The sequence below is a fragment of the Pseudomonas sp. Irchel 3E19 genome (assembly GCF_900187585.1).
Lineage (GTDB): Bacteria > Pseudomonadota > Gammaproteobacteria > Pseudomonadales > Pseudomonadaceae > Aquipseudomonas > Aquipseudomonas baetica.
Genome location: NZ_FYDT01000004.1, coordinates 1 through 55,756, shown reverse-complemented (window position 1 = coordinate 55,756; position 55,756 = coordinate 1). Strand labels below are relative to the sequence as shown.

Genomic DNA, 55,756 nt, shown 5'->3' with positions numbered 1-55,756 from the left:
TACCTGACCATTGCAGTGCAAGGCAAACAGCTCTACGACAATATTCTGAAAAAAACTCGTGATGGTAGCCTGATCGCCAAGCTTGCCAATGTAATTCCCCTGCAAGTCTTGCTTGATGCAGATGATCTGGCTATCTACCAAGCCGATGAAAAGACAGGAAGCATTGCAAAGCTGCCAATGGCTGAAGGTATTCCTTCTGATAGCAATTATCTCAACGAGTCGCTTCGCGAAGGCAATGACATGTTTGATCGTCTCCTGGATATCGAGGAGGAACTGGAGGCGTGAATTTTCTCGATAGCGAGTGCCAGACAGGCCCCTTCGACGATCTAGAGTTTGGCCTTTGCGACGATCAACCCTCAGAAGTCGCTTACGTTGCTCTCAATCATCGAGAACAGTGGATCGCCACTGTAAAAAACCCGAGTCGAAAGCGTGTCACTTTTACAGCAATCGACAAGTGCGTCCTCAAAGACCACGAGGAGGCTGGTCGAGGACGCTGCGACTGCATGCTCACCACCGATGCTGCGATGTACCTCATAGAGCTAAAGGATTGGGGGCGAAGTAATTGGCAAAGCCACGCACTCGATCAACTAGAGTCGACTATCGAGTTTTTGCTTGCTACGCACGGTGAAGAGTTTCTGATCAACCACAGCCCCAAAAAAGCTCATGTATGTAACAGAAAAAAAGCGCCCTTCGTAGAAATTAATAATGTGCTGAAAAGGCGTTTTTCCAGGCACTACAACTTCCGCCTGGACATACAGACAACGGTCCAAATCGATTAAATCGATAAAGTGGCGGCGGTGAAAAAAATCAGCTAGTTTGCTTACGAATAATCTTCACAACCGAAACCGATCCACCGACTGCGCCAACTGCCCCGCCAGGCTCGACAGCTCATCCGTGGTATTCGCCGTCTGCCCGATCACCCGGCTATTGCCTTCGGACATCCCCGCAATCATCTCCACCTGATGGGCAATCTCGTTACTGGCCTGACTCTGTTCGCCAATGGTGCGGGTGATGTCGTTGACCAGTTGCGTGGTGCTCAATGTGGCCTCAAGGATCTCGCGAATCGCCCGTTCAACATCAGCTGTCACCGCCATGCCCTTGTCGACCTGCGCAACCCCGGCCTCCATGCTGCTGACCGCCTCGCGCGTGCTGTGCTGAATGCGCGCAACCATCGCGGCGATTTCCTGGGTTGAAGCGCTGGTACGGGCGGCAAGACTGCGCACTTCATCCGCCACCACCGCAAAACCCCTGCCCTGCTCGCCCGCCCGGGCAGCCTCGATGGCGGCGTTGAGTGCCAGCAGGTTGGTCTGGTCGGCGATGCTCTTGATCACCTGGATGATGTTGAAAATGGCTTCTGATTCCTGATCCAGCGTGCGGATCACCTGCGCCGACTGTTGCGCCGAACGGGCGATATCGTCCATGTCGCTGACCACTTGATGGATCACCTGCCCACCATTTTTGGCCAATGATTCGGCCTGATTGGCCATGCCCAGTGCGCGTTCGGCATGGCGGGTGATTTCCTCGATGCTCGCGGTCATCTCGCTCGCGGCGGCGGCCATGGTGCCGGCGGCGACGCTTTGCTGCTGGCTGCTGTCGGCGACCTGGTGGCAGCCATGGCTCAGTTGTTCGCTCATGCCGCTGACGCCGTGGGCGTTGCGCCGCACCACATCAATCATGTCGCGCAGATCGCGCTGCATGGTCGCCAGTGTGCGAATCAATACGCTGGCTTCGTCCTTGCCGGAGGGCTCGGCAATCGGTTCGCTGAGGTTGCCGTGGGCGATGCTCTCGGCAATACGACTGGCGGATCTGAGCGGCCCGAGGATGCTCGACATCACCCAGCGCCCTTGCGCCAGCAGCAACAGCAGGCTGACGATCAGCACCGCGCCAAGGGCGAGATTGGCATTGCGGATCGCCGTTTCCGTGCCCTGGCTGGTCTGCCGCGTATTGGTTTCAATCAATTCGCTTAACGCCGCCATCTGTTCTTCGAGCTGGCTGAACGCTGTGTTGAAGGTGCCCAGTTGTTGCTGCGCCGTTTCCGGGCTGTCCAGCGCCAGTCCGACAATCCGCTCGCCCGTGTCGATGTAAGTGTCGAGGCTCGGTTTGATCTGTTCCAGCGCCGAGCGCAACGTCGGGTTGACCGGCAATTTGAGATTGTCATCGAGCACTTCGCGAAAGTGTCCCGCGTGTTCATTGATCGAATCACGCACCTCGGTCGCCGAACTGGTGCTTTTGCCCAACCCCACCAGTAGCGCCGAATAGACATCGGCGCGCAGGGCGTCGTGCATCATGTCGGCTTCCATGTGATTGCGCAGCGCGCTCACGCTCACTGCGTTGTCGCTGACCGCCGACGCCATCCGCAGATTACCCACGTAGCTGACCAGACTCACTATCAAGGCTGTCAGCAGACTGGTAACAATCAGCAACACTAAACGCAGTTTGATCGACACCGTGAAATTCTCCCTGGGCACGCTGCAAAGCGCTTGTCAGACCTTGAGTTAAGCCTATTTGCGCCAATCTGCCGCGACGCAACGTGTCAGCGAATGTCCGGGCTGGCAGGCAACACCGGCAAAACTTTCGGATTGTGCACCGAGTCTCACATTACAATGCCGTCGGCAGCCTTCATCGCCCGTTAATGCGTACAGGCTATTGAGTCGGCCTTCTGAACACTCGTGCAGCAAAAAGGAACGCTTATGAAACGCGCACTATGGTTGGGTCTAGTCAGCACTCTGGCGATCGGCACCGCGCAAGCGGCAAGCGAAAAAGTCGCCATCAATCTGGTCAGCGCCGAGGGTGCGCCGCAGGCAATCGGGGCTGTCACCATCAGTGAGACACCGTATGGCTTGCTGTTCACGCCTGACCTCAAATCCCTGCCGGCCGGTGTGCATGGTTTTCATGTCCATGAAAACGGCAGCTGCGAGGCGGGCATGAAAGATGGCGTCAAAGGCGCCGCACTCGCGGCCGGTGGCCATTTCGACCCGCAGAAAACCGGCAAGCATCTGGGCCCTTACGCTGACGGGCATCTGGGCGACCTGCCGGCGGTCTACGTGACGGCTGACGGCGTCGCCAGTTATCCGGTGCTGGCGCCGCGCCTGAAGAAAATTGCCGAGATCAAAGGCCACGCGCTGATGATCCATGCCGGCGGTGATAACCATGCCGACATGCCCAAACCGCTGGGTGGCGGCGGCGACCGCATGGCCTGTGGCGTGATCTGAGCGCAACAAATCGGGCAACCCGCAATGGCGTTGCCCGACGCCATCCGATCATCGACACGGAACTACCACCCTCCGAGCCCCTCTCACATTATGTAGTACTTCCCTTTTGCTTCGCGCTTGTGGAGGAATACCGTCATGCGCAAGTTAGTGCTCGTTTCTTCTTTACTCTTATGCCTGCCGGTCGGTTCCGCACTGGCCCGTGTCGATGCGGGCGATGTCGCGACTTCGGCGGGTGTCTCCGCGTCGCTGTACTCGACCTTCAAGGATCACAAAATGGTGATTCCGGCCCGTGACGACCTGTCTGCATTTGTCGCCAGTGGCGGGGCCATTCGTGGGGTTTATCTTGAGTCGGTGCTGCAACAGGTTCGTCAGGACAATCCCGGCATCAATGCCAGCGATGAAGACCTGGCCAATGCGATTCTGGTGCATTACGAGGGGCTGAATCAGTAAGCCGAGAGGAACGCGGCCGCCGATGGATGGCAGCTCAAGGCTGATAGGCAAAACTGTCCGACGGCCTCTATGATGGAGGCCATGACGACTTCCGCGCCCCTGCGCTCACCCTGCCCGCCCGGCGCCTGCATTTGCGGGCGCGACCCGTTGCTGGAGATGCCCGGCGCGGATTTGCGCATCCTGCGCCTGACCCGCGAGGAAGAGAAACGCTTGCTCGCGCGCCTGGAAACGCTCAAGGACCTGGCTGACCTCAGACATCTGCAACAGCGCATGTATGAGCAACTGGGCATTCGCGTTGATGTCGCACCCGGTTTCAATGAAGTGCGCACGATGCGCGGCATTGCCATACAGATCGATGAGTTGCCCGGCCTGTGCCGCAAGACACGCCAGGCCATTCCGGCGGCGATTCGCCGAGGTCTGGAAAATCACCCGCAAATCGCCTTCGAATTGCTCAACGCGCACGACTTGCTGCGCGACACCTGATCACTTTTTCATGCCGACCCGTTTGCGCATCTCCGCGGTGATGCTCTGACGGGTTTTCTTCATGTCCGCCCACGGCTCATCGCCGACCGCCGCCAGCCGCTCATGGACGTTGTGCACGTTCCACTGATTGCCGCCCTTGATCTCGGCCACCTCTTCGCGAAACAGCGGCACGGACACCGGCAGGCCTTCGCGAGTACGCGCGGCATAAGCGCAAATGGTTGTCGCTCCAAGGCCGTTGCGCAGGTAATCGATGAAGATTCGCCCCACACGATTTTTTGGCCCGGACACCGCCGAAAACCGATCCGGCAACAGTTTGGCCATATGACTGACAATGGCGTGGCTGAAGTCTTTAACCTCGTCCCAACCGAGTTTGCGGGTCAGCGGAACCACCAGGTGGATGCCCTTGCCGCCACTGGTCTTGAGAAAGGCTTTGAGCCCCAGTTCATCCAGCACCGTTAGCGTCAGCGCAGTGGCCTCGACCATACTTTTCCATGGCAGCGCCGGGTCCGGATCGAGGTCGAGAACGAAGCGATCGGGCGTCTCCAGATCAACCGTGGTGGCATTCCAGGTGTGCAGTTCGACGGTGCTCATCTGCACCGCGCCGATCAGCGCTTCGGCGTTGTTGATCAGCATCACCGGTTGGCCGGTAACATCTTTGTCCGGCGTGGTAATGCCGGGGATCGCCAGGCGCTCGGCATTCTTCTGGAAGAACAATTCGCCAGCGATGCCATCCGGCGCCCGCACCAGCGCCACCGGGCGATCCTTGAGTTGCGGCAGGATCCATTCGGCAACGCTGGCGTAATACTCGGCCAGTTGCATTTTGGTGGTACCGCTGACGGCGTCGATCACCCGGTCCGGGTGGGTGATGCGCACTTTGCCGTTGGCCAGGCCGAGTTGCGATGGCGCGGTTTCGGCTGTCGGCGGCTTGCTGGCGGCGGCTTTTTTCGCCGGTTTCTTTGCGGCGCTCTTCTTTTGGGGAGTCTTCACGGGCTTCGCTCGCTCCTCGCTGATGTCCTTGGCCGGTTTGTCATCGCGCAAACCATGGAACACGGCGTGGCGCACCGAACCGTCCTTGGTCATTTCAGCGAACGCCACCTCTGCCAGCAACTTCGGTTTGAGCCAATGCACGCCTTTGGCTTCAAAGCCGCTTGGCGGATTGACCATCGCGGCCTGCTTCGCCTGCAACGGTTTGAGCCGGGCGAGGATGCTTTTCAGCGTGGTTTCATTGAACCCGGTGCCGACCTTGCCGGCGTAGCGCAATTCGCCACTGTCGCGATCATGCAGGCCCAGCAGCAATGCACCGAAGGCGCTGCGCGAGCCTTTGGGATCGGTATAGCCGACGATCACGAATTCCTGACGGTGTTTGCACTTGAGCTTGATCCAGTCGCCGCTGCGCCGCGATACATAAGCCGAGCCTAGACGCTTGCCGATCAGGCCCTCCATCTGCATCTGGCAGGCACTGTTGAGCAACGCCTCCGGGGTTTCATCGAAGGCTTCGGAGAAGCGCAACAACGGTTGCTCATGCGCGCCGAGCACCGTGGCCAGTGCCGCGCGGCGCTCCTCCACCGGCACTTCGCGCAGATCGACACCGTTGAGGTACGGCAAGTCGAACAGGTAGTAGAGGATGTCAGTGCCTTTACCGGAATCGAAGGCGTTTTGCAGGGCCTGAAAGTCCGGCACGCCGTGTTCATTGGCGACCACCATTTCACCGTCGAGCCAGGCCGATTCCAGGCCCAGTGCGGCCAGCGCTTCGGCCTGTTTCGGTAACTTGTGCGTCCAGTCGTGACCATTGCGGGTGAACAGTTGCACCTGACCATGATCGATCCGCGCCATGATCCGGTAGCCGTCGAACTTGATCTCGTAGCTCCACTCCCCTTGCGGTGCGCTGTCCACCAGCGTCGCCAGTTGCGGCTTGAGCTGCGCCGGGATTTTCGCCTTGTGTGCGCCCGCAAGCTTGCCCGACGCCGCCTTGCGAGACTTGGGCCGCGTCTTCTCCTGCCTGGCCACCAGCTTGGGTTTATCGACCAGAGTGCGTTCGCTCAGCACGCTGTCCGGCTCGGCGACCAACACGTCGTAATCATCCTGCGGGCGGGCGGCATTGTCTTGATGCTTGATCAGAAACCAGTTTTCCTTTTTGCCCGGCATGTGCGTGCGCACCAGGTTCCAGACCCCGGCGAGTTTTTCGCCCTGAAGCTCGAATTTGAGCTTGCCCTTAGCGTACGCCTGCTGCGGATCCTCCAGCGGAATCCACACGCCGCGATCCCACACGATCACATCACCGGCGCCGTAATGCCCCTCGGGAATACTGCCTTCGAACGTCGCGTAGTCCAGCGGATGGTCTTCGACATGCACCGCCAGACGCTTGACCTTGGGGTCGAGCGACGGCCCCTTCGGCACCGCCCAGCTTTTCAGCGCCCCATCGAGTTCCAGGCGAAAGTCGTAATGCAGGTGCGAGGCGTCATGTTTCTGGATGCAGAACTGCAGAGCGTGTTCCGCAGCAGTCTTCTTGCCCGAACGCTTGACGGCGGCCGGCTCCGACGTCGCCGAGAAATCGCGCATGCGGTTGTAGTCGTCGAGGTTCCTGCTCATAGCGCACCTGCCTGGTTTCAGCCTGTCCGAGTCACGGTCAATACCACCGCAGCGATTCGGTCGACCCGTTGATAACCGGGATTGAGCAGCTCTTCACCGAACACATCAGGATCGATTTCCCGGTACGTCCAGCCGAACCGCGCTTGATCCAGCCGCGGCAGCACCGTGTCGAGAAACGGATCGCGGCCATCTACCATCGCCACCCCGGTGTAGAGCAGCAACGAGCCGCCGGGGGTCAGCCGGTTGAGTGCCTGCTCGACGATGCGCAGCGACAGGCCTGCGCCCAGCGTGCCGCCGCCATGGCGGTAAGCACGCTCCGCCGGGTCGGCCATGTACGGTGGATTGGCGACAATCAGATCGAATTCGCCGTCGACCCCTTGCAGCAGGTCACTGGCGTGCGCCTCGACGCTGGCAACGTCTGCCAGTGCCGCGTTGATTTTGGTCAGGCGCAGCGCGGCGGGGTTGATATCCAGCGCCAGCACTTGCGCTTCGCGGCGGGCGCGACCGATCAGAATCGCGCCGACACCCGCACCGCAGCCGATGTCCACGGCGCGGTGGATCGGCGCGAAATTCTGTTGCAAGTGAGCGTGAATCACTTGCGCGAATCGATAGGTATCCGGGCCGAAAAACACCGAGTCGGCCGCGTCGGTGGGAAACGCCGAATGGACAAACAGCAGATCATCCAGGCTCGACCAGCGCACACGACTTTTCAGATGGCCTTCGTAGGTATCGATGACTTGAGCTTCCTGTAACTGCCGTTGCTCGTCAGCAGACAACAGTCCCGGTTCGAAGGGGCGCGACCAACCAAAGACATCGCGCAGGGAGTCAGCAAACTGGCCCTCGTCGCGCTGGTTGACACGCTGATGGGTCAGCGGTGTCGGCGTGATGAAACGGTAACCATCAGCCTGCAAACGCCGCCCCAAATGCAGCAGGGCGAGATCGTGGGTGGACAGTTGTTCTTCCTGATTCATTGAGGATGTCCTTATGGCAAACGAGATTTCAGTTCGATGAACCGGCGGGTGGCGAGCAGTCCGGCAGGATGCGCGTGCCGTGCCGGCGCAAGCCAAGGGATCAGGATCGCCATTTGTGCGTGGCCGTCCTGCCCATGCAGCGCCTCGTTGAGTTGCTGTACATCGGGATCCTGTTCGGGCACCTCGATGGGTGCATTGACCGGCGCGTGTCGACGCAACGCCGCGGCTTTTTTCGCAGGTTTCCAGTCGCCGGCAATCCAGTCGTGTACCAGTTGTTTTTCGAAGGCACTGAACACGCCGAACATCGCCGCGCCGTCGCCATCGATCAACTGCCAGAAACGGCTGTTCTGGGGGTCTTCGTGGCGCTTGATCCAGCCTTTATCCTGCAGTGCTTGCAGGAAACCGGGCAGATGCTGCGGCTCGGCCAGCCACTGGTTGACGGTTTTGCCTTCAAAGCGGCAATAGTCCGAGTGCATGTGCTGGGCGAACGGGCACTTGCGTTCGAGCATCGCGAGCAATTCGCTGTGCAGATCGAACCCTTCGATGATCGCGCGGCTGCCCAGCCCCAGATCATTGAGTCGATAACCCAGCGATACCCTGCGCAGAAAATCGGCGCGATCAGCCTCAAGCGGCAACAGATCCAGCACCGCTTGCACGGCTTTTTGCGCATGGCCGGTGCTGGCGTTGTCGATGGTCACATGCAGGGTGAAATAGTAAGGATCGATGCCCAGCTCACTGAGTTCGTAACTGCTGATCAGCAAGTGCAAAGGCAATTGCTCATAGCCGAGGTTGTAGCCAATCACCTCCGGCAAAAACTCATCGCCGCAGACACCAAGCGCCAATTGCAAAGCCCCTTGCAGGTAACGTTCATCGTCGAGGGGGCTGGCGTTTTCCAGATCGTGTTCAGCGAGCAGTTTGCGGTAGATCACCACATGGTTTTGCGCCGGATTGCCCTCGCCGAGTTCTTCCAGATAGGTGCAGAGCAAGCCGCTGAAACGCGGGTCGCGCCAATGCTGCAACAAGCCATATAACCAGGCGCCGTCAACCCGCTTGGTCGGCGCCACCGCTTGCAAGAAGTACAGCGCATGAGCCTTGCTGCTGAAGAATTGCCGTGGCCCGCCGGCCTTGCGTTGTTGCAGGTAATCGGCGTATTGCCGGGCAACATCGGCACAATGCGCAGCGACCCAGGCGTACCAGGTGGATGGATCTTCTGGCAGCTCCTCGGGCAACTCTGCAGCACATTTCAGCTGTTCAGTCAGGAATGCGCGCGCGAGGGCGTGTGGGTTGTCTTCGCGCAGCAGCGCTTGATAAATGCCACGGATATTTCCGGCAGGATCTATCGCTTGTGGTTGGGCAGGCGCAGCTTGCAGGCGTGTCAGGACAGTCATGGCAATGTTCTCGGTCGGTTTGGCAGGACGCTGTTTCGTACGTCTCTACAGAAGCAGAGAGGCGCTGCGTGCCAAAAATTCAATCGACGTGAAAATTGCCCGGACAGACGGCGAGCCTCCGCCCCTGGAGTTACGGACGAAGGCTGAGATCATCGGTACAGGGTTAAGCCGTGCCTTTGGCCTGCTGCTCCAGATGCACCTGCAATTGCGGATCAATCTGCAACGCCGCCGCCAGTTCATCCAGATAATTGCGTTCGGCGTCTTGTTGGTCGTCCACCAGCATCACGCTGGCCAGGTACATTTCGGCGGCCACTGCCGGGTCGTTGTTGGCGGATTTTGCGACCTCGTAGGGGTCGAGGGGTTTGGCGACTTCGGCGTCCAGCCACTGCTGCAATTGCGGATCATCGGTGTGTTTGCCGATTTCGCTGCTGATCAGGTGCTTTTCTGTCTCGTCAATGCGGCCATCTGCCTTGGCGGCCGCGATCAATGCGCGCAGCACGGCGTGGCTGTGTTCTTCGATTTCCGGGCCGGCGAGCAGATTGGCCGTTTGCGGTGTTTGCTGCGGTGCCGCGCTGGCCTGGCTGCGTTGCCAGGCCTGATACGCCTGGTACGCCATCATGCCCAGCGACGCCAGCGCCGCATAATTGGTCCCGCCAGAACGACTTTGCGTGCCACCACCGCCAAGCGCGCCACCCAAGCCGCCAGCACCGCCGCCGAGCAGCCCACCGAGCAGACCGCCCAGTCCGCCAAGCCCACCCGCAGGAGAGCCACCGCGAGTGCCAGTGGAATCGGCACCACCGAGCAAACCGCCCAGCAATCCACCGAGACCACCCAGACCGCCACCGGCCGAGGCGCCACTTTGTTGTCCTGCCGAGGCTTGGCCCCGCAGCAGTTGTTCAAGCAAATCGCTGGTGTTCATGACGTCATCCTCAGGCATTGGCATTGACTGCGTCTGGCAACGATAGACCGCTGCGGCCATTGCGCCAGCACCGTTTGGCTGAGGCCGATAAAGCCTGCCGATTTCGCCTGCGTATTTTTTCCGAGGCCAGCTAAGATTCAAGGAGGGTGAACCTTATCCCGGCCAAACCGGTCGATAGCTGCAACCCGACCCGGTTCGCCGGCATCCTTGCAACTCAAGGGTGATAACCGGCTAGCTTCACTTTCTGGAGAACGCCCCCGTGATATCAACCGTCCACATTGCCAGGCTCAAGGCCTGGGGCGCCCATGGTTTTACCGCGACCGGCGTGGTCACGGCGTTTCTGGCCACCCTCGCCCTGCTGGAAAACCAGCCCGTCCATTGCCTGATGTGGCTGGGTGTGGCGCTGATCGTCGATGGCCTCGACGGCGCACTGGCGCGCAAGGTCAATGTGCAATCGGTGCTACCGAGTTTCGACGGTTCGATCCTCGATCTGGTGATCGATTACCTGACCTACGTGTTCATTCCGGCACTGTTCATCTATCGCTACATTCCGCTACCCGACTACACGCTGTTGCTGACGGTGTCGCTGATTCTGGTGTCATCGCTGTTCTGCTTCTGCAACGTCAACATGAAGAGCAAGGACAACTACTTTGTCGGTTTTCCGGCCGCGTGGAACGTGGTTGCGTTGTGTCTTTACATCATCGGACCAGGGCCGTGGATTACCTTTCTGACGGTGATTGGTCTGGCGTTGCTGACGGTGACGCGGATGAAGTTCCTGCACCCTTTCCGCGTGCGCCGGTTCATGCCGATCAATATTGCCGTGACGGCGATCTGGTTACTGTGCAGCCTGTCGCTGGTGCTCAATCACCCGGTAATCAACCCGATGGTGATGGGTTTGTGGTTGCTGATGTCGGCGTACTTCCTGGGGATCTGCATCTGGCGTACGGCGCTGGAGTGGTTTGATCGCTCGCAGGTGAAGTAGTCCCCAGATACAACACATTCCCCCTGTGGGAGCGGGCTTGCTCGCGAATGCGCAGGTTCAGTCGACTTATTCAGTGACTGGCAGTCCGTATTCGCGAGCAAGCCCGCTCCCACAGGGAGATGTTGTTAATCTGGACTAGCGCTTGGTAATCACCACCTCCAGATACTCACTGGGCACCACCAGCGAGTCCTGCCCCGCCCGGTTCGACCGGTTCAGCAAGTCCGCCAGATCACTTTCCAGCGCCTGACCGCTTTCCGGCGGCAGCGCTGCGAAGGCCTTGTGCACCGGCCCGTACCAATGGCGGAAGATATCAATGAAATGCGCCGCCGAGCGGTAGCGGAAGTTGAAGCTGCGGCGAGTCACCTGCACGACAAAATCCTTATCCTTGAAGTGCTCATGCAACCACACTTCCGTGCCCCAGTTTGAGGGCGGTTGCGCAATGGCTGGCGGCGGCAGATGCCGGCCAAGGGTCTTGAACATCTGGCCGACGAAGCCTTCCGGCGTCCAGTTGGCCAGACCGATCCGCCCCCCGCGTCGGCAAACCCGCCCCAGTTCGGCGGCAGCGGTGGCTTGATCCGGGGCGAACATCACCCCGAACGTCGACAACACCGCAGCAAAACTGCCGTCGGCAAACGGCAACGCTTCGGCGTCGGCGACCTGAAAAGTCACGTCCAGATGCTCGGCCCGCGCGCGGTCCTGGCCACGCTCAAGCAGCGCCGCGACGTAATCGGTGGAAGTGACCAGACAACCGCGCCGTGCCGCCGCCAGCGTCGCGTTACCGTTGCCGGCCGCAACGTCCAGCACTTGCTCATCACAGCGCAGGTCGCAGGCTTCGGCGAGGTTCTCGCCGACAATCTGCAGCGTCGTGCCGATCAAGGCATAGTCGCCACTGGCCCAGGCGACTTTCTGGCGTTCTTTCAAAGCGCTCAGATCAATTGGGGGACTCATCGATGGGTGCTCCGCAACCGGTGGCCGACAATAACCCTGTTCGCTCACTATCGCGCCGAGGCTGCCCGACGTCCTTGCCGGTCGTCTGCCAGGCCGGCAAAACAGTGATCTGGCCGATGAGTGGAAGGGTTTTGTAAAGCGCGCGAAACACTGAGAAGTTGCCAACCCCTGTGCTGATCGGCTTCTATGCGGGCGAACGTCACGAATGGAATCCGCCAATGTCTATCCGCCTCGAATGGCTGAGTCAGTGCATGCAGCACAGCGACACCTATGCCGCCTGGATCCATCAGCAATTTGATTACGAATATGCCCATCAGCCCTTGAGCGAGTGGCAGCGTGAATTTGCCGAGGGCCAAAGCAATGGCGACTGGTCTTGTCTGGTTGCGCTGGACGGTGAACGGCTGGTGGGCGGCGCGGCGCTGGCCCGCGACGATCTTGCTCAGCGCCCCGATCTTGGCCCTTGGCTGGCCTGTGTATTCGTCGATCCCGCCGCTCGCGGGCAAGGTCTGGCGGAGCAGTTGATCGAAGGGATTTGTCGGGAGGCAACACAACGCGGTCTGCCACGTCTTTATCTGCATACGCAGACCAAACAGGCGTACTACGCCAAGCGCGGCTGGCAAGTCATGGAGCGTTTTCGCGCCTGGGACAACGACCAATGGCTCATGGTGCGTGACCTCTGAGCCATTGAATTCAACGATCAGGCTGCAGGCACTTTGGCCTCTTGCAGCAGTTGTTGAATCATTTGCTCCTGCGCCGCGTAACTGCCTTCGCCGAAGTGGCTGTAACGCAGCTGGCCTTTGGCGTCGATGAGGTAATGCGCCGGCCAGTACTGATTATCGAAATTGCGCCAGATCGCATAGTCGTTGTCGATGGCTACCGGGTAGGTGATGCCGAGTTTCTTCACCTGATCCTTGACGTTGTCGATGATCCGCTCGTAGCCGTATTCCGGGGTGTGAACGCCGATCACCACCAGACCATCCTTTTCATACTTCTTCGCCCAGTCTTTGACATACGGCAGGGTGTGCTGGCAGTTGATGCAGTCGTAGGTCCAGAAATCCACCAGCACCACTTTGCCGTGCAGTGACTCGGCGCTCAGTTCCGATGAATTCAGCCATTGCACCGCACCCGCCAGAGACGGCATCGCGCCTTTGCTGTCATCCATCATCGACTCCGCACGAACCTTGCTGACAACGTAGTCGACCACTTTCGGCACGCTTTCCAGCACGCTTTTTTCGAGGCTGGCGACGCCTTCGGAAGACGTGCCGGCCAGTAGCGTTTTATCGGCACCGGTAGAAATCACCGCCGCCGTAGCGAGCACCGCAACACCGGCACCCCGGCGCAACCAACCGGTGAACGGGATCGATGGTTTCAAGCGGTTGACCAGCCCACGACCGGCGAAAATCAGCGTCCCCAGCGACAAGGCACTGCCCGCGCCGTACGCCAGCAATAACAGGCTGGTCTGTGCATTGGCGCCCTGCAGCATCGCACCGGTGAGGATCACGCCAAGGATCGGCCCGGCGCACGGAGCCCACAACAGACCGGTGGCGACACCCAGCATGATCGACCCCGTCGGGCCGGCCTTCTTGCGCGTCCCTGGGTCGAGACGGTTGCCGAGCATGACAAACGGCCGCGTCAGCCAATCTCCAACGCGCGCAGAAATCAGCGACAGGGCGAACAACACCATCACGATCAGCGCAATGTGGCGGCCGCTGTTACTGGCTTGAATCACCCATTCGCTGCTCACCACGGCCAGGCTGGCAACCAAGGCAAAGGTCAGGGCCATGCCGCCGAGGGTCAGCAGGATCGAGGCACGGCTGCGATTCGCCCCGGCAAACAGAAACGGCACCACCGGCAGGATGCAGGGGCTGAGGAGGGTCAAGAGACCACCGAGGAAAGCGATGAGATACATGAAGATCACCCTTTACGAATGTGAACCCAGAACCTTTGTGGCGATGGACTCAAGCGCTCTGGCTTTGCAGCCACTGCCCCTGCGGTGTGCGACTGGCGCCGTTTTCGGCAACCATTTGTCCTTGTGGCGTGCGGCTGGAACCGTCGGCCGCGATCAAGGCATCGGTGCCCTGTTTGGTCAGCGGCGTCAGTTGCAAGCAAGTGCCACCGGGGCAGCTATGCTGTTCAACCGCCGCATTGGCATGGGCGGCTGCACTTGCGAAAGCGAAAGCAACAACAGTCAAAAAGCGCGATACGTTGTTCATGGTGAGGCTCCTGAAAGGGTTGATGACTCAGTTTTCGCCGAGGCAGTTATCCGCAAACTTTTGGTAATCCAGCGCTTGGGTTTTGGCCGCCGAATCCAGGTAGGTCATGCGAGCCTCGACAATGCCGCAGTTCACCGAGGTGTCCTCTTTCATCGAGAGGACTTTCTGGATGTCCAGGTGCGTACCGTAGGTGTAGGTTTGCGGGGTGACATCGGCCGCTTCGGCGCGGGCCGACAGGGTGCAGATGTTCACGGCGGCGAACAGGCAGGCGGCGATCACGGATTTAGTATTCATGGCATATTCCTCAAGGCTTCAATGAGTCAATCGTTGGTTGAGCCGAGGCGGTGTGGGCAGGCCTCGATGGGGCCTATTTAAGGCTTGCGAGGTATCGCCCATGTGTCAGGAAATGGCCGCTATCGATCGCTGTGTATCTGTGCCCGGCGCAGATACACAGCGATACAAAACCCTGGAAAATTCACCTTTTTGCTTCGCTGTGTATCGCACGTGGTGCCGGATACACTGCAATACAAAGCCAGGCAGGCGAGCCGGCACAGGCTCGATAGACTGCAACCCATCCCCCCTTGATAGAGGTTTGCCCCCATGGAGCATGTCGATCACATTCTCATCGTCGACGACGACCGCGAGATCCGCGAACTGGTCGGCAATTACCTGAAGAAAAACGGCCTGCGCACCACCGTGGTCGCCGATGGCCGGCAAATGCGCAGCTTCCTCGACGCCAACACCGTTGACCTGATCGTGCTCGACATCATGATGCCGGGCGACGACGGCCTGCAGTTATGCCGCGAGTTGCGTGTGGGCAAACACAAAGCCACGCCGGTGCTGATGCTGACCGCGCGCAACGATGAAACCGATCGCATCATTGGCCTGGAAATGGGCGCCGATGATTACCTGACCAAGCCCTTCGCCGCCCGTGAGCTGCTGGCGCGGATCAACGCCGTGCTGCGACGCACACGGATGCTGCCGCCGAATCTGGTGGTCACCGAGGCCGGGCGCTTGCTGGCGTTCGGTCGTTGGCAACTGGACACCTCGGCTCGCCATCTGCTGGACAAGGACGGCACGATGGTCGCCCTCAGTGGCGCCGAATACCGTTTGCTGCGCGTATTCCTCGATCACCCGCAGCGGGTGCTCAGCCGCGATCAACTGCTCAATCTGACCCAAGGGCGCGACGCTGACCTGTTCGACCGCTCCATCGATTTGCTGGTCAGCCGCCTGCGCCAGCGTCTGCTCGACGATGCACGCGAGCCGGCCTGTATCAAAACCGTGCGTAGCGAAGGCTATGTATTTTCATTGCCGGTGGAGATCCTCGGGGCGTCGGCATGAGCGGCACCCTGCACTGGCCGCGCACGCTGGCCTCACGGTTGTCGCTGATCTTCCTGATCGGGCTGATCCTCGCCCAGGCGCTGTCATTCGGTGCGCAGTATTACGAGCGCTACCAAAGCGCCAAAAGCACCATGCTCAACAACCTCGAAACCGACGTCTCGACCTCGATTGCCATTCTCGACCGCTTGCCCGCCGCAGAACGGCCCGCCTGGATCGAACGGCTGACCCGGGCGCATTACACCTATTTGTTGAGCGCGGGCCAGGCGGGGCCGGAGTTGGGCTCGGCTGATGTGCCGGTTGCCGTCACCTCGATCACAGCGGCCATCGGCGACGAATACCCGCTGACCTTCACCGATATCCCCGGGCCGCAACGGCACTTTCAGGCGCATTTGCGCCTGCGCGACGGCAGCCCGCTGACCATCGATGTGCGTCCGGCCATGCCGCCGCTATCGCCCTGGCTGCCGGCGGTGCTGCTCGGGCAACTGGCGCTGTTGATCGCCTGCACCTGGCTGGCCGTGCGCATCGCCCTCCGTCCCCTCGCCCGCCTCGCCAACGCCGTGGAAAGCCTCGACCCCAACGCCCACCTGGTCAATCTGGACGAGCGCGGCCCGACCGAAGTGGTTCACGCGGCGCGCGCCTTCAATGCGATGCAGGCGCGCATCGCCGCGTATCTGAAGGAACGCATGCAACTGCTCGCGGCGATTTCCCATGACCTGCAAACGCCGATCACCCGGATGAAATTGCGTGCGGAGTTCATGGACGACTCGGTCGAGAAAGACAAACTGTGCAATGACCTCGGTGAGATAGAGCATTTGGTGCGTGAAGGCGTGGCGTACGCTCGCAGTATCCACGGCTCGACCGAGGAAAGTCGGCGCATCGATCTCGATTCGTTCCTCGACAGCCTGGTGTTCGACTATCAGGACATGGGCAAGGATGTGCAGCTTCACGGCAAAAGCCATGCGGTGATCGACACCCGCCCGCAAGCCTTGCGCCGGGTGCTGGTGAACCTCACCGATAACGCGCTGAAATTTGCCGGTGCCGCCGAGCTGCGGATCGAGACAGCGGCGAACGGACTGTCGGTAAAAATTCTCGATCGTGGCCCGGGGATCGCCGAAGAGGAACTGGCGCAGGTCATGCAACCGTTCTACCGCGTGGAAAACTCGCGCAACCGCGACACCGGCGGCACGGGCCTCGGGCTGGCCATCGCCCAGCAACTGGCGGCGGCCCTGGGTGGCTCACTGACCCTGAGCAATCGCGAGGGGGGCGGGCTTTGTGCGCAACTGCGGCTTGAGCGGCAGGTTTGAGTCAGTGGAAGGCTACGTCAAGTGGGAGTATCTGGAGCGTTGGAATAACCAGCTCGGTGTTTATACCTGTCAACTTTGACAGGTTCGCCCCTCGTCATTGATCTCTAAGATGGGTTTTCCAATGCCCACTCGGAATCGAAATCATGACGACAACATCGCAATACACCACGGGAATAATGACCGCTACCGTCAGCGGGTCCGAATCAGCAACATTCAAAACGACGACAGACTTGCTGATCACAAAAGCACCAGAACTCCTGCATATCTCCGCCCATGCCCAAGGCACCGGCATGAGCGTGGTGTTTAGTATTGACCCTCGACAACTTCCGGGCACGGGTGAAGAGACGACCTTTTTACTGAGTAGCGAAATGGGTGAAAACCAGGCCGGCGCTGCATTTATAAAAGACCCCTGGATGCTTCCGGCAAAACAAGGCGCGTTGACCATTCGCTACGTTGAGTCTGAGAAAAGACTTATCGGGACTTTTAAATTCAGCACCGTCGGCTCGGGCGTGAGCTTCGAGTTGACTGAGGGTGCATTCGATCTGGTCGGCGTTCTTGAGTCAGGGGTTAATCGCGTTCAGACATTCACCGCCGACCTTAAAGATATCCCTGCCACGAAGTTTGAGGCTGAGACCATTTCAGTTACATACAAAGAACAAATGTTGTCTATCACGGCGAATCAAGTTGTTCACGAAGATGGAGCGGACTCTTACTACCACCGCATTATGTTGTTTATCCCCGACGGGATCGGGAAAGGCATTCACACATTCAAACCGGCCGACTACACAGGCCTTCGCGCATCGTATGTGCGCGGCGGGGACATTTTTATTACCTGGGAGGGTCAGCTGGAGCTGATTGAGGCCCCTTCCGAGCATCGAGTGGTCGCCAAACTATGGTTCAAGGCAAAAGTTGATCAGCAAGATGAGCACGTAATGACACTGCTCAACGGAATCATCGACTATTCGGCCTGACCGCCTGGCTTCAGACTCATCTTCGCAAGCCCTGCACAACCGCTGGCAGCCAGCATTCGCCAGCAGGTTGATTTCATCGACCTGACACCCCGCGTAAAAAACAGCATGGCTCAGTTACCGCGCTAGACTCTGTTATTACCCAGTCGAGGGGGCCGCAGGACGCAGCGAACGCCCTGCCTGTATCCCCGACCACCGCCCGGTGGCGCATGCCTCGACCCTCAACGCCGCCGGACTGTGATCCTGTTTCAGGAGCACGCATGATGGACGAGGCCCGACTCAACGAATTCATGGGCAAACTGGTCAACGACATGGGCGGCGCGGCGATGCTGGCCAATGTCATCGTCGGTGAAGAGCTCGGGTTGTACCGGGCGATGGCCGACAGTCAGCCGATCAGCCCCGAAGCCCTCGCGGCGAAAACCACCTGCAACCCGCGTCTGGTGTGCGAATGGCTCAGCGCCCACGCGGCGTCCGGCTACATGGAGCACCACGACGGCCAGTTCCGCCTGCCGGAAGAACAGGCGCTGGCGCTGGCCGTTGAGGACTCGCCGGTGTACGTCGCCGGCGGTCTCGGCGTGGTGGCGTCGTTTTTCCACGACAAGGACAAACTGGTCAAAGCCATGCGCGGCAATGGCGCCCTGCCTTGGGGCGATCATCATCCGTGCATGTTCACCGGCACCGAACGGTTCTTCCGCCCTGGCTACAAAGGCCATCTGATCGCCGAATGGCTACCGGCGCTGGAGGGCGTGGTGACCAAACTGGAGAGCGGCGCCAACGTCGCCGACGTCGGCTGCGGCCACGGCGCCTCGACGGTGATCATGGCTCAGGCGTTCCCCAATTCGCGCTTCAGCGGTTTCGATTACCACGCGCCATCCATCACCGTTGCGACCCAACGCGCCGAGGAAGGCGGGGTCAGCAGCCGGGCGAAATTCTTCCAGGGCTCGGCGAAAAACTACCCTGGCGACGATTACGACCTGATCTGTTATTTCGATTGTCTGCACGACATGGGTGACCCGGTCGGCGCGGCTCGCCACGCCTACAACTCGCTAAAGGACGACGGCACGGTGTTGCTGGTCGAGCCATTCGCCAACGATACGCTGGATGACAACATCAACCCGGTCGGGCGGCTGTTTTATGCGGCGTCGACGTTCATTTGCACACCCAACTCACTCTCTCAGGAAGTCGGCCTCGGCCTCGGCGCACAGGCCGGTGAAATGCGTTTGCGCAAAGTGTTCAGCGAGGCGGGTTTCAAACACTTCCGACGCGCCACGCAAACACCGTTCAACCTGATTCTGGAGGCGCGCAAGTAAGTCACGCGGATCGCGTGCTAACCTGCTGGCACCGTCCTCCCCGGAGCGCTGACCATGCTCGACAGCCCGATCCGCGAACACCTCGACACGCTGCAACAGGCGATGGCCGATGGTGACTTTCTGGTACTGACCGGCGCCGGCATCAGCACGCCATCAGGCATCCCTGATTACCGCGACAGCGACGGTGTGCGCCGTGGGCGGCAACCGATGATGTATCAGGAATTCCTCGCAGCTCCCGAATCACGCCGCCGCTATTGGGCGCGGGCGATGCTGGGTTGGCCACGGGTGCGTCAGGCCCGACCGAATGCGGCGCACGAGGCGCTGGCCAGTTTGCAGAGTCATGGGCGGATCAGCGCGTTGATCACGCAAAACGTCGACACTTTGCACGATCAGGCCGGCAGTCACGACGTGATCGAATTGCATGGCAGTTTGCATCGCGTGCTGTGCCTGGATTGTGGCCAGCGCAGCGAACGGGATGCGATTCAGCGCTTGATGGAACTGCACAACCCGTATCTGGCGGGCGTCGATGCGGTGCAGGCGCCGGATGGCGATACCTTGCTCGACCCGGCATTCGAGGCGCGGTTTCAGGTACCGCACTGCCCGCATTGCGACGGTGAACGGATGAAGCCGGACGTGGTGTTTTTCGGCGAAAACGTCGCGCAGCCCACGGCGGCCCGCGCCATGGCAGCGGCGCAGAATGCCGCGGGGATGCTGGTGGTGGGGTCGTCGTTGATGGCGTATTCGGCGTTTCGTCTGTGCCGGGTGATCGCCGATCGTGGCAAGCCGTTGATCGCGATCAATCTGGGCAAGACCCGGGCGGATGATTTGCTGGATTTGAAGATTGAAGGGGCGTGCGAACAGCTTCTGCCGCTGCTGACACAACGCCTGACCTCCTGAATATTCAATGTTCGGTTTTAAGAATATCGAACAACGCCTGCGCCGCTGCCGACAACTCATTCCCCGGCTCGGTCAGCACGCCAATCGCCCGCTCCACCGAGTCATTCAGCGTCAGGCAATGCGCCCCCAATTCCTGCATTTGTTCGGCACATAGCGCTGGCACCGCGCTCACCCCCAACCCACTGGCGACCATTCGCCCGACCGTCGCCAACTGATGGCTCTCGAACTCCACCGGCAGCTTCATGCCTCGGGCCTGCAAGTGTTCTTCGAGCATCACCCGCACCGTCGATGGTCGCTGCAAGGTGATGAACGGTTCCTGCAACAAGGTTTGCCAATCTACTTCGGCACGATCCGCCAGCGGCGAATCCTGCGGCACCACCGCGACAAAACGATCCATATAAAGCGGCGTGAACGTCATCGAGGTGTTCTGCATCGGTTCGAACGCCACGCCCAACTCCACTTGTCGGTCGCGAACCATCTCCAGCACTTGCTCGTTGATCACGTCATTGACCGTCACGTTGACGTTTGGATACCGCGCGCGAAAGGTCTTGAGAATCGGCGGCAGCAAATTACCGGCAAACGACGGCATCGCCGCCAGCGTCACCCGCCCACGCTGTAGGCTGAAGCGCTGGCGCATTTCGTCTTCGGCGTTGTCCCAGTCGGCGATCAGGCGCCTGGCCAGTGGCAGCAGCGACTCACCCTCCGCCGTCAGCGCGACGTTGCGGGTGTTGCGACTGAACAGGCGGCCACCCAGGCCCTCCTCCAGCGCCTTGATGGTCAGGCTCAGGGCTGATTGCGACAGGTGCAAACGCTCACAGGCCACGGCGAAACTCAGGCTCTGGGCGACCGCCAGAAAGGCGCGGATCTGTTTGATGGTCATATTGAAGCCTCGGGACTCTCGGTACATGATCGTTCCCACGCGGAGCGTTGGAACGATCAAAGCAGCACGCCACAACGTGACTATTGAGTTTTATCTATCAATCAACCTTAAAAATCAACTTAACAAATATATCCACCGGCGCGACACTCCAACCATTCGGCTAGCCAGCCGCCCGCAAATAATAAAAGAGGTGCATATGGCAGGTTTCGACAAGCGCGTGAGTTCCTACGAGGAAGCCCTCGCCGGGCTGGAAGACGGCATGACCGTCATCGCCGGCGGCTTCGGTCTGTGCGGCATTCCGGAAAACCTGATCGCCGAGATCAAGCGCAAAGGCACCCGCGACCTCACCGTGGTTTCCAACAACTGCGGCGTCGACGGTTTCGGTCTTGGCGTACTGCTGACCGACCGCCAGATCAGCAAGGTTGTCGCCTCCTATGTCGGCGAAAACAAGCTGTTCGAAGAGCAACTGCTCAAAGGCGAAATCGAAGTCATCCTGACCCCGCAAGGCACCCTCGCCGAGAAAATGCGCGCGGGCGGCGCCGGCATCCCGGCCTTCTTCACCGCCACCGGCGTCGGCACCCCGGTTGCCGAAGGCAAGGAAGTTCGCGAGTTCAACGGTCGCAAATACCTGATGGAAGAATCCATCACCGGCGATTTCGCCATCGTCAAAGGCTGGAAAGCCGACCATTTCGGCAACGTCATCTACCGTCACACCGCGCAAAACTTCAACCCGCTGGCCGCCACTGCCGGCAAGATCACCGTGGTCGAAGTCGAAGAAATCGTCGAACCCGGCGAACTGGACCCGGCACACATTCACACCCCGGGCATCTACGTCGATCGGGTCATTTGCGGCACGTTCGAAAAACGCATCGAACAGCGCACCATCCGCAAATAATTCAGGCTGACGGAGAATAACAACATGGCACTTTCCCGCGAACAAATGGCTCAGCGCGTCGCCCGCGAAATGCAGGACGGCTACTACGTGAACCTCGGCATCGGCATTCCGACCCTCGTTGCCAACTACATTCCCGAAGGCATGGAAGTCATGCTGCAATCGGAAAACGGCCTGCTCGGCATGGGCCCTTTTCCGACTGAAGAAACCATCGACGCCGACATGATCAACGCCGGTAAACAAACCGTGACCGCGCGCATTGGCGCGTCGATCTTCTCCTCCGCTGAATCCTTTGCGATGATCCGCGGCGGCCATGTCGACCTGACCGTGCTGGGCGCGTTTGAAGTCGACGTCGAAGGCAACATCGCCTCGTGGATGATCCCCGGCAAACTGGTCAAGGGCATGGGCGGCGCGATGGATCTGGTGGCTGGCGCCGACAACATCATCGTCATCATGACCCACGCGTCCAAGGACGGTGAGTCCAAACTGTTATCCAAGTGCAGCCTGCCGCTGACTGGCGCCGGGTGCATTAAACGTGTGCTGACTGACCTGGCCTACCTGGAAATCGAAAATGGCGCTTTTGTCCTCAAGGAACGCGCACCTGGCGTCAGCGTCGAGGAAATCGTCGCCAAGACCGCTGGTAAACTGATCGTCCCGGATCACGTGACGGAAATGCAGTTCGCTGCCCAGTGAGGAATTCGAAAATGCAAGACGTTGTCATTGTTGCCGCCACGCGTACCGCGATCGGCAGTTTCCAGGGTTCCCTGGCCTCGGTATCCGCAGTCGATCTGGGCGCGGCGGTGATCCGCCAGTTGCTCGAACAGACCGGTCTGGACGGTGCCCAGGTCGATGAAGTGATCATGGGCCAGGTGCTGACTGCCGGCGCTGGCCAAAACCCGGCGCGTCAGGCCGCGATCAAGGCCGGCCTGCCCCACGCCGTGCCGGCCATGACCCTGAACAAGGTCTGCGGCTCGGGCCTCAAGGCCCTGCACCTCGGCGCGCAAGCGATCCGTTGCGGCGATGCCGATGTGATCATTGCTGGCGGTCAGGAGAACATGAGCCTGTCCAACTACGTGATGCCGGGCGCACGCACCGGTCTGCGCATGGGTCACGCGCAAATCGTCGACACCATGATCAGCGATGGCCTGTGGGATGCGTTCAACGATTACCATATGGGCATCACTGCCGAGAACCTGGTCGACAAGTACGAGATCAGCCGCGAGCAGCAGGACGCCTTCGCTGCCGCCTCGCAGCAGAAAGCCGCCGCTGCCATTGAGGCCGGTCGCTTCGTTGAGGAAATCACCCCGATCCTGATTCCGCAGCGCAAGGGCGATCCGGTTGCGTTTCAGGTCGACGAACAACCGCGTGGCGCCACCACCGCCGAATCCCTGGCGAAACTGCGCCCGGCGTTCAAGAAAGACGGCAGCGTCACGGCCGGTAACGCCTCGTCGCTGAACGACGGCGCTGCTGCGGTCATTCTGATGAGCGCCGAGAAAGCCAAGGCGCTCGGTCTGCCGGTGCTGGCGAAAATCGCCGCGTATGCCAACGCCGGCGTCGACCCGGCGATCATGGGTATCGGCCCGGTCTCGGCCACCCGCCGCTGCCTGGACAAGGCAGGCTGGGACATTGCTCAACTTGACCTGATCGAAGCCAACGAAGCCTTCGCCGCGCAATCGCTGGCGGTGGCCAAGGATCTGCAATGGGATCTGGACAAGGTCAACGTCAACGGCGGCGCCATCGCCCTCGGTCATCCGATCGGTGCGTCGGGCTGCCGTGTGCTGGTGACGCTGCTGCATGAAATGATCAAGCGTGATGCGAAAAAGGGTCTGGCGACCCTGTGCATTGGCGGCGGTCAGGGTGTGGCATTGGCGCTGGAACGCGGTTAAGCAAGAGGTTCAACGGTAGACGGCGGATCCACGACATCCGCCGTTTGCCGGCAACAAAAACCCGGTGCAGCTTGCGTTGCACCGGGTCTTTTTTTGTCTGGATTTTACAGGCTGGCCTTGAAGGCCCCTTCGCGAGCAAGCCCGCTCCCACAGGGTTGGTGGGTGTACACAATATTTGTGAATAACACCAACCACTGTGGGAGCGGGCTTGCTCGCGAATGCGTCAGTCCAGCCAGCACAAAACTCCCAGTCAGCCAGCCAACTGCAGAATCAACCACGCGTTCGCCCCGCCGATCACCGCAAACACCCCCCACGCCAACACCCGGGTCGGCCAGCGGTTCACAAACGGCCCCATCAATTGCTGGTCATTAGTCATGCGAATCAGCGGATACAGGGCAAACGGCAACTGCAAACTCAACACCACCTGGCTCAACACCAGCAGCTTGCCCACCGCGTTATCGCCCATCAGCCACACACCGATAAACGCCGGAATCAGCGCCAACCCACGGGTGATCAAGCGCCGCTGCCAGCAGGGAATCCGCAGATTCAGATAGCCCTCCATGATCACCTGGCCGGCGATGGTCCCGGTAAAGGTCGAACTCTGCCCCGAGGCCAGCAACGCCACGCCGAACAACACACTGGCCAGCGCACCGCCGACCAGCGGATCGAGCAAGTGATAGGCATCCTGAATATCGACCACGTCGGTGTGCCCGGACTGATGAAACGCTGCCGCCGCGAGAATCAGAATCGCCGCGTTGACCAGCAATGCCAGTGCCAGCGAACCGATGGTGTCGATGCGCGCCAGTTTCACCGCATCCTGCTTGCTCGCCAGATCCTTGCCGATCATCCGTGTCTGCACGATGGACGTATGCAAGTAAAGGTTATGCGGCATCACCGTGGCCCCGAGGATGCCGATCGCCAGGTACAACGGCGCGGCATCGCTGATCGCCGCCAGTGACGGTTTGAAGCCTTGGGCGACGTCCGGCCAGTAGGGCTTGATCAGCACCAGTTCAACGAAGAAACACACGCCGATGGTCGCGACCAGTACCAGCATGATCGCTTCCAGCCGACGGAAGCCACGGTTCTGCAGGGCCAACACCAGTAACGTGTCGAATGCGGTCAGGGCAATGCCGAAGGTCAGTGAACAACCGAGCAACAAGTGAAACGCCAGCGCACAGCCGAGGACTTCGGCAAGGTCGGTGGCGATGATCGAAATCTCCGCCAATATCCATTGCAGCCGCGCCGTCGGGGTGCTGTAGCGTTCGCGGGACAATTGCGCCAGATCACGCCCGGTGGCGATGCCCAGCCGTGAACACAGGCACTGCACAACCATGCCCGCCAGACTCGCCAACAACACCACAAACAAGAGGCTGTAGCCAAATCGCGAGCCGGCCTCGATGGCCGTCGCCCAGTTGCCCGGATCCATATAACCGATCGACACCAGCAAACCAGGGCCGGCGAAGCGCAGCACGCGCTTGAAAAACGCGGCGTTGGGATCAACCGCGACACTGCCAGCCACTTCCGGCGGGCAAAACGGCGCGGTGGCGATTTTGGGCAAACTGAATTTCACGCACACATCCAGAAACAAGTCGAAAGACGCAGCTTAGACGTTTCAACCCCTTTGATGAAAGCTCAAGACCCCGTCACGCCCAGCAACTGCTGGCGCAGTTCAGGATTGCGCGTACGCGGATTCAACCAGATATCAAAAAATGCCCGGGCGAACTGCGGGTCGGCGATCTCATGCTGCAACTGCTGGCCGACAAAAAAACGTGCGCCCTGCCCCGGTAAATACACTCCGGTGATGCGGGTGCCAGCCTGGACATCGACGAACGCCTGCTGCATCTGCGTCTGCCAGCCGGCCAGTTGTGCCGGAGTGACGGCGGCGCCATTCAGACGTTTGATTTCATCAACGCTGGCTTCGACCAGATCGTCGCGGGAAATCTTTCGGCGATAGATCAACTCCAGCGCGAAAGGCTGCCCGTCCGCCAACGGCTGCGCCGTACTCCACAACCTCGCGTTGTAAACATCGAAACCAAACACGCTGAAATCGCCGCTGCCGATGATCCTGGCGCCGGGCACTTCGTCCTGCCAGTTGGCCCAGGCAGGCGCCACCAGCAAGGCCCACAAGCCGATGGCGCAGCACCCACGCAAGACATTCTGTGTTCTGTTCATCACGCCATTGACTCCGGCAAACCCATACAGGCAAAGCATAGCCGGTATGGCCTTGACACTTTGTATACAAAAATCACTCACATATGCAGCAATACCTTGACCGCGATGCTACCGTAGCCGTCTCTCACCCGACGGAGACACCTGCGTGCTGATCCTCAAACTGTTGCTGATCCCCGGTTTTCTGTTGCTGATATCGCTGGCCGGCAAGCGCTGGGGGCCGAGCGTGGCCGGGTGGCTGTCGGGGTTGCCGGTGGTGGTCGGGCCGATCCTGTTTTTCCTCGCCATCGAACAGGGGCCGCAGTTTGCCGCGCAATCGGCGGTCGCGGCGCTGTCGGCCATGTTCGCGATGATTGCGTTCTGCATCACCTACGCACAGGTCGCGCAGCGGGCGAACTGGCCGTGGGCACTGAGCTTTTCTCTGGCAGTCTGGGCGATGCTGGCGCTGATACTGTCACTTATTCCGGCATCACTGCCGTTCTCCGTGGCGGCGGCGGCCGTTGCCCTGTTGGCGGCGCCCTACCTGTTTCCCAAGGTACAACCGGTGCTGAACGGCCCCGCACCGAAGTCGGACAAACTGCTCTGGCGGATGATCGCCGGGGCTGCGCTGACGCTGCTGGTGACCCTGCTGGCCAGCACTGTCGGCGAACGCTGGAGCGGCCTGCTCGCGGTATTCCCGGTGCTCGGCAGTGTGATGGCGGTGTTTTCCCAGCAGGCCCGTGGCCCGGCGTTTACTGCCGCGTTGTTGCGGGCGACGGCGACCGGGATGTATTCGTTTTCGGCGTTTTGTCTGGTCTCGGCGTTGACGCTGCCGAGTCTTGGCCTGAGCGGGTTTGCCATAGGCGTCGCGGTGTCGGTGGCCATGCTCGGCGTGACGCGTAAATTGCTGGCCAAACCGGCCCCTGTGAGAACCGCGCGGACCACTGAAGGTTGACGCCACAGGTAAGCGTTCACTTCAATCACCCGGTGCAGACGAGCCGTGCTGGAGTGACAAGCCGGTGCATGGGATGATCGCCCGCCTGGCCTGACCACTTCCCGGAGATTCGAATGACATTGTTGAGCAAGAAAGCCGTCGTCCTGTTGCTGGCGGCTGTCGCCGGTCTCGGCGCCATCAACGCTCAGGCCGCCAAGGCCAAGGAAAAAGCCGCCACCGAGAAGGTTTCGATGCTCGGCGGCAAGTTCACTTTCACCCTGCCCAAGGGCTTCGTCGCTGATCCGTTGCCGGCCAGTCCGACCGGTGCCACGGGCACGATGTACACCAACCAGACCACTAAAACCGTGGTCATCGCCGCCGAAAACCAGGTTCCTGAAGGCAACAACGTCAAGGACAACGACAGCGCGTTCCTCGATGGCAGCGTTTCTGACTTCATCGATGCCCAGCGCAAAGCGCTACCGGACTTCAACAAACTCAGTGAGAAAAGCCTGACCCAAAAAGGCACCGGCCTTGGCCTGCGTCAGGTCGACAGCACTGCCACGCAGGGCGGCGGCCAGACCCTCAACACGACCTTGATGGCCGGTTCGGGAACGCGCATGGCGCTGGTCCAGGTAATCTCCCGGGTCAGCGACAAGAAAGGTCACGATGCCTTGGTAAAAACCATCCTCAAAGAACAGTGATTCTCAAGGGTTGAGTTGCTGCAACCAGGCGTTCAAGTCCCGCAGTTCGGCCGCACTGATGCTGTGGCCGACGCCGGGATAGGCGTGAAACTGCGGTTTGTAAGCCCGTTTCTGGAGTAACGCAGCGGCCTCGGTACCGTCGTGATACGGCACCTGATTATCAGCAGTGCCGTGACCGATGAAGATGTTCAACGGCAGCGGTTGTTGCCCGCTCTTCAGTTCAGCTTTCAACACCGGCAATAAACGTCCGCTCAATGCCGCAATACCGCCCACGGCCACCGGCGGACGCAGGCCCACCTCGTAAGTCATCATCGCGCCCTGGCTGAAGCCGATCAGGTACACCTTGTCGGGGGCCACGTGATATTTCTTCGCCGCTTGTGCGACAAAGTCCCGCAACTTCTGGCCGCTGGCCTTCAGATCATCGGTCTCGCCGTTGTAGGCGCCTTCGCCTTTCTTGCGAAACCACTGGTAGCGCCCTTCGCCCAACGCCAGCGGCGCCTGCGCCGAGAGGTAGTTATAGTGCGCCGGCAGCTGGAATTTCATGCCGATCAGATCGGCTTCGTTACTGCCATAACCGTGCAGGAAAATCACCAGCGGACGCGGATCGGCATCAGGGTGAACCTGTGCAATGTATTTAAGCGGCAGATCGCTTTGCAGGGTGGTTTGAGCCTGGACGGCGGTGGACGCCAGGAGGGTAAACAGGGCAAACGCCTTCAACATAAAGCCTTCCTTCACAGAGTGTCGGGTTCGGGGGGAGCCTAACACTCTGGGTCGAAGATCCAAATTCAGTGGTGCTGTCGAGACCGCCATCGCTGGCAAGCCAGCTCCCACAGGTTTTTGCGCAAGTCACCCATTTTGTGTACGACGCGGACACTGTGGGCGCTGGCTTGCCAGCGATGAGGCCTGCAGATCCAGTGAAGATCGTCAGTCGTTAGTCAGCTTGCCCGTGCGAAACGGCACCCGCCCCGCCACTTTCGCCTGCCAGATTCCAGGCTCGGTGTACCGCCCGCGATCAATCGCAAACAGCACGCCACTGGTCCCGGCGCGCACAGTAGTCACGCGATCCTGTAACGGATCAACCACCTCAAACAATGCATCGCCCTTCTCCACCCACTCGCCCGCATCGCGCAGGAAACTCACCACGCCATGGTGCGGCGCGAACAGGTATTCGGTGCCTTCGAAAGGCATGCCTTCACAGCACTCGTTGGGCGCCGCCGGCCATTCACCGCTGATGAAACCCTGCTCGGCGAGAAATCCGAGAATCGCCTCGCAATTGGCTTGGGCCTGATCGACCCGGGTGTCGCCCATGCTGCCGAGTTCCAGCGTGGTGGCGAGGTTGGCCGCGGGAATGGCCGCGCCCGGGAAGGCTCGTGCCAGTCGCAGCCACGGCGTTGAGCAGGATTCATCGAATGAACTGCCGCCGGAATCTTCACACAGCAACGCCACGCCGGCCTTCAAGCGCGCCGCCAGTGACTGCCACTGCGGCCAATGCTGAGGCAACGCATAAAGGTGGATCGATGCTTCGAAATCGCAATGCAGGTCAAAGGTGATGTCGGCATCGCAGGCGTGGCGCAGCAGCAAGCGATGCAGGGCTTGCAGTTGCGAGGCCGGGGCCGGCAGATCATCGAAGACCTGGATCATGGTCTGGCGGATCAGCGCGATGTTGGCGTCAGCATCAGAACCCAGGCGATCACCGATCAACGCTGCCACTGGCGCGCTGAGTTCAACAAACCCACGGTTGAAATTCTTGCCGCTGCCCAGTTCGAAGCGGCCCATGTGCGCGCTTTGCAGATGCTGGTCCAGGCCGATCGGGTTGGCCACAGGCACCAGTTCGATCACGCCTTGCAGACGACCTTGCTGTTCCAGTTCGTTGAGGCGTTTCTTGAGCTCCCACGCAGTGCGCATGCCCGGCAATTCATCGGCGTGCAGGCTGGCCTGGATGTACACCTTGCGGGTGCCGGCGCCGTAACGGAATACGCTGAGGGAGCGTTCGCTGCCCAAGTGGCTCCAGGGCAGCAGATGGTCGATGCGTTGCATAAGAAAACTCCGCGAACTCTGTAGGAGCTGCCGCAGGCTGCGATCTTTTGATCTTGTTTTTCAGGATCAAGATCAAAAGATCGCAGCCTGCGGCAGCTCCTACATTGGAAAATGTGTGCTGCAGAATAAATCATGGGCACAAAAAAAGTGGCCGCCGCATCAACGGGGGCCACTTTTTTCTACGGCGTATTAATGGCCGTAAACGTCAAAGTCGAAGTACTTGTCCTGGACTTTTTTGTACTCGCCATTGGCGCGAATTTCGGTGATGGCGGCGTTGAATTTGTCCGCCAGCTCTTTGTCACCCTTGCGCACGGCGATGCCGGCACCGCCGCCGAAGTACTTGGCGTCTTCGTAGGTCGGGCCGACGAATTCGAAGCCTTTGCCGGCGTCGGTTTTCAGGAAGCCGTCGCTCAGGTTGACCGAGTCGGCCAGCATCGCGTCGATACGACCCGATACCATGTCCAGGTTGGCTTCCTGCTGCGAACCGTAACGCACCAGCTCGATCCCGGCCGGCACCAGCACTTCAGTGGCGTAGCGGTCGTGGGTACTGGCACGCAGCACGCCGACTTTCTTGCCTTTGAGTTCGGTCAGCGGATCTTTGACACCCGAGCCTTCCTTCATCACGAAGCGCGCCGGGGTGTGGTAGTACTTGATGGTGAAGTCGACGTTTTTCTTGCGATCGTCAGTGATGGTCATCGAAGACAGGATCGCGTCGATTTTCTTCACTTTCAGCGCCGGGATCAGGCCATCGAATTCTTGCTCGACCCAAGTACATTTGACTTTCATCTGCGCGCACAGCGCATCGCCGATATCGACATCGAAACCGGCGAGTTTGCCGTCAGCGGTTTTCATCGAGAATGGCGGGTAACCGGCTTCAATACCGATGCGGATCGGCTTGGCGTCTTCGGCCACGGCGGTCAGGGACAACATCGACAGTGCCAGGGCACCAAACATCACTAGCTTCTTCATTTATAACTCCTGTGTGCGGAGGCTTTTATTGGCAGCTTTCGATTCAGCGTTCGGCATGGCCATTTGGCTGCAAAATCCGAAGTGGTCGGCAGTCTATGGCGGCGCGCACAGGGCAAATTGTGTTTAAGCGACAAATACTTACAAAAGATCGGCGAGTCGATTGACCACCATCAACAGGTGCGCCGTCGTGGTGCAAAGGCTGTAGGACAAGCCCTCAAACAGTACAAAAAAACCGTGTAGGCGCACGCCTACACGGGGTCTGGGTTTCAGCAGTTGCAACCGATGGGCGTCGCTGCAGCTTGCGCCACATTTAATTCAAATCCCTCGTCCAGCCACCCGGTCACGCCGCCGATCATCTCCTTGACCGGATAACCCAGCGCCGCCAATTTCACCGCCGCCTTGTTGGCGCCGTTGCAATGTGGGCCGGCGCAGTAGACCACGAACAGCGTGGTTATCGGGTAGCGCTTCAATGCCTCAACGCTCAGCAAGCGCGTGGGCAGGTTGATCGCCCCCGGCACATGGCCACGCTGAAAAGCCAGGGGGCCGCGCACGTCGATCAGGACAAAATCGGTTTCGCCCGCTTGCTGGCTGCTGAACACGTCGGAACAATCGGTTTCGAAGGTCAGACGATTGCTGAAATGCATCAGGGCAATCGCCGACGGTGCGGCAGGAATTTCGCGAACCAGGCTGGCCATGGGGTGTTGCTCCTGTATCTGTGTGGGTGTGAACAGACTTTATCCAGTCGCCGCGTGGCGCTACAGTGGCGCACAAGACACTCACCGGGAATTTTCCGCCAAATGCCTACTTCACCAGGACTGGTCGCGATTCTGGCCTACGATGGCCTCTGCACTTTCGAGTTCGGCATTGCCGTGGAGGTGTTCGGCCTGGCCCGGCCGGAATTCGATTTCCCGTGGTACGAGCACTGCATTGTGGCGGTCGACCAAGGGCCGATGCGGGCCATGGGCGGCATTCAGGTGCTGGCCGACGGTGGCCTCGAATTGTTGGCACAGGCGCGCACCATCATCATTCCCGGCTGGCGTGACCGTCACGCTGAAGTGCCGCCGGCGCTGCTCACCGCCCTGCGCGAGGCCCACGCCCGTGGTGCGCGGCTGCTGTCGATCTGCTCGGGGGTCTTTGTGCTGGCGGCCAGCGGCCTGCTCGATGGCCACGGCGCCACCACTCATTGGCGTTACACCGCAGAACTGGCTCAGCGCTTTGCAATGATTGCGGTTGATCCTGACGTGCTTTACGTCGATTCGGGCCAGTTGATCACCTCGGCCGGCAGCGCGGCCGGCATCGACGCCTGTCTGCACCTGGTGGCGCGGGATTTCGGCACGCAGGTCGCCAACTCGGTGGCGCGGCGTCTGGTCATGTCGCCGCAGCGCACCGGCGGTCAGGCGCAGTTCATACCGACGCCGGTCAGCCCGACGCCACGCAATGATCTGTCACGGGTGATGCAATGGGCCCGCGAACGCCTGCATGAACCGCTGGAAGTGCGCGATCTGGCCAGTGAGGCGGCGATGAGTGAGCGTACCTTTCTGCGGCGTTTCAGCGAGGCCAGCGGGCAGTCGCCCAAAGCCTGGCTGCAACATGAACGGCTGGCTCGCGCCCGCGAATTGCTGGAAAGCTCCAGCGACAATACCGAACAGATCGCGCTGCGCTGTGGCTATCGTTCGGTGGAGAGTTTTCGCGTGGCGTTTCGCAGCGTGGTCGGCGTGCCGCCGTCGGTGTATCGGGAGCGGTTTGGCCGGGAGGCTATTGCCCATTCTTGAGAGCACCGCCAATTCAGGGCTTGCGCAACAGATAGGTATCCATGATCCACCCATGCTTTAACCGCGCCGCCTTGCGTACCCGCTCGATCTCGTCCGCCACCTCCTCAAGTTTGCCACTGAGCAAAATCTCATCCGGCGTGCCCAGATAGGCGCCCCAGTAAATCTGCGTTTGCTGATCCGCCACTTGCTGATAGGCATCTTCGGCATCGAGCATCACCACCAGACTGTCCGCCGCGCTCACCTGCCCTGCTGCCAGACGCCGGCCGGTGGTGATTTCAATTGAATGGCCAATCGTGTTCAGCGGCACTTTATGCTGCGCGGCCAACGCCTGAACGCTGGTGATTCCGGGGATCACTTCATATTCGAAGGCACAGCGCCCAGACGCGAGAATCGCTTGCAGGATACGCAGGGTGCTGTCGTACAACGCCGGATCGCCCCACACCAGAAAACCGCCGCACTGGCCGTCGGCCAATTGCTCATTGATCAGGCGCTCGAAAGTTTGCTGCTTGGCGCGGTTGAGCTCGTCGACGCTGGCGGTGTAGTCGACCTCACCGCGCTCACGCTCCGGACTGGGGGCCTGGACGAAGCGGTAGTGCGGGTCTGTGATGTAGCGCTCACAGATCTCCCGACGCAACGTGATCAACGCGTCCTTGCTCTGACCTTTGTCAAAGAGAAAGAACACGTCTACCCGGTTCAGCGCTTTCACGGCCTGCATCGTGACGTAATCCGGATTTCCGGCGCCGATGCCGATCACCAACAGTTGTTTCATCAGCGTGCTCCTTGCAGATCAAGTCCGGGCAAGCGTAGCCGCCAGCGCCCGGTGAAGCGCAGTTCGAGCACCGACAACGGTTCGACATCCAGGTCATGGAATGCCGCGCCCTGCATCACTTGAACCATTGCCGCGCGAATGACAAACGGGTGCGTCACCGCCACCACATGCCCCGGCGTGGATTGCACGCTGAGCAGCCACACCGCCACGCGCTCGCACACCTGCGCAACCGACTCACCGCCATGCGGGGTGGCGTGGGGATCCTCCAGCCAGGCCTGTAACTCCGCGCCCTCGGCACGCTGTAAAGCCTTGATGGACTGACCGTGCCAGCGCCCCCAATCGCAATCGCGCAACGCCTGGTCAATTTGCGCGTCGGCGCCCATCCACGCAGCAGTCTGGCGGGTACGCAATTCCGGGCCGCAGATCAGTCGGTGCGGCGAGCCGAAATGCGTGGCCAGCGTGTCAGCCGCCAACGGGGTCTTTTCAACGGGTTCATTCGTAGGAAAACACGCCAATTTTTGTGCGACGGTTCGCGCATGGCAAATCAGTGACAAACGGGTGCTATGCACGATGAATCACTCGGTCGAAAATCATGAAAATCAGCGGAGCAGGATCGGTCCGCCGACAATTGTGCCGTAAACCGAGGGCTCATGGCCTGTTCGATGCCACAGTGTCGACCCTCTCAATGCGAAAAAATCGGCAATTTCCGACACGGTCATGGGCAATTGCCTACAAAGCCAATCGACTTCGGTGTAACCCTTGTGCCACGGGCACCTTGCCCCATTCCGGGGCTGTTTAAACGCGACAAAAAATTCACTAGACATGTAGTGCCAGTTACATAAATACTGTTTTAACGGATTATGAAGCGAATTCGACACCCCCCCATCCAGCAGGAGCCCGGATGCCCCCTCTCAGAGACCTGATCACCGATCCCGGCCTGGATCTTACGCCGTCGGAGCGCAAAGTCGTCCGCGCCTTGCTCGATCAATACCCACGCAATGGTCTGGGGCCAATGGCGCGTCTGGCCGAACATGCAGGCGTCAGCGATCCGACCATCGTGCGGCTGGTGAAAAAACTCGGTTTCGGCGGTTATGCCGAATTCCAGGATGCCCTGCTCAGCGACATGGATCATCGCCTGCGTTCGCCGCGCACCTTGCTGCAACCCCGCGCGCAACAACACAAGGACGACGCCTGGAGCCACTATCTGGCTGACAGCCATCGCCTGCTGGTCGAAACCCAATCGCTGACCCAACCCGAAGATGTGCGCATCCTCACCGACTGGCTGCTCGATGCCCGGCATCAGGTTTACTGCTTTGGCGGACGCTTCAGCAGCCTGATGGCGACTTACCTGCTCAATCACCTGCGCCTGTTGCGCCCCGGTTGCTTTGCGCTGGAGGACAACGCGCAACTGCCTGATCGCCTGTTCGATCTGCAACGTCAGGACGTCGTGCTGGTGTTCGATTACCGCCGCTATCAGACCCAGGCCCTGCGCGTTGCCAGTGCCGCGAAAAACAACAACGCGCGCGTGGTGCTGTTCACCGACATCTACGCCTCGCCGCTGCGCGAACTGGCCGACCTGATCATCAGCGCCCCGGTGGAATCGGCGTCGCCGTTCGACACCATGGTGCCGGCGCTGGCGCAGGTCGAAGCGCTGATCGCCTGCCTGACCCTGCGCACTGACAATCTGGCCGATCGCCTGGAAGGCATAGACGCCCTGCGCAACGACTTCAACACCCACCTGCTGGAGGATAAATAAGGATGTTCAGCCTTCCCCACCGCTCGCCGCGGGATTTGCCGTTTGTCACCGACCACACCGCGTTGCTGTTGGTGGACATGCAGCGTGCCTGGCTCGAACCACAGTTCGACCCGCACCTGAACGGCCCGGAAGGCGAGTACTTCCTGACCCGCGCGCACATGCAGGTGGTGCCCAATCAACGCCGGTTGCTCAGTGCCTTTCGCCAGGCGCGGCAAAACGTGCTGCACACCATCATCGAAAGCCTGACGGCCGATGGTCGCGACCGCTCGCTGGATCACAAGCTGTCGGACATGCACCTGCCCAAGGGCAGCACGCAGGCGCGGATCATTGAAGACCTGACCCCGGTGGAAAACGAGATCGTTCTGCCGAAAACCTCGTCCGGGGTGTTCAACTCCACCAACATCGACTACGTGCTGCGCAACCTCGAAACCCGCCACCTGATCATCGCCGGCATCGTCACCGACCAGTGCGTCGACATGGCCGTGCGCGACGCCGCCGACCGTGGTTATCTGGTGACGCTGGTCGAAGACGCCTGCGCCACCTACAACGAAGCCCGACATCACGCCTGCCTGAATGCGATCAAGGGTTACTGCTGGATTACCGACACCGACACCGTAATCGGCCGGTTGCAGGAGATGCGGCCATGAGCGCACGCCTGACGCCGCTGCCAATGACCACCATCGTCACCACCGACCTGATCGGCATCACCCGTGGCCGCTCGTTTCCCACAGACGAGCTTGAGCACTACCAGGCTGGCGGTTGCGGCTGGGTTCCGGCCAACAGTGCGTTGACGCCGCAAGACATCATTGCTTCGACCAATCCATGGGGCGCTTATGGTGACTTGCGCCTGATTCCCGATCTGAGCAGCCGCGTCACCGTCAGCAACGGGCCGGATCCCGACGCCCCGGCGCTGGATTTCATTCACGGCGATATCCGCGAAACCGATGGCCGCCCTTGGGGTGCCTGCCCGCGCACATTGTTGCGCGATGAAATCGAGCGTTATCGAGACGTGCTGGGCTTGCAGGTCAATGCCGCGTTCGAACATGAATTCAACTTGCATGCAGGCTTTGCCGAACACCTGGCGTTCTCGCTGCAAGCCCAGCGGCAGGGCGCCGAGTTCGGCGGCTGGCTGCTCGCCGCCTTGCGCGCCGGTGGTGTCGAGCCGGAAATGTTCCTGCCCGAATACGGCAAGCATCAATACGAAATCACCTGCCGCCCAACGCTTGGCGTCGCAGCGGCGGATCGCGCAGTGAACGTGCGCGAGATCACCCGCGAGATCGCCCGGCAAATGGGCCTGGATGTGAGCTTCGCACCGAAAACGGCCGAGCAGGCGGTGTGCAATGGCGTGCACCTGCACGTCAGCCTCCTTGATCTGGCCGGTCAACCGATGCTCTACGACGCTGGCACCAGCAACGGCCTGTCGACCCTCGGCCAGCATTGGGCGGCGGGCATCCTGCACTATCTTCCGGCGCTGTGTGCGTTTACCGCGCCGACGCCAGTCTCCTACGAGCGCTTGCAGCCGCATCACTGGAGCGCGTCCTACGCCTGCCTCGGCCAGCAGAACCGCGAAGCCGCGTTGCGCATCTGCCCGACCGTGACGCTGGGCGGCAAAGCCGTAGCGACACAGTTCAACCTGGAATTTCGCGCCATGGATGCCACCGCCTCGCCACACCTGGCGATGGCTGCGCTGCTGATCGCCGGACGCCTGGGCATCGAACAGCGTCTGGCGCTGAACGCGATCACTGATGAAATTCCCGATTCACTCAACGACGAGCAACGCAAGGCCCGGGGCATTGTCGCCCTGCCCGCCTCGCTGGCGCAGGCACTGGATCGCCTGCGCAACAGTGGCACCTTCAATCAATGGCTGCCCAAGCCGTTGCTCGACACCTATCACGCCCTGAAAACCGAGGAACTGGCGCTGACGGAACAGCTCTCGCCCGCTGACCTGTGTGAGCACTATGCACGCCTGTACTGAATCCGCCGAGCTTGGGTTGTACACCCGACCGGTCTACAACCTGAGCCGCGCCGACTCGACGCACCCGTTGATTCTGGTGTGCGAGCACGCCAGTCCCTACATTCCCGAGGCCCTGAACAACCTGGGCCTGGACGATGCCGCCGCCCGTGAACACATCGCCTGGGACATCGGGGCGCTGCAACTGGCTGAACAGTTGTCGGAAACACTCGGCGCTACGCTGTTGAGCGCCAACTATTCGCGCCTGCTGATTGATCTGAATCGACCACGGCATGCACCTGACAGCATTCCGGCGCAAAGCGAAATTTACCAGGTGCCGGGCAATCGCGAGCTGGACGAAGCCACCCGCGAATATCGCCATCAGACCCTGTTCAAACCGTTTCATGCGCGCTTGCAAACGTTGATCGACGAGCGCATCGCCAAGGGTCAACCGGTGCGCATCGTCGGGATTCACAGCTTCACCCCTGTGTATTACGGCCAGCCACGAACGCTGGAAATCGGCGTGCTGTTCGGTCAGGCCCAGGCTTACGCCCGGCGCGTGCTCGACGGCCTGGACAAACATCCGCTGAAAACCGCCGGCAATCAGCCGTACAGGATTGATCCGCTGGGCGACATGACGGTGCCGGTGCACGGTGATGCCCGGGGTCTGGATTCGGTGCTCGTCGAGGTGCGCAACGATTTGCTGCGCAGCCCGCAAGACGTAACGCGCTGGGCCGGATACCTCGCGCCATTGCTGTAACAGAAAACGCCTGTAAAGACTGCTGATGCTGTAACGGATTACCGATAGAAGAACTAAAAAACAATCGATGGCTGACAAGGAGTTGCGCTTCATGGTAATTGAAGAATTCGGCTACAAACAAGAGTTGAAACGTAGCCTCACGCTCACGGATCTGGTGGTGTACGGGATGATCTTCATGATCCCCATCGCCCCGTTCGGCGTGTATGGCTACGTTAACGCCGAGGCACCGGGGATGGTGCCGCTGGCGTACATCATCGGCATGGTGGCGATGCTGTTCACGGCGTTGAGCTACGGCAGCATGGCCAAGGCTTTTCCGATTGCAGGTTCGGTGTATTCCTACGCGCAACGCGGCCTCAATCAACACGTCGGCTTCATCGCCGGCTGGCTGATGCTGCTTGATTACCTGCTGATTCCACCACTGCTGTATGTGTATGCAGCGATGGCGCTCAACCACTTGTATCCGGACATTCCGAAAGTCGGCTTCATTCTGGCGTTCCTGGTCAGCGCGACCTTCGTCAACCTGCGTGGCATCACCTTCACCGCGCGGATGAACATCATTTTCCTGCTGGCACAACTGGTGGTGCTGGGCATCTTCCTGTTCTACGCCTGGAATGCCCTGCACAACGGTGGCGGCAACGGCGAGCTGACCCTGGCGCCGCTGTATAACGCGCAAACCTTCAATTTCGCCCTGCTGATGCAAGCGGTGTCGATTGCGGTGCTGTCGTTTCTCGGCTTCGATGCCATTTCCACCCTCGCCGAAGAGATCAAGGGCGACCCCGGCCGCAGTGTCGGCAAGGCCGCGTTGATCACGCTGGTGGTAATGGGCGTGATTTTCGTCGCGCAAACCTGGATTGCCACTGATCTGGCAGCGGGCATGGGCTTCAAATCCGCTGACACCGCGTTCTATGAGATTGCCGAAATCGCTGCCGGTAGCTGGCTCGCGACCCTGACCGGTGTGGCGACTGCGCTGGCCTGGGGCGTGGCCGTGGCAATCACTTCGCAAGCGGCCGTGTCGCGCCTGCTGTTCGGCATGGCCCGCGACGGCAAACTGCCGAAAGTGCTGGCCAGGGTGCACCCGAAACACAACACGCCTTACCTGAGCATTTATCTGGTGGCGGTGCTGTCGCTGGTGATCTGCTACCTGTTCATCAATTCGGTCGACACCCTGACGTCGCTGGTCAACTTCGGCGCACTCAGCGGTTTCATGCTGCTGCACCTGACCGTGATCAACTACTACTGGCGTCGGCAAAAATCCGGTCAGGTCGTGCGCCATCTGATCTGCCCGGTGATCGGCTTCATCATCGTCGCGGCCATCATGTACAACATGGGCGTCGATGCGCAGAAACTCGGCCTGATCTGGATTGCTCTGGGCCTGGTGTACCTGTTCTTCCTCAACAAGCTCGGCGCCAGTACTGCGCTGCCTGACCCGAGCAACGGCTGACAAGAAAAAGAGCGGCGTCTGACAACAAATCAGGCGACCGCCGATTTAACGCGTGGACACCGACAGTGATAGTCAGGTGCGGCGAATTCGCCGAACCTTTTGATACAGGAGTACATCCATGCTGGTCTTACGCCCAGTCGAGCCAACCGACCTGCCTCAGTTACATCAACTGGCTCGCGACAGCCTGGTAGGCGTGACGTCGCTGCCGGATGACAGCGAACGCCTGCGCGAGAAAATCGCCGGCTCCTGTACGTCGTTCGACAGCGAGGCGCAGGCCAACGGCCCGCAGAATTACTTCTTCGTGCTGGAAGACCTCGATAGCCGGCGTCTGCTCGGCTGCTCGGAGATTCTCGCCACCGCCGGTTTCAACGAGCCTTTCTACAGCCTGCGCAATCGCCATTTCACCAGCGCCTCGCGGGAGCTGAACATTGAGCACGGCGTGCCGGCCCTTTCGTTGTGCCACGATCTGAACGACCACACCCTGCTGCGCGGTTTCCACATCGACGCAGCGCTGGTGCGTACACCGTTTTCCGAATTGCTCTCACGGGCGCGCCTGCTGTTCATCGCGGCCCACGCGCAGCGCTTCGCCGAAGCGGTGATTACCGAAATCGTCGGTTACAGCGACGAAAACGGTCATTCGCCGTTCTGGGATGCACTGGGCAAACACTTCTTCGACCTGCCCTACGCCGAAGCTGAGCGCCTGTGTGGTTTGCAAAGCCGTGCATTCCTCGCCGAACTGATGCCGCAATACCCGATCTACGTGCCGATGCTGCCGCAAGCGGCGCAAGACTGCATCGGGCGTATTCACCCGGACGGGCAGGAAGCGTTCGACATTCTTGAGCGCGAAGGTTTTGAAACCAACAGCTACATCGACCTCTTCGACGCGGGCCCGACCTTGTATGCGCGCACCGCGAACATTCGTTCGATCGCCCGCAGCGAAACGGCCACTGTGCAACAGCAACCGCAGATCGACGCCCGTGGCCGCTATCTGCTCAGTAACGACGCGCTGCATGGTTACCGGGCCATCGTCACCGAACTCGATTGGCAACCCGGACAACCGCTGTCGCTCACCCCGACAATGTGTGCGGCGCTGAACGTGACCGATGGCAGCCCGATCCGGCTGATTGCCCTGTGAACCGCGCCCGGTTACGCAGTCAACGACAGTACCCGAACAGGTGCGCAGAAGGAGTTTCAGCATGATTGTCCGTCCGGTCAAAGTCAGTGATTTGCCAGCGTTGATGACCCTGGTACAACAGGCAGGCCCGGGGTTTACCACCCTGCCGGCCAACGAAGATCGCCTGGCTCACCGGGTGCGTTGGGCACAACGCGCGTTCGCCGGGCAGGTGGAGCGTGCCGATGCCGATTACCTTTTCGTGCTCGAAGACGATGACCTGCGCGTGGTCGGTGTCAGCGCCCTGAGCGGCGCGGTCGGCCTGCGTGAACCCTGGTACAACTACCGGGTCGGCCTGACCGTGAGTTCGGCGCCGGATCTGGGCATTCAACGGCAGATTCCGACGCTGTTCCTCAACAACGAACTGACTGGCGAATCGGAATTGTGCTCGTTGTTCCTCGGCCACGACCAACGCCACGGCAGTAATGGCCGGTTGCTGTCCCTGGGGCGACTGTTGTTCGTCGCCGAGTTCCCGCACTTGTTCGGCGAGAAAATGATCGCCGAGTTGCGCGGCAGCGCCGATGAACAGGGTTGCTCGCCATTCTGGGACAGCCTGGGTCGACACTTTTTTCAGATGGATTTCAGCCATGCCGATCATTTGTCGGGGCTGGGCAACAAATCATTCATCGCCGAACTGATGCCCCGCCAACCGCTGTACACCTGCATGCTCACCGAACAGGCGCAGGCGGCCATCGGTCAGGCGCATCCCAATACTGAGCCGGCGCTGAAAATCCTTCAGGGCGAGGGTTTTGCGCACAAGGGCTATATCGACATTTTCGACGGCGGCCCGGTGATCGAAGCGCCGGTGCGCAACATCCGCACCGTACGCGACAGCCTGGAACTGGCCTTGAGCCTCGGCACCCCGGACGAACAGGCACCGCTGTGGCTGATCCACAACCGGCGTCTGGAAAACTGCCGCATCACCGTTGCCCAGGCGCGTCGCGTCGGCAGCAGCCTGGTGATCGACCGCCTGACAGCCAAACGCCTGCAACTGCAGCCGGGGAACTCGGTAAGGGCGGTGATGTTGCCCAATCAACAGCAGCAGGCTGTGGCGGCCTGAGCCCCGCCCCCCCAGGGTTCCATAAACCTGCGTGGCGAGGGAGGTTGTCGAATCGTCGCCACAGGTGAAATTTCACCTTCCTGATGAAACCTTTCAGCATAAACCCCGCGGCAAACCGCCCCCTTGCAAATTCGTCATGATCCTTGACCCATCCGCGTGATAGCCTTTTCATTCTTCGGCGTTGACACCTTTGCTCAAGCCGTTCCATTCCTTTGTATTGGTGGAACTCGTATGACCAGGCTTTCTCATCAAGATTTGCGCCGTAACTTCCGTCAGTTGCTGGCCTCCGACACCTGCTACCACACCGCTTCGGTGTTCGACCCGATGTCTGCGCGCATTGCCGCTGACCTGGGTTTTGAAGTGGGCATTCTCGGCGGATCGGTGGCCTCACTGCAGGTGCTGGGCGCGCCGGACTTCGCCTTGATCACCCTCAGCGAGTTCGCCGAACAGGCCACCCGCATCGGCCGCGTCGCCCAGTTGCCGGTAATCGCCGACGCCGATCACGGCTACGGCAACGCCCTCAACGTGATGCGCACCATCGTCGAACTGGAACGCGCCGGCGTCGCCGCCCTGACCATCGAAGACACCCTGCTGCCAGCGCAATTCGGGCGTAAATCCACCGACCTGATCACGGTCGCCGAAGGCGTCGGCAAGATCCGCGCAGCGCTGGAAGCCCGGGTCGACACGGAAATGGCGATCATCGCCCGTACCAACGCCGGCATCCTGCCGAATCAGGAAATCATCAGCCGCACCCGCCAGTATCAAGCCGCAGGCGCTGACGGTATTTGCATGGTCGGGGTTCAGGATTTCGATCAGCTGGAACAGATTGCCGAGCACTTGACCGTGCCACTGATGCTGGTCACCTATGGCAACCCGGCACTGCGCGACGACAAGCGCCTGGCCGAACTGGGCGTGCGCGTGACCATCGACGGCCATGGCGCCTACTTTGCGGCGATCAAGGCGACCTACGACAGCCTGCGCGAACAGCGACAGATCTTTACCCAGGCGTCCGACCTGAGCGCCACCGAACTGACGCACACCTATACCCAGCCGGAGGAATACATTCTCTGGGCCAAGGAATATATGAGCGTCAAGGAGTGATGCGTTGGCTGCACCGGCCTCTTCGCGAGCAGGCTCGCTCCCACAGTGGATTTGTAGTGAACACGGAACGGGTGTTCGACGCAGATCAAATGTGGGAGCGAGCTTGCTCGCGAAGGCGTCTGCCGCTACAGCGCTAAACCGGCGTCTTGTAAGCCTCTTCCCGCTGCACCGCCCGCGCTTGAATCACATTCAGAATCGCACAGCCCTCGCGCATCAACAGGTGCACCGCGCTGGTCACCCGCGTCAGATCACAATCGGAAATGCCCTTGAGGTTGAGGCTGGCAAAGGTGTCGGCCAGATCGCGCACGACCACAAAGCGGTGCATCGCACAGGCGGCCATGTCGCTGAGTTCTGAATGGGTATTGAGGAAGAGCACCGGGGATTCGGCGTCGTAGGTGTCGATGGGGAGGAAGCGGGGCATTACTTGGTCGGTCATAGAGTTCACTCCAGAAAAGTCAGGTTCTGTATTCGACCGGCCAAGATCGTCGCAGAGCTTTCTGCGAGCCGAAACTATAAGAGCCGCGCTCAAAGGGCGCAACGAGGGCTTCTGTCAGATTTTTCGGTATTTTTAGTACGACGACCGCGACTTCCACTTTTCCTACAAAAAACCCTCACTGTAGAGACCGGTACATCCTTTACACATAATGATCGTTCCCACGCTCTGCGTAGGAATGCAGCCCGGGACGCTCTGCGTCCCACACAAAGCCGAACGCGGAGCGTCCCTTGAGGCATTCCCACGCAGAGCGTGGGAACGATCACGTATTCCCAAGCTGAGCGTGGGAACGATCAAACCCACTCAGCGCGGCTTGGCCAACTCCATAATCATCCGCGACAACAGATAAATCCGCGGCGCCACGCTCGCGACCTCCGCGTACTCTTCCGGCGTATGAATATTGCCGCCGACAATCCCGAAGCCATCCAGCGTCGGCGTGCCAACCCCGGCCGACAGACTCGCATCCGCCGCGCCACCGCTGCCCTCCTCGGTCAATTTGCGGCCGATTTCGCCGTAAATCCCCTGAGCCATGGCCATCAGGCGATCGGACTCGGCCGTTTGTGGCATCGGCGGCAAACCGCGTTGCAAGGTGGTCTTCACTTCAGTCTCGGGGATCAGCTTGTCCTGAGACACCCGCGCCAGATCCTTCTCGATCCGGTCGAACTCCTCCGGCACCGCCGCGCGTACATCAGCCTTGGCCGTGGCCTGATCGGGAATCACATTGGTGCGATCGCCGGCATTGAGCACGGTGAAGTTGATGGTGGTTTTCTTCGCCTCATCACCCAGTTTGCCCAGTTGCAGAATCTGGTGCGCCGCCTCCATCGCCGCGTTGCGCCCCAATTGCGGAGCGACACCGGCATGCGCAGCTTTGCCTTTAACCTCAACCAACGCCGTGGCGCTGCCCTTGCGCCACACCACCAGGCCGTCGGCCGGACGACCCGGTTCCAGATTGAGGGTCACGTCGTGCCGTTTCGCGGTTTTCTTGATCAGGTCGGTGGCGACGTCCGAGCCGGTTTCTTCGCTGGCGTCGAGCAGGAAGGTGATTTGCGCGTAGTCCTTGAAGTCGAGGTTTTTCAGGACTTTCAGCGCATAGATGCCGGCAACGATGCCGCCCTTGTCGTCCATCACGCCAGGCCCGTAGGCGCGACCGTCCTTGATGTGGAACGGCCGCTCGGCCGCCGAACCCTCCTTGAACACAGTGTCCATGTGCGCCATCAGGAGGATTTTTGCCTTGCCGGTGCCTTTGAGCGTGGCCAGTACGTGGTTGGATTTTTCCGGCGTGTTGGGTACCCGCTCGATCGTCGCGCCGAGTTTTTTCAGCTCATCGATCGCGATGTCGCTGACTTGTTTGAGCCCCGGTTCATAGCCGGAGTCGATATTGACCAGCCGCTCCAGCAGCTTCAGTGCTTCGGGCTGGTACTGTTCGGCGTCGGCGAGTACTTGTTTGTGCGGTTCGGCGAAAGTCGTGGCGGCGCCGAAAGCGAGTGTCAGGCCGAGGCTCGCGGCCAGCAGGGAGCGGGAAAATGAGCACGTCATGAATCGATCCTTGTTTCGCGTCAGGGGTACTGAAACCGTACCTGACATCGACACAAGGCTCTATACCGGATGCGACATCGTGCGCGGCGATACCGAACAACCTGCGCGAGCCAACGGTTCGCGCAGCAATGCTGCGGTATCAATCAGCGTACAGATGCAGTTGCCCTTCGCCGTCGACACGCACGCCAAGTCCGTCATAGCTGGCCAGCGTCGCGTGTGGGGTGTCGAGCGGATGTTGATGCGTAGTGGTGACAATCAGCAACGCGGCGCCTGCGGCTTCGGCAGCCTGGATACCGACGCTGGCGTCTTCGAAGATCAGGCAGTCGGCGGGCGCCACACCGAGGCGTCTGGCCGCGAGCCGGTAGCCGGCCGGGTCGGGTTTGCCGGCCGTTACGTCCTCAGCGGTAATCATCACCGCCGGTGCCGACACTCCCGCCGCCGCCATGCGCCGCAACGCCAGATCCCGTGGTGCCGATGTCACCATCGCCCAGCGATCAGCAGGCAGGCTGTTGAGAAACGCGGCAGCGCCGGGAATCTCGACGATGCCTTCAACGTCTTCGATTTCCGCTTCGGTGATGAAGGCCGCTTGCGCCTCGGCATCAACGCCGGGCAAATTCAGGCGATTGATCGTATCGATCGCCCGCGCACCATGAATGGTCGGCAGAAACGTCGCTACGTCAACGCCGTGGCGCACGGCCCAGGCTGACCAGATCCGCTCGGCGGCGGCGATGGAGTTGAGGACGGTACCGTCCATGTCGAACAGGAACGCGCCGAACGCGCGGTCGAAGACTTTATCGTGAGCAGACAAAAGGTCACATCCTCTGGCAAGGGGCCGGGCAGATTGGCCGGGCAATGTAGCATTTGCCCGGCGCTTCAACCCAGTGTCTCAGTGCAGGCGCGGTGCCTTGGACTTGAACGCGCTGTCTACACAGTCGAGCAACTGACCGATCGCCCAGGGCTTTTTGATAAACGCCACGGGGTGCTTGACCCCGGAGGTTTCCGGCGTTTCATAACCGGACATGACCATCACCGGTTTGTCCGGCCAGCGGTCGCCGACCAGGTTAGCCAGGTCGGCGCCATTGAGAGTGCCGGGCATGGTGATGTCGGTCAGCAACAGCGCCACCTGCTGCGCGTGCTTTTCCAGATAGATTGATGCGGCGTCGGCGCTGGTTTGCGGCTCGACCTTGAAACCTTCCTCCTGAAGAATTTCGCAGAGAAACTCCAGAATCAACGGATCGTCTTCAACTACCAGAATCAATCCGTCAGGAAGGTGCGCGCTCGCCGTCGATGTTGGGCACATGAAACTGCACTCCCTGAATTGCATTAACGATTTAGCGGCTTGAATCCGCTGCTTATCTGGTATGAGCAGCGCGCTTTGCAGAAATTCATTTTTGATACAGGTCTTTTCTCAAACGTCGTAATAGTCCGTTCGCGACAAGCGTTCGTGACGGGGTAATTGTGGTTAAAATGCCGGCCCTTTTGCTTGCCGACCGTGACCGATGAACCCTGAAGCCCTCGCCACTCTCCACGCCCATTTGTTGCCTGCGCTCGCGGCGGCACCGAGCGAAACCCGCCGCCTGTTCCATGGCCGCGGCCGCTGCTGGCCGGGGCTGGAACAACTGACGGTGGACTGGTTGCAAGGCGTGGTGCTGGTGTCGCTGTTCAAGGAGCCAGCCCCTGAACAGCTGGAAGACCTCAAGCGCTTGTTACTGGACATCAGCGGGTCGGCGCAGTGGCAGCAGTCCGGCGCGCATACCCTGTTGATCCAGCATCGTTACCTGCCGCAAAGCACTGCCGAATGGTTGCTGGGCAACGAGATCGATGAAATGACCATCGTCGAAGGCGGTTTGCAGTACCGCGTCGATCTCGGCCGCAAGCAGAACGCCGGGCTGTTTCTCGACATGCGTTACGGGCGTAACTGGGTGCGCGAACAAGCGGCGGGCAAACGCGTATTGAACCTGTTCGCCTACACCTGCGGCTTTTCCGTGGCAGCCATTGAAGGCGGCGCCAGCCATGTGGTCAACCTGGACATGTCCCGCGCGGCACTGAGCCGTGGCCGCGACAACCATCGGTTGAACGGGCATGACCTGAGCAAAGTCAGTTTCCTCGGCCACGACCTGTTCAAGTCATGGGGCAAGGTAATCAATAGTGGCCCGTATGATCTGGTGATCATCGACCCGCCGTCATTCCAGAAAGGCAGTTTTCTGCTGACCAAGGATTACCAGCGGGTGCTACGCCGCTTGCCGGAGTTACTGACGGCTGAGGGTGTGGTGCTGGCGTGCATGAATGATCCGGCGTTCGGCTCGGACTTTTTGATTGACGGCGTGACGCAGGAGGCGCCGAGTCTGCGCTTTGAGCAGCGCCTCGAGAATCCGCCAGAGTTCCCGGATATCGACCCTGAAAGCGGCCTCAAGGCCCTGGTCTTCCAACGCACCACCTGACACTACAAACTCCATCGTGGGAGCGAGCCTGCTCGCGAAAGCGGTCTGTCAGTCGCCAGTGATGTTGCCTGATCTACCGTATTCGCGAGCAGGCTCGCTCCCACAGGTTTATGTGCACGCCCGATGATCTTTAGTGAGGGCGCAGCAACAGCGCAAACAACTCGCCATGCCCGGTCACATTGAGCTTGTGGTAAAGATTGCGCCGATGGACTTTGACGGTCTCCGGCGAAATGCCCATCTGCTGGGCCATCGCCTTGCTGGAAAAGCCTTGCAGAATCAGCCGCGCCGTTTCGACTTCGCGCTCTGTCAACCGCGCATCAAACCGATCAAGCAACGTCGCCAGATCGCCGACCACCACGTCAGCCACCGCACCCTGCGGCGGCAACAACTGCACATGCCGGCGCATCGCCGCCAGCACCCAATCGCGCACGCACAACAGCCTGCCCTGCTCCGCCAGATCAAACGTCCGCGCCCGCCCCAGCGACAAGCCGAGCACACCGCCCTCGACGTTGATCATGAACTGCAACTCGTCCTCGCCCACCACCGAACGAAAGTAGCTCAGGTAATACTCGCTGTGCAGAAACTGGTCCGGCGCCACCGCGGCCAGGCTGTGCAAACCATCGGTGATGCCGGTGGTGGCAGCTTGATAAAACGGATCGAGCAGGTACATCCCGGCGCTGTAACTGGCCAGTTCTTGCTGCTCGTCAGCGCGGCCCTTGCTGTCGAAGTCGATCAGCAATTGTGGCGCCTGACCGGCCTTCATCAGCGCCACCAGCGCATTGTCCAACGGCACCAGCAAGCGCAAGGTGTCCACCAGCGCGCGCCAGAAACCGTCCTGCCCGACACCGGCAAACACCCGTGCCAGGCTTTGATGCACCGGCAACTCCTGCAACAACGCGTCCACGCACTACCCCTTTTGAGTAACCCATGATGGGAATGGGTCAGGCGAGGTCCGGCCGATAGGCTGACCACTCCTGTTCATCACCGGCCTGCACAGGCCAGGAGTGCCGCATCATGCTTCGTCATCGTGGCTATATCAACTTGGGCCTGCTCGCCTGTCTTGGCGCGGTAACAGCCGCCAACGCCGCCGATGCGCCAAGCGTGCATGTCTACAACTGGTACGACTACATCGGCCCGAACACGCTGCACGATTTCCAGCGCGACAGCGGCATTCAACCGGTGTACGACACCTTCGACAGTGCCGAGGTGCTGGAAGGCAAATTGATGACCAGCCGCAGCGGGTATGACGTGGTGGTGGCGAGCAACTTCAGCCTGCCGACGCTGATCAAGGCCGGCGCCCTCGCCCCGCTGCCGCGCGATCAACTGTCGGGCTGGAAGAACCTCGACAATGATCTGCTGGCCAAACTGGCCAACAACGATCCGGGCAATCAATACGCGGTGCCGTACCTGTGGGGCACCAACGGCATCGGCTACAACGTCGATAAAGTGCGCGCCGCACTGGGCGACAAGGCGCCGGTGGATTCGTGGGATCTGGTGTTCAACGCAGACAACCTCGCCAAGCTTGGGCAGTGTGGCGTGGCGATGCTCGATTCGCCGTCGGAAATGCTCCCGGTGGCCCTGCATTATCTGGGGTTGCCGCCCAACAGCACGAACCCCGAAGACTATAAAAAAGCCGAGGCGCTGCTGCTCAAACTGCGCCCGCACATTGCCTACTTCAACTCGTCGAAATTCATCAGCGACCTGTCCAACGGCAACATCTGCGTGGCCGTTGGCTGGTCGGGGGCGATGCTCGAAGCCAAGACCAATGCCGAGCAGGCCGGCAACGGCGTGAAGATCGCCTACAGCCTGCCCAAGGAAGGCGCGCCGGTGTGGTTCGACACGCTGGTGCTGCTCAAGGACGCGCCAAACCGGACGCAAGGCCTGGCCTTTATCGATTACCTGCTGCGCCCGGAGGTGATTGCGCCGGTCAGTGATCACCTCTCCTACCCGAACGGCAATCGCGCGGCCACGCCGCTGGTGGCTGCAGCCACACGCGACAACCCGGCGGTTTATCCGTCTGCCGCTGCCATGGCAACCCTTTACACCCTTGAGCCGCTGCCCAAAGCCATCGAGCGCGTGCGTACGCGGGTGTGGAGCAAGGTCAAGAACGGCCAGTAAACCCTTTTGAACATTTCACAAATCCCGGTGGGAGCGAGCCTGCTCGCGATAGCGGTGGATCAGGCACTGAACGTATTGAAAGTGCCGACGCCTTCGCGAGCAGGCTCGCTCCCACAGAGGCGGTGAACAACCCTGCATTTTTTAGAGAGACAGAAACCCATGAAACCACGTGCCCGAGACCTCGACATCCGCATCGGCCAACTCACCCCCGGCCCGCTCAACGCCATCACCGATGTGCCCGGCGTGCGCGTCGGCCACAGCAACGTGCGCGGTCGCAGCAGCGCCGGTCGTGATATTTGCACCGGCGTCACCCTGATCGAACCGCGCTTGGGCTCGACCAACCAGCAACCGTGTTTCGCCGGTGTGCATGTGCTCAACGGTAATGGCGATGCAACCGGGCTTGAGTGGATTCGCGAGGCGGGTTTGCTGACCAGCCCGATTGCCTTCACCAACACCCACAGCCTCGGCGTGGTACGTGATGCGCTGATTGCACTGGATCGTCAGCAACAGCCGGACGACGGCCGCCTCTACTGGAACATGCCGGTGGTCTTGGAAACCTACGACGGCCTGATCAACGACATCAACGGTTTCCACGTCCAGCCCGAGCATGTCGCTGAAGCCCTGCACAACGCCGTCGACGGGCCTGTACAGGAAGGTGCCGTGGGCGGTGGCAGCGGCATGATCTGCCATGAATTCAAGGGTGGCATCGGCACCGCATCGCGCCAATTGAGCAGCGCTCAGGGCGGCTGGACGGTGGGGGCGATCGTCCAGGCCAACCACGGCATTCGCAGTGAATTGCGCGTCGATGGCTACCCGGTCGGGCGCTATATGGAGCAGGTCGATTCGCCGTTTCTCCGGGCCTCACTGCCGCATCCGGGCATGGGCTCGATTGTGGTGTGCCTGGCCACCGACGCACCGCTGCTGCCCCATCAATGCACACGCCTGGCGCAGCGTGCCAGCCTCGGTCTGGCGCGCACCGGCGGTGGCAACGAAGACCACAGCGGCGACATCTTCATCGCCTTCGCCACCGGCAACGCTCACGTCCCGCCCGCCGCCTACGAAGGCAAAGGAGCGCCGACCTGTGATGGTTTGCGCATGGTCAACAACGACCACATCAGCGAGTTGTTTTTGGCGGCGACCGAAGCGGTTGAAGAAGCCATCATCAACGCCCTGCTCGCCAGCGAAAGCACCGATGGCAACGGGCATTCGGTGCCAGGGCTGGATGCCGCCACCTTGCTCGCCGCCCTAGACAAGGCCGGCTGGCCCGGCGCCCGTTAAACGCGCCTCTGTAGGCGCTGCCACAGGCTGAGATCTTTTGATTTTGATGTTAAAAAACCAGCTCAAAAGATCGCAACCCACCGCAGCGTCCTGCGTATTTCAATTCGGGATGTTTAAAGGTTGTTTCGAATTTGCAGAACCTTCCCACAATGTTTTCAGGTTGTCCGTCGGACGTCAGGTCTCTAGCCTGTGCTCGTCGCTGCCAATTCAGCGATCGGGACTGGAAACCCCGTGGGACTGCAGAACGCAAAAGCGCCATTCATGACGTATGATTGCGCACCTTTTTGGTGTGCACTTTGTTATGGCGGCTGTGCGTGGGGGACCTTCGGGTCGTCCGGGTTTCTCTGCTCCCCGGGTTTCCAGCCTTGCGTACAGCTGCCACCCATTCGACCGGAAGCCGAATGGGTCAGCTCCACAGCTTAGAGAGAGAAGAACACCATGAAAAAACCAACACCCAACCCGCCAGAATCCGAAGCCAGCACCGACACTACATCCCCCTACGCTTCAGTCGACAGCAAAAAACTCCACGAAGCCGCCGACCGCGCCCTCGATTACTACCTCAATCCCACTGCCGGCATCATGTCCAGTGCCAACGAGCCGGAGTCCATGTACTTCGCCAACCCCAGGTACAACACCGAATCCCTGCTGGCCAACGCCAGCGAAACCCTCGGCTCGGCCAGCGAAATGCTCAACAACTTCGCCGCAACCCTGCCGCCCTCCCATCGCAAAACCGCTCTGGGCATCGCCCAAGTCGTGATGCTGGGTGAACTGGCCGTCAACCAGGCCCTCGATCACGTAGAACTGCAACCTTAGGCAACGCCCTCACCACAGTTTTCCCAGGCCAAGAAAACGCGCCCCAACGTCAGGGGTCGCGTTTTTTATTTCAATCCGCAAGTTCCGTGGATAACCTGTTGTCGATCATTCCACGCAGAGCGTCGACATGATCAATACGCCGCAAAATTTTCATGCACGTTGATTTACCAGCCATGCTCGAAGGGATGCCGAGGCGCAAAGTGATAAGGATTATTTTTACGAACAGACAACTTAGTCTGTGGGTGGTGGCAGTTCTATTGGTCAGTGCGATTTTTATGGCTTTTCTGATGCTTGGCGATGCTTCAAACCGTCATGTCATGAAAATGATCAAAATTGAAGAACCGTTGCTGATCGAAGGTCCGAATGGCGACGAGAATTACTATGTCCTGCCTCTGGGGACCATGCTCTATCACGATAAAAGCTTTCCTGAAGGGCATGATCGCTATGTGGTTTATCTCAACCATAAAGGTGCTATTGCCCACAAAGAAGTACCGATGAAACCTGAGTATGGCGGTTCCTTTATTGATCCACTCTGGGTGGCCAATGTTGATTCGGACAATTTGAAAGAAATTTTCAAGCGTTTCCCGCTTTCCAAAAAAGACATCGCCGCCGCCATCAAAGCCAATGAAATAACCAAGGATGACCTGGCCGACATTATTCGCTCGATGCCAGATTGACCGACTCTGCAGGAGCTGCCGCCGGCAGCTCCTGCAGGGGATCAGCTATTTGGAAATAGTCTGCGCTTCAGCACTCAGTGCACGGTCAGCCGCTGACGAACAAATTCTTCGGTATGCCCGGTGGTTTGATCGAGATGCCGGTCACGCTGTTTCTCGGCATCGAGCATCGCCCGTTTGCCGTTTTTCTGTAGCAGATAGGTGTGGATCTGCTGCACCTCCAGCGAACGGTAGATCGGCATGGTGTCGATGAACCCGTGCAAGCCGTTGCTGCGGTAATGCCGCGTGCTCATCAGCACTTGCGTCTCGCGTTGACCGATCACTTCAAAGCCCAGCGCCTCGAAATACGGGACCTTGCCGACGGTGCAGGCCAGTTCGGCGTGGGGATAACGCCCGACCATTTCAGCGATCATCGTCCGCGCCACGCCCTGACGCCGATGCCCTTCGCGCACGGCCATGTAGGCGACGCTGCACGCCTCCCAATCGCCCTGCACCGGCAGGTATAACAGGAAGCCGATCACCTGCTCCGGGTCGCTTTCATCGGTTGCAACCAACAATTCCACCTCAGTGCCCTTCTCGCCGTTCAACGCCTCCAGATACAGGTGCACCTCATAGCCCACCGCGTACTGATAGACGTTGTACAACAGGTTGCTCGGGCCCAGGCCTACGGCGCTGATGTCGGTCAGGTAGTCGACGACCATTTGCAGGATCTGGCTGTTGACGCCCTCGGGGCATGGGGACTTGTAGTGGGTGATGCGTGGCATGGCGGCTAAACTCCGGCGGAAAACCGCGACATCATACCTTGTGGGGTGACCTCACTGCTGGGGCGCCACGACCCTGAACTTGATCGCGATGTCCCTGGACACCACGGTATCCGCCCACTCCCCCGCGCCGAGGCCGAACTCGTCGCGTTTGAGCAGCAACTCACCGTCGAAAATGCCAATTGCGCTGTCGGGCTTCAACGTCACCGGTACCTGCACCGCACGGGTGATGCCTTTGAGGGTGAGTTGCCCGGCGATCAGGTAGCGGTTCTCGGCCAATTGCGTGAACTGGCTGGATTCGAATAGCGCCACCGGGAATTGCTGCGTGTTGAACCACGCCGGTTTCACCAGTTCAGTGTTGGCGTCTTCGCTGCCGGCGTCGATGCTGTTGAGGTCGATGTGCAAGGTGGCATGGGCGCTGGCGAGGTCATCGGTGTTGAAGTCCAGCGTCGCTTCGAACTTGCCGAAGGTGCCGTACATCCGCGAGCCCATCTGGTTGTAAGTGAAGCTGATCTGACTGGCGGTGGTGTTGACGCGGGTGTACTCGACGGCCTGCACGGCAGGACTGGCGCACAGGCACAACGCGGCAGCCAGCAGCAATCGGATCGACATGGCATTCTCCGGGCAGCGCGGCCGTCGAGGGACTCGATTGACTTAAGCAAACAACCGGCTGTTGCGCCAGCCCCCGAATACTCGACCTACAAGGTTCAAACCAGGCGTTCGATTTTCTGGTGCTGCCAGACCAGTTTGTAATACAAGGTCTGCAACACCAGCATGCCCAGATACGCCACCGGAAACGCCATCCACACACCCTGCAAACCATACTGGCCGTCCAACCAATACGCCGCCGGCAACTGCACGCCGACCACGCAGACAATCGCAATCACCACCGGCACCAGCACCGTGCCGCTGGCGCGCATGATCCCGCCGATGATCGCCTGGAAGCCAAACACCAACAGACTCCACAACATGATGTGCAGCAGATGTTCCGCCATCGCCCGGGTCGAATCCTCGGTCAGGAACAAACCGAGCAACCAGTGCGACAACAGGTAACCGAGCACAATCAGGCCACCGGTCAGGCACACGTTGATCAACAGACCGGTGCGCAGGATCGGCCCCATCCGTTCCAGCCGCCCGGCCCCGATGGCCTGCGCGCCGAGGATCGATGCGGTGATGGCAATCGACAACGCCGGGAACTGCACATAGTTGACGATCTGCGTCACCGCGCCGTAAGCCGCCGTGGCTTGCGAGCCGTGCTGGTTGACCAGCGCCAGAATCACCAGCTCCGACAACGACAGCACAATCATCTGCACGCCGGTCGGCAGACCGATGCGCAGGACCTTGCCGAGAATTGCTGCGTCGAGGCGTAGCGCGGCAAAAAACGCCCGATCCGGCGCCAGCGGATGGCCCTTGCGAATCAGCCGCCATGAAAGCCACGCCATCGCCGCCAGGTTACCCGCAAGCCCCGCGAACGCGGCACTCTGGATCCCCAGTTGCGGCAAACCGAACCAGCCACGAATCAACGCCGGTGTCAGCGCCAGCCCGACACAGGTCGACACCACCAGCGCCAGCAACGGCGACAGCGTGTCGCTCACCCCACGCAGCAACTGCGTGAACAGCACAAACACCAGCAGCGACGGCAAGATCCACATCATCACGTGGGCATAGGCCTCCGCATCATCCAGCACATCCGCCGGCGTGCCCAAACCGGTCAACGCCTGCCGTGCAAACACACTGCCCAACACCGCCGCCACCAACCCGATCAGCACCCCGAGCAACAGCGTCGCCCCGGCAATCGCCTTGACCATGTGCGGCTCGCGCGCGCCCCACGCCTGCCCGATCAACACCCCGGCGCCCGCGCCCAGGCCGATCACCAACGCAATAAAAAAGAACACCACGGGAAACATGCCCGACACCGCCGCCAGCGCCTGAGTGCCGAGCATCTGGCCGATGTAGATGCTGTTGACCGTACCCGACATCGATTGCAGAAAGTTGGACAGCACCATCGGCGCCAGAAACAGCAGGTAGGTTTGCCAGAGCGGTTGGGTGACGCTGGGGGTTTGCATTGAAAGAGATCCATCTCGACGATGTGAGGTGATGAAGGATAGCTTCGGTGAGTGGGCGGCGGGGGGCAATTATCATTTCAGCCGGGCGTTGATTGTTGCGTTCATTGCCTGTGTAACTGGCATGGTTATGTGGTTGTCCATTCACGGCTGTGGTAAACAAAATCCCGTTAATGCCATCCATTGAGGTTCTGTTCATGCCCCGCTTTCCAAAACTGCTGACCAGCGCTTTTCTCGCTCTGCTTGCCAGCAGCTCTCACGCTGCAACGTCTGCTCCGGCTCCGAAGGCCCTGAAGCCCTTGCTCACGACATTAAACGAACGCCTGAACATCGGCGATCTGGTTGCGTTGACCAAATGGGACAGTGGCAAGCCGATCCAGGACAGCCCCCGTGAAGCGCAAGTCATTGCCAATACCCGCACGCTCGCCTCCGAGCGCAAGCTCGACCCGGAGGAGGTGGCACAGTTGATCGCCGCACAAATGGAGGCCAACAAACTGGTGCAGTACGGTTTGCTCGCGCAATGGCAGGCGGCCGGTGCCGCGCCGGACACGCCGCGCCCGGATCTGGGCAAGCAGATCCGCCCGCACCTGGATGAGCTGCAAACCCGGTTGCTTGCGCAATACGCCGACTTCTTGCCTTATCGCCATGATCAAAATTGCCCGGTCTGGCTGGCCAAGGCGCGCACGGGTCTGACCCACGATGCGCTGCATGAGTTGGCTTTGGTGCGCGCCACCGGTGAGCTGTGCATTCGGCCGACGTCCCCGTAATCCGGCGCTCAGGTAACCATCGCTGGCGTTGATAGTCACCATCACGTCAATGAAGTTCTCATAAAAAATCCGCGGCGTAAGATCGGCTCCATACCCACCTACAACACCCCGGAGCACACGATCATGAAACGCCAAATCCTTCTCAGCATCGCTTTCTCGGTTTTCGCAGTTAACGCTTTTGCCGCAACCGCGGCTCACACCACGGTCGCTGAAGGCGGCTCGGATCGGTTGATTGAAAGTCGTGTGGCTGAGGGTGGTTCGGATCGTCTGATCGAACGCCGTGTGGCTGAGGGTGGTTCGGATCGTCTGATCGAACGCCGTGTGGCTGAGGGTGGCTCGGATCGTCTGATCGAGCGCCGTGTGGCCGAAGGTGGTTCGGATCGTCTGATCGAGCGCCGTGTGGCTGAGGGTGGTTCGGATCGTCTGATCGAACGCCGTGTAGCCGAAGGTGGCTCCGATCGTTTGCTTGAAAGTCGCAACGCGAGAGTGTCAGATTTTTTGTGTGCGGGCCGGTAATGGCCTGCCGTCAGGCAGGCCGGGTTTTACCAGGTCGGCCTGATAAATCGATCTCCGTACAGAATCGCAAATTGGTTCATCGCACTCTTCCAG

59 protein-coding genes and 1 pseudogene (1 of these 60 cut by a window edge) are annotated in these 55,756 nt (G+C 60.3%); 33 read left to right on the top strand and 27 right to left on the bottom strand.

The window, feature by feature from the left end; genetic code table 11:
* Positions 1-285: the final stretch of an AAA family ATPase gene (locus CKW18_RS03795; protein WP_095187538.1), read on the top strand. 963 nt of this gene lie to the left of the window's left edge; only the last 285 of its 1,248 coding nucleotides appear in the window; its start codon lies off the left edge, out of view; its stop codon occupies positions 283-285.
* Entirely contained in the window at positions 282-779 is a 498-nt protein-coding gene (locus tag CKW18_RS03790; protein ID WP_095187537.1) for a hypothetical protein, read from the top strand. The genes CKW18_RS03795 and CKW18_RS03790 overlap by 4 nt, the downstream gene beginning before the upstream one ends.
* A gap of 54 nt (positions 780-833) precedes the next feature.
* Here the strand turns inward: CKW18_RS03790 and CKW18_RS31410 are convergent, their stop codons facing one another.
* The gene (locus CKW18_RS31410) at positions 834-1,559 is read right to left on the bottom strand and encodes a methyl-accepting chemotaxis protein (protein WP_371857609.1); all 726 of its coding nucleotides are present in this window, start codon (positions 1,557-1,559) and stop codon (positions 834-836) included.
* A gap of 129 nt (positions 1,560-1,688) precedes the next feature.
* Positions 1,689-2,447: pseudogene (locus CKW18_RS31405) on the bottom strand (MCP four helix bundle domain-containing protein); the annotation flags it as partial.
* 243 nt (positions 2,448-2,690) lie between these two features.
* Here CKW18_RS31405 and sodC point away from each other — a divergent pair.
* From sodC to CKW18_RS03770, 3 genes are all read left to right on the top strand, one after another.
* Positions 2,691-3,212 (top strand): superoxide dismutase family protein, encoded by a 522-nt coding sequence (gene sodC / locus CKW18_RS03780; protein ID WP_095187535.1) that lies wholly within the window; start codon positions 2,691-2,693, stop codon positions 3,210-3,212.
* A gap of 135 nt (positions 3,213-3,347) precedes the next feature.
* The gene (locus CKW18_RS03775) at positions 3,348-3,662 is read left to right on the top strand and encodes a DUF2388 domain-containing protein (RefSeq protein WP_016983279.1); all 315 of its coding nucleotides are present in this window, start codon (positions 3,348-3,350) and stop codon (positions 3,660-3,662) included.
* A gap of 81 nt (positions 3,663-3,743) precedes the next feature.
* Positions 3,744-4,145 (top strand): hypothetical protein, encoded by a 402-nt coding sequence (locus CKW18_RS03770; RefSeq protein ID WP_170947214.1) that lies wholly within the window; start codon positions 3,744-3,746, stop codon positions 4,143-4,145.
* Here CKW18_RS03770 and ligD read toward each other — a convergent pair whose 3' ends face one another.
* The 4 genes from ligD to CKW18_RS03750 form a co-directional block, all read right to left on the bottom strand.
* Complete coding sequence (ligD, locus tag CKW18_RS03765) at positions 4,146-6,734, bottom strand: DNA ligase D (protein ID WP_095187533.1); 2,589 nt, start codon at positions 6,732-6,734, stop codon at positions 4,146-4,148. It lies immediately after the preceding gene.
* Between the two features lie 17 nt (positions 6,735-6,751).
* Positions 6,752-7,705 carry a class I SAM-dependent methyltransferase gene (locus CKW18_RS03760; protein WP_095187532.1) on the bottom strand — a complete coding sequence of 318 codons (954 nt, stop codon included), beginning with the start codon at positions 7,703-7,705 and terminating at the stop codon, positions 6,752-6,754.
* Positions 7,706-7,716: 11 nt separating this feature from the next.
* Complete coding sequence (locus CKW18_RS03755; protein WP_095187531.1) at positions 7,717-9,093, bottom strand: iron-containing redox enzyme family protein; 1,377 nt, start codon at positions 9,091-9,093, stop codon at positions 7,717-7,719.
* Between the two features lie 163 nt (positions 9,094-9,256).
* Positions 9,257-10,012: a tellurite resistance TerB family protein gene (locus CKW18_RS03750; protein ID WP_095187530.1), complete on the bottom strand. Its 756-nt coding sequence runs from the start codon at positions 10,010-10,012 to the stop codon at positions 9,257-9,259.
* Between the two features lie 259 nt (positions 10,013-10,271).
* Here CKW18_RS03750 and pcsA point away from each other — a divergent pair, with 259 nt between their 5' ends.
* Positions 10,272-10,994, top strand: coding sequence for a phosphatidylcholine synthase (pcsA, locus tag CKW18_RS03745; protein WP_095187529.1), 723 nt, complete (start codon positions 10,272-10,274; stop codon positions 10,992-10,994).
* A gap of 135 nt (positions 10,995-11,129) precedes the next feature.
* On the opposite strand, the gene CKW18_RS03740 is transcribed toward pcsA, so the two are convergent.
* Positions 11,130-11,942: a class I SAM-dependent methyltransferase gene (locus CKW18_RS03740; protein WP_095187528.1), complete on the bottom strand. Its 813-nt coding sequence runs from the start codon at positions 11,940-11,942 to the stop codon at positions 11,130-11,132.
* 218 nt (positions 11,943-12,160) lie between these two features.
* Here CKW18_RS03740 and CKW18_RS03735 point away from each other — a divergent pair, with 218 nt between their 5' ends.
* On the top strand, positions 12,161-12,622 hold the full coding sequence (locus tag CKW18_RS03735) for a GNAT family N-acetyltransferase (RefSeq protein ID WP_095187527.1): 462 nt from the start codon (positions 12,161-12,163) through the stop codon (positions 12,620-12,622).
* 17 nt (positions 12,623-12,639) lie between these two features.
* Here the strand turns inward: CKW18_RS03735 and CKW18_RS03730 are convergent, their stop codons facing one another.
* Genes CKW18_RS03730 through CKW18_RS03720 form a run of 3 tightly spaced genes read right to left on the bottom strand, consistent with a single transcriptional unit; the run spans position 12,640 to position 14,449 of the window.
* On the bottom strand, positions 12,640-13,851 hold the full coding sequence (locus CKW18_RS03730; RefSeq protein WP_095187526.1) for a cytochrome c biogenesis protein DipZ: 1,212 nt from the start codon (positions 13,849-13,851) through the stop codon (positions 12,640-12,642).
* Between the two features lie 49 nt (positions 13,852-13,900).
* Positions 13,901-14,155, bottom strand: a complete 255-nt coding sequence (locus CKW18_RS03725) for a hypothetical protein (protein WP_095187525.1) — start codon at positions 14,153-14,155, stop codon at positions 13,901-13,903.
* Between the two features lie 27 nt (positions 14,156-14,182).
* Positions 14,183-14,449, bottom strand: a complete 267-nt coding sequence (locus tag CKW18_RS03720; RefSeq protein ID WP_095187524.1) for a DUF2790 domain-containing protein — start codon at positions 14,447-14,449, stop codon at positions 14,183-14,185.
* 306 nt (positions 14,450-14,755) lie between these two features.
* Between CKW18_RS03720 and CKW18_RS03715 the strand changes: the two genes are divergently transcribed.
* From CKW18_RS03715 to CKW18_RS03695, 5 genes are all read left to right on the top strand, one after another.
* A complete protein-coding gene (locus CKW18_RS03715; protein ID WP_095187523.1) occupies positions 14,756-15,496 on the top strand; it encodes a response regulator in 741 nt (246 codons plus the stop codon).
* Positions 15,493-16,800 (top strand): ATP-binding protein, encoded by a 1,308-nt coding sequence (locus CKW18_RS03710; RefSeq protein WP_095187522.1) that lies wholly within the window; start codon positions 15,493-15,495, stop codon positions 16,798-16,800. The genes CKW18_RS03715 and CKW18_RS03710 overlap by 4 nt, the downstream gene beginning before the upstream one ends.
* 143 nt (positions 16,801-16,943) lie before the next feature.
* Positions 16,944-17,771, top strand: a complete 828-nt coding sequence (locus CKW18_RS03705) for a hypothetical protein (RefSeq protein ID WP_095187521.1) — start codon at positions 16,944-16,946, stop codon at positions 17,769-17,771.
* A gap of 260 nt (positions 17,772-18,031) precedes the next feature.
* Positions 18,032-19,078: a class I SAM-dependent methyltransferase gene (locus CKW18_RS03700; RefSeq protein ID WP_095187520.1), complete on the top strand. Its 1,047-nt coding sequence runs from the start codon at positions 18,032-18,034 to the stop codon at positions 19,076-19,078.
* Positions 19,079-19,132: 54 nt separating this feature from the next.
* Entirely contained in the window at positions 19,133-19,975 is an 843-nt protein-coding gene (locus CKW18_RS03695; protein ID WP_095187519.1) for an NAD-dependent protein deacetylase, read from the top strand.
* A 4-nt stretch (positions 19,976-19,979) separates the two neighbouring features.
* Here CKW18_RS03695 and CKW18_RS03690 read toward each other — a convergent pair whose 3' ends face one another.
* Complete coding sequence (locus CKW18_RS03690) at positions 19,980-20,855, bottom strand: LysR family transcriptional regulator (RefSeq protein ID WP_095187518.1); 876 nt, start codon at positions 20,853-20,855, stop codon at positions 19,980-19,982.
* A 196-nt stretch (positions 20,856-21,051) separates the two neighbouring features.
* Between CKW18_RS03690 and CKW18_RS03685 the strand changes: the two genes are divergently transcribed.
* From CKW18_RS03685 to CKW18_RS03675, 3 genes are read left to right on the top strand one after another with little or no spacing between them, the layout of a single operon-like run.
* Complete coding sequence (locus CKW18_RS03685) at positions 21,052-21,750, top strand: CoA transferase subunit A (RefSeq protein WP_095187517.1); 699 nt, start codon at positions 21,052-21,054, stop codon at positions 21,748-21,750.
* 24 nt (positions 21,751-21,774) lie between these two features.
* Positions 21,775-22,440, top strand: coding sequence for a CoA transferase subunit B (locus CKW18_RS03680; RefSeq protein WP_095187516.1), 666 nt, complete (start codon positions 21,775-21,777; stop codon positions 22,438-22,440).
* Positions 22,441-22,451: 11 nt separating this feature from the next.
* Positions 22,452-23,633, top strand: coding sequence for an acetyl-CoA C-acetyltransferase (locus CKW18_RS03675; RefSeq protein WP_095187515.1), 1,182 nt, complete (start codon positions 22,452-22,454; stop codon positions 23,631-23,633).
* A gap of 250 nt (positions 23,634-23,883) precedes the next feature.
* Here CKW18_RS03675 and CKW18_RS03670 read toward each other — a convergent pair whose 3' ends face one another.
* Together CKW18_RS03670 and CKW18_RS03665 are read right to left on the bottom strand one after the other, a co-directional pair.
* Positions 23,884-25,152, bottom strand: a complete 1,269-nt coding sequence (locus tag CKW18_RS03670) for an Nramp family divalent metal transporter (RefSeq protein ID WP_371857608.1) — start codon at positions 25,150-25,152, stop codon at positions 23,884-23,886.
* Between the two features lie 113 nt (positions 25,153-25,265).
* On the bottom strand, positions 25,266-25,805 hold the full coding sequence (locus CKW18_RS03665) for a chalcone isomerase family protein (RefSeq protein ID WP_095187513.1): 540 nt from the start codon (positions 25,803-25,805) through the stop codon (positions 25,266-25,268).
* 145 nt (positions 25,806-25,950) lie between these two features.
* On the opposite strand from CKW18_RS03665, the gene CKW18_RS03660 reads away from it, so the two are divergent.
* Together CKW18_RS03660 and CKW18_RS03655 are read left to right on the top strand one after the other, a co-directional pair.
* Positions 25,951-26,736: a hypothetical protein gene (locus CKW18_RS03660; protein ID WP_095187512.1), complete on the top strand. Its 786-nt coding sequence runs from the start codon at positions 25,951-25,953 to the stop codon at positions 26,734-26,736.
* A gap of 113 nt (positions 26,737-26,849) precedes the next feature.
* The gene (locus CKW18_RS03655) at positions 26,850-27,416 is read left to right on the top strand and encodes a hypothetical protein (protein ID WP_095187511.1); all 567 of its coding nucleotides are present in this window, start codon (positions 26,850-26,852) and stop codon (positions 27,414-27,416) included.
* Between the two features lie 3 nt (positions 27,417-27,419).
* On the opposite strand, the gene CKW18_RS03650 is transcribed toward CKW18_RS03655, so the two are convergent.
* The 4 genes from CKW18_RS03650 to CKW18_RS03635 form a co-directional block, all read right to left on the bottom strand.
* Complete coding sequence (locus CKW18_RS03650) at positions 27,420-28,136, bottom strand: alpha/beta hydrolase (RefSeq protein WP_095187510.1); 717 nt, start codon at positions 28,134-28,136, stop codon at positions 27,420-27,422.
* A gap of 204 nt (positions 28,137-28,340) precedes the next feature.
* Entirely contained in the window at positions 28,341-29,453 is a 1,113-nt protein-coding gene (locus tag CKW18_RS03645) for a succinylglutamate desuccinylase/aspartoacylase family protein (RefSeq protein ID WP_095187509.1), read from the bottom strand.
* Between the two features lie 189 nt (positions 29,454-29,642).
* Positions 29,643-30,422, bottom strand: a complete 780-nt coding sequence (locus tag CKW18_RS03640) for an ABC transporter substrate-binding protein (RefSeq protein ID WP_095187508.1) — start codon at positions 30,420-30,422, stop codon at positions 29,643-29,645.
* 266 nt (positions 30,423-30,688) lie between these two features.
* A complete protein-coding gene (locus tag CKW18_RS03635) occupies positions 30,689-31,117 on the bottom strand; it encodes a rhodanese-like domain-containing protein (RefSeq protein ID WP_095187507.1) in 429 nt (142 codons plus the stop codon).
* A 102-nt stretch (positions 31,118-31,219) separates the two neighbouring features.
* Here CKW18_RS03635 and ftrA point away from each other — a divergent pair, with 102 nt between their 5' ends.
* Positions 31,220-32,194 (top strand): transcriptional regulator FtrA, encoded by a 975-nt coding sequence (gene ftrA, locus CKW18_RS03630; RefSeq protein WP_095187506.1) that lies wholly within the window; start codon positions 31,220-31,222, stop codon positions 32,192-32,194.
* Positions 32,195-32,207: 13 nt separating this feature from the next.
* Here ftrA and cobF read toward each other — a convergent pair whose 3' ends face one another.
* Complete coding sequence (gene cobF / locus CKW18_RS03625) at positions 32,208-32,963, bottom strand: precorrin-6A synthase (deacetylating) (RefSeq protein WP_095187505.1); 756 nt, start codon at positions 32,961-32,963, stop codon at positions 32,208-32,210.
* Positions 32,963-33,532: a histidine phosphatase family protein gene (locus CKW18_RS03620; protein WP_095187504.1), complete on the bottom strand. Its 570-nt coding sequence runs from the start codon at positions 33,530-33,532 to the stop codon at positions 32,963-32,965. Before CKW18_RS03620 ends, cobF begins: the two co-directional genes overlap by 1 nt.
* Positions 33,533-33,864: 332 nt before the next feature.
* On the opposite strand from CKW18_RS03620, the gene CKW18_RS03615 reads away from it, so the two are divergent.
* From CKW18_RS03615 to CKW18_RS03580, 8 genes are all read left to right on the top strand, one after another.
* Entirely contained in the window at positions 33,865-34,719 is an 855-nt protein-coding gene (locus CKW18_RS03615) for a MurR/RpiR family transcriptional regulator (RefSeq protein ID WP_095187503.1), read from the top strand.
* 2 nt (positions 34,720-34,721) lie between these two features.
* Positions 34,722-35,366, top strand: a complete 645-nt coding sequence (locus CKW18_RS03610) for an isochorismatase family cysteine hydrolase (protein ID WP_095187502.1) — start codon at positions 34,722-34,724, stop codon at positions 35,364-35,366.
* Positions 35,363-36,694 (top strand): glutamine synthetase, encoded by a 1,332-nt coding sequence (locus tag CKW18_RS03605; protein WP_095187501.1) that lies wholly within the window; start codon positions 35,363-35,365, stop codon positions 36,692-36,694. Before CKW18_RS03610 ends, CKW18_RS03605 begins: the two co-directional genes overlap by 4 nt.
* A complete protein-coding gene (locus CKW18_RS03600; RefSeq protein ID WP_095187500.1) occupies positions 36,678-37,430 on the top strand; it encodes an N-formylglutamate amidohydrolase in 753 nt (250 codons plus the stop codon). Before CKW18_RS03605 ends, CKW18_RS03600 begins: the two co-directional genes overlap by 17 nt.
* A 91-nt stretch (positions 37,431-37,521) precedes the next feature.
* Complete coding sequence (locus CKW18_RS03595) at positions 37,522-38,871, top strand: APC family permease (RefSeq protein WP_095187677.1); 1,350 nt, start codon at positions 37,522-37,524, stop codon at positions 38,869-38,871.
* 118 nt (positions 38,872-38,989) lie between these two features.
* On the top strand, positions 38,990-40,006 hold the full coding sequence (locus tag CKW18_RS03590) for an arginine N-succinyltransferase (protein WP_095187499.1): 1,017 nt from the start codon (positions 38,990-38,992) through the stop codon (positions 40,004-40,006).
* 61 nt (positions 40,007-40,067) lie between these two features.
* The gene (gene astA, locus CKW18_RS03585; protein ID WP_095187498.1) at positions 40,068-41,102 is read left to right on the top strand and encodes an arginine N-succinyltransferase; all 1,035 of its coding nucleotides are present in this window, start codon (positions 40,068-40,070) and stop codon (positions 41,100-41,102) included.
* Between the two features lie 231 nt (positions 41,103-41,333).
* A complete protein-coding gene (locus CKW18_RS03580; protein ID WP_016774123.1) occupies positions 41,334-42,203 on the top strand; it encodes an oxaloacetate decarboxylase in 870 nt (289 codons plus the stop codon).
* A 133-nt stretch (positions 42,204-42,336) separates the two neighbouring features.
* On the opposite strand, the gene CKW18_RS03575 is transcribed toward CKW18_RS03580, so the two are convergent.
* The 4 genes from CKW18_RS03575 to CKW18_RS03560 all read right to left on the bottom strand — a co-directional run bounded on the left by CKW18_RS03575 (position 42,337) and on the right by CKW18_RS03560 (position 45,532).
* Positions 42,337-42,639 (bottom strand): hypothetical protein, encoded by a 303-nt coding sequence (locus CKW18_RS03575; protein ID WP_034152534.1) that lies wholly within the window; start codon positions 42,637-42,639, stop codon positions 42,337-42,339.
* A gap of 360 nt (positions 42,640-42,999) precedes the next feature.
* Positions 43,000-44,232 carry a M20/M25/M40 family metallo-hydrolase gene (locus CKW18_RS03570; protein WP_095187497.1) on the bottom strand — a complete coding sequence of 411 codons (1,233 nt, stop codon included), beginning with the start codon at positions 44,230-44,232 and terminating at the stop codon, positions 43,000-43,002.
* Between the two features lie 139 nt (positions 44,233-44,371).
* Positions 44,372-45,040, bottom strand: coding sequence for an HAD-IA family hydrolase (locus CKW18_RS03565; protein ID WP_095187496.1), 669 nt, complete (start codon positions 45,038-45,040; stop codon positions 44,372-44,374).
* A gap of 78 nt (positions 45,041-45,118) precedes the next feature.
* Positions 45,119-45,532 carry a response regulator gene (locus CKW18_RS03560; protein ID WP_095187495.1) on the bottom strand — a complete coding sequence of 138 codons (414 nt, stop codon included), beginning with the start codon at positions 45,530-45,532 and terminating at the stop codon, positions 45,119-45,121.
* A gap of 199 nt (positions 45,533-45,731) precedes the next feature.
* Between CKW18_RS03560 and CKW18_RS03555 the strand changes: the two genes are divergently transcribed.
* Positions 45,732-46,673 (top strand): class I SAM-dependent methyltransferase, encoded by a 942-nt coding sequence (locus CKW18_RS03555; protein ID WP_095187494.1) that lies wholly within the window; start codon positions 45,732-45,734, stop codon positions 46,671-46,673.
* A 130-nt stretch (positions 46,674-46,803) separates the two neighbouring features.
* Here the strand turns inward: CKW18_RS03555 and CKW18_RS03550 are convergent, their stop codons facing one another.
* Positions 46,804-47,577: a helix-turn-helix transcriptional regulator gene (locus CKW18_RS03550; protein WP_095187493.1), complete on the bottom strand. Its 774-nt coding sequence runs from the start codon at positions 47,575-47,577 to the stop codon at positions 46,804-46,806.
* 110 nt (positions 47,578-47,687) lie between these two features.
* Between CKW18_RS03550 and CKW18_RS03545 the strand changes: the two genes are divergently transcribed.
* The 4 genes from CKW18_RS03545 to CKW18_RS03530 all read left to right on the top strand — a co-directional run bounded on the left by CKW18_RS03545 (position 47,688) and on the right by CKW18_RS03530 (position 51,559).
* Positions 47,688-48,791, top strand: a complete 1,104-nt coding sequence (locus CKW18_RS03545) for a polyamine ABC transporter substrate-binding protein (RefSeq protein ID WP_095187492.1) — start codon at positions 47,688-47,690, stop codon at positions 48,789-48,791.
* Between the two features lie 159 nt (positions 48,792-48,950).
* A complete protein-coding gene (locus CKW18_RS03540) occupies positions 48,951-50,069 on the top strand; it encodes a P1 family peptidase (RefSeq protein WP_095187491.1) in 1,119 nt (372 codons plus the stop codon).
* Between the two features lie 438 nt (positions 50,070-50,507).
* Positions 50,508-50,882 (top strand): DUF6124 family protein, encoded by a 375-nt coding sequence (locus tag CKW18_RS03535; RefSeq protein WP_095187490.1) that lies wholly within the window; start codon positions 50,508-50,510, stop codon positions 50,880-50,882.
* Positions 50,883-51,034: 152 nt separating this feature from the next.
* Complete coding sequence (locus tag CKW18_RS03530; protein ID WP_256586888.1) at positions 51,035-51,559, top strand: hypothetical protein; 525 nt, start codon at positions 51,035-51,037, stop codon at positions 51,557-51,559.
* 74 nt (positions 51,560-51,633) lie between these two features.
* On the opposite strand, the gene CKW18_RS03525 is transcribed toward CKW18_RS03530, so the two are convergent.
* The 3 genes from CKW18_RS03525 to CKW18_RS03515 all read right to left on the bottom strand — a co-directional run bounded on the left by CKW18_RS03525 (position 51,634) and on the right by CKW18_RS03515 (position 54,383).
* Complete coding sequence (locus CKW18_RS03525; RefSeq protein WP_095187489.1) at positions 51,634-52,320, bottom strand: GNAT family N-acetyltransferase; 687 nt, start codon at positions 52,318-52,320, stop codon at positions 51,634-51,636.
* A gap of 51 nt (positions 52,321-52,371) precedes the next feature.
* Positions 52,372-52,929: a YceI family protein gene (locus CKW18_RS03520; protein WP_095187488.1), complete on the bottom strand. Its 558-nt coding sequence runs from the start codon at positions 52,927-52,929 to the stop codon at positions 52,372-52,374.
* 95 nt (positions 52,930-53,024) lie between these two features.
* Positions 53,025-54,383, bottom strand: coding sequence for an MATE family efflux transporter (locus tag CKW18_RS03515; RefSeq protein ID WP_095187487.1), 1,359 nt, complete (start codon positions 54,381-54,383; stop codon positions 53,025-53,027).
* A gap of 194 nt (positions 54,384-54,577) precedes the next feature.
* On the opposite strand from CKW18_RS03515, the gene CKW18_RS03510 reads away from it, so the two are divergent.
* Together CKW18_RS03510 and CKW18_RS03505 are read left to right on the top strand one after the other, a co-directional pair.
* Positions 54,578-55,147: a chorismate mutase gene (locus CKW18_RS03510; RefSeq protein WP_095187486.1), complete on the top strand. Its 570-nt coding sequence runs from the start codon at positions 54,578-54,580 to the stop codon at positions 55,145-55,147.
* Between the two features lie 123 nt (positions 55,148-55,270).
* A complete protein-coding gene (locus CKW18_RS03505; RefSeq protein ID WP_095187485.1) occupies positions 55,271-55,663 on the top strand; it encodes a hypothetical protein in 393 nt (130 codons plus the stop codon).
* The last annotated feature ends 93 nt before the right edge of the window (positions 55,664-55,756 follow it).

Coding starts and splice junctions, on each gene's coding strand:
- CKW18_RS31410 (WP_371857609.1), bottom strand. CDS start 1,559: ATGGCCGCCGCCGCGAGCGAGATGACCGCGAGCATCGAGGAAATCACC.
- sodC (WP_095187535.1), top strand. CDS start 2,691: ATGAAACGCGCACTATGGTTGGGTCTAGTCAGCACTCTGGCGATCGGC.
- CKW18_RS03775 (WP_016983279.1), top strand. CDS start 3,348: ATGCGCAAGTTAGTGCTCGTTTCTTCTTTACTCTTATGCCTGCCGGTC.
- CKW18_RS03770 (WP_170947214.1), top strand. CDS start 3,744: ATGACGACTTCCGCGCCCCTGCGCTCACCCTGCCCGCCCGGCGCCTGC.
- ligD (WP_095187533.1), bottom strand. CDS start 6,734: ATGAGCAGGAACCTCGACGACTACAACCGCATGCGCGATTTCTCGGCG.
- CKW18_RS03760 (WP_095187532.1), bottom strand. CDS start 7,705: ATGAATCAGGAAGAACAACTGTCCACCCACGATCTCGCCCTGCTGCAT.
- CKW18_RS03755 (WP_095187531.1), bottom strand. CDS start 9,093: ATGACTGTCCTGACACGCCTGCAAGCTGCGCCTGCCCAACCACAAGCG.
- CKW18_RS03750 (WP_095187530.1), bottom strand. CDS start 10,012: ATGAACACCAGCGATTTGCTTGAACAACTGCTGCGGGGCCAAGCCTCG.
- CKW18_RS03740 (WP_095187528.1), bottom strand. CDS start 11,942: ATGAGTCCCCCAATTGATCTGAGCGCTTTGAAAGAACGCCAGAAAGTC.
- CKW18_RS03735 (WP_095187527.1), top strand. CDS start 12,161: ATGTCTATCCGCCTCGAATGGCTGAGTCAGTGCATGCAGCACAGCGAC.
- CKW18_RS03730 (WP_095187526.1), bottom strand. CDS start 13,851: ATGTATCTCATCGCTTTCCTCGGTGGTCTCTTGACCCTCCTCAGCCCC.
- CKW18_RS03725 (WP_095187525.1), bottom strand. CDS start 14,155: ATGAACAACGTATCGCGCTTTTTGACTGTTGTTGCTTTCGCTTTCGCA.
- CKW18_RS03720 (WP_095187524.1), bottom strand. CDS start 14,449: ATGAATACTAAATCCGTGATCGCCGCCTGCCTGTTCGCCGCCGTGAAC.
- CKW18_RS03715 (WP_095187523.1), top strand. CDS start 14,756: ATGGAGCATGTCGATCACATTCTCATCGTCGACGACGACCGCGAGATC.
- CKW18_RS03710 (WP_095187522.1), top strand. CDS start 15,493: ATGAGCGGCACCCTGCACTGGCCGCGCACGCTGGCCTCACGGTTGTCG.
- CKW18_RS03705 (WP_095187521.1), top strand. CDS start 16,944: ATGACGACAACATCGCAATACACCACGGGAATAATGACCGCTACCGTC.
- CKW18_RS03700 (WP_095187520.1), top strand. CDS start 18,032: ATGGACGAGGCCCGACTCAACGAATTCATGGGCAAACTGGTCAACGAC.
- CKW18_RS03695 (WP_095187519.1), top strand. CDS start 19,133: ATGCTCGACAGCCCGATCCGCGAACACCTCGACACGCTGCAACAGGCG.
- CKW18_RS03690 (WP_095187518.1), bottom strand. CDS start 20,855: ATGACCATCAAACAGATCCGCGCCTTTCTGGCGGTCGCCCAGAGCCTG.
- CKW18_RS03685 (WP_095187517.1), top strand. CDS start 21,052: ATGGCAGGTTTCGACAAGCGCGTGAGTTCCTACGAGGAAGCCCTCGCC.
- CKW18_RS03680 (WP_095187516.1), top strand. CDS start 21,775: ATGGCACTTTCCCGCGAACAAATGGCTCAGCGCGTCGCCCGCGAAATG.
- CKW18_RS03675 (WP_095187515.1), top strand. CDS start 22,452: ATGCAAGACGTTGTCATTGTTGCCGCCACGCGTACCGCGATCGGCAGT.
- CKW18_RS03665 (WP_095187513.1), bottom strand. CDS start 25,805: ATGAACAGAACACAGAATGTCTTGCGTGGGTGCTGCGCCATCGGCTTG.
- CKW18_RS03655 (WP_095187511.1), top strand. CDS start 26,850: ATGACATTGTTGAGCAAGAAAGCCGTCGTCCTGTTGCTGGCGGCTGTC.
- CKW18_RS03650 (WP_095187510.1), bottom strand. CDS start 28,136: ATGTTGAAGGCGTTTGCCCTGTTTACCCTCCTGGCGTCCACCGCCGTC.
- CKW18_RS03645 (WP_095187509.1), bottom strand. CDS start 29,453: ATGCAACGCATCGACCATCTGCTGCCCTGGAGCCACTTGGGCAGCGAA.
- CKW18_RS03640 (WP_095187508.1), bottom strand. CDS start 30,422: ATGAAGAAGCTAGTGATGTTTGGTGCCCTGGCACTGTCGATGTTGTCC.
- CKW18_RS03635 (WP_095187507.1), bottom strand. CDS start 31,117: ATGGCCAGCCTGGTTCGCGAAATTCCTGCCGCACCGTCGGCGATTGCC.
- ftrA (WP_095187506.1), top strand. CDS start 31,220: ATGCCTACTTCACCAGGACTGGTCGCGATTCTGGCCTACGATGGCCTC.
- cobF (WP_095187505.1), bottom strand. CDS start 32,963: ATGAAACAACTGTTGGTGATCGGCATCGGCGCCGGAAATCCGGATTAC.
- CKW18_RS03615 (WP_095187503.1), top strand. CDS start 33,865: ATGCCCCCTCTCAGAGACCTGATCACCGATCCCGGCCTGGATCTTACG.
- CKW18_RS03610 (WP_095187502.1), top strand. CDS start 34,722: ATGTTCAGCCTTCCCCACCGCTCGCCGCGGGATTTGCCGTTTGTCACC.
- CKW18_RS03605 (WP_095187501.1), top strand. CDS start 35,363: ATGAGCGCACGCCTGACGCCGCTGCCAATGACCACCATCGTCACCACC.
- CKW18_RS03600 (WP_095187500.1), top strand. CDS start 36,678: ATGCACGCCTGTACTGAATCCGCCGAGCTTGGGTTGTACACCCGACCG.
- CKW18_RS03595 (WP_095187677.1), top strand. CDS start 37,522: ATGGTAATTGAAGAATTCGGCTACAAACAAGAGTTGAAACGTAGCCTC.
- CKW18_RS03590 (WP_095187499.1), top strand. CDS start 38,990: ATGCTGGTCTTACGCCCAGTCGAGCCAACCGACCTGCCTCAGTTACAT.
- astA (WP_095187498.1), top strand. CDS start 40,068: ATGATTGTCCGTCCGGTCAAAGTCAGTGATTTGCCAGCGTTGATGACC.
- CKW18_RS03580 (WP_016774123.1), top strand. CDS start 41,334: ATGACCAGGCTTTCTCATCAAGATTTGCGCCGTAACTTCCGTCAGTTG.
- CKW18_RS03575 (WP_034152534.1), bottom strand. CDS start 42,639: ATGACCGACCAAGTAATGCCCCGCTTCCTCCCCATCGACACCTACGAC.
- CKW18_RS03570 (WP_095187497.1), bottom strand. CDS start 44,232: ATGACGTGCTCATTTTCCCGCTCCCTGCTGGCCGCGAGCCTCGGCCTG.
- CKW18_RS03560 (WP_095187495.1), bottom strand. CDS start 45,532: ATGTGCCCAACATCGACGGCGAGCGCGCACCTTCCTGACGGATTGATT.
- CKW18_RS03555 (WP_095187494.1), top strand. CDS start 45,732: ATGAACCCTGAAGCCCTCGCCACTCTCCACGCCCATTTGTTGCCTGCG.
- CKW18_RS03545 (WP_095187492.1), top strand. CDS start 47,688: ATGCTTCGTCATCGTGGCTATATCAACTTGGGCCTGCTCGCCTGTCTT.
- CKW18_RS03540 (WP_095187491.1), top strand. CDS start 48,951: ATGAAACCACGTGCCCGAGACCTCGACATCCGCATCGGCCAACTCACC.
- CKW18_RS03535 (WP_095187490.1), top strand. CDS start 50,508: ATGAAAAAACCAACACCCAACCCGCCAGAATCCGAAGCCAGCACCGAC.
- CKW18_RS03530 (WP_256586888.1), top strand. CDS start 51,035: ATGCACGTTGATTTACCAGCCATGCTCGAAGGGATGCCGAGGCGCAAA.
- CKW18_RS03525 (WP_095187489.1), bottom strand. CDS start 52,320: ATGCCACGCATCACCCACTACAAGTCCCCATGCCCCGAGGGCGTCAAC.
- CKW18_RS03520 (WP_095187488.1), bottom strand. CDS start 52,929: ATGTCGATCCGATTGCTGCTGGCTGCCGCGTTGTGCCTGTGCGCCAGT.
- CKW18_RS03515 (WP_095187487.1), bottom strand. CDS start 54,383: ATGCAAACCCCCAGCGTCACCCAACCGCTCTGGCAAACCTACCTGCTG.
- CKW18_RS03510 (WP_095187486.1), top strand. CDS start 54,578: ATGCCCCGCTTTCCAAAACTGCTGACCAGCGCTTTTCTCGCTCTGCTT.
- CKW18_RS03505 (WP_095187485.1), top strand. CDS start 55,271: ATGAAACGCCAAATCCTTCTCAGCATCGCTTTCTCGGTTTTCGCAGTT.